General features: G+C 71.3%; 49 protein-coding genes and 2 pseudogenes (2 of these 51 running past the window's edge). 19 read left to right on the top strand and 32 right to left on the bottom strand.

The window, feature by feature from the left end:
- The 6 genes from ACWIGU_RS27020 to ACWIGU_RS26995 all read right to left on the bottom strand — a co-directional run.
- Positions 1-664 carry the 5' portion of a class I SAM-dependent methyltransferase gene (locus ACWIGU_RS27020; RefSeq protein WP_454404267.1) on the bottom strand. It extends 68 nt beyond the left edge of the window, so 664 of the gene's 732 nt are visible here — the first part of the coding sequence; the start codon lies at positions 662-664; its stop codon lies off the left edge, out of view.
- Complete coding sequence (locus ACWIGU_RS27015) at positions 661-1,959, bottom strand: condensation protein (RefSeq protein ID WP_454404266.1); 1,299 nt, start codon at positions 1,957-1,959, stop codon at positions 661-663. Before ACWIGU_RS27015 ends, ACWIGU_RS27020 begins: the two co-directional genes overlap by 4 nt.
- On the bottom strand, positions 1,956-6,062 hold the full coding sequence (locus ACWIGU_RS27010) for an alpha-(1->3)-arabinofuranosyltransferase domain-containing protein (RefSeq protein ID WP_454404265.1): 4,107 nt from the start codon (positions 6,060-6,062) through the stop codon (positions 1,956-1,958). The genes ACWIGU_RS27015 and ACWIGU_RS27010 overlap by 4 nt, the downstream gene beginning before the upstream one ends.
- Complete coding sequence (locus ACWIGU_RS27005; protein ID WP_454404264.1) at positions 6,059-6,808, bottom strand: class I SAM-dependent methyltransferase; 750 nt, start codon at positions 6,806-6,808, stop codon at positions 6,059-6,061. Before ACWIGU_RS27005 ends, ACWIGU_RS27010 begins: the two co-directional genes overlap by 4 nt.
- Positions 6,805-7,956 (bottom strand): glycosyltransferase family 4 protein, encoded by a 1,152-nt coding sequence (locus ACWIGU_RS27000; protein WP_454404263.1) that lies wholly within the window; start codon positions 7,954-7,956, stop codon positions 6,805-6,807. Before ACWIGU_RS27000 ends, ACWIGU_RS27005 begins: the two co-directional genes overlap by 4 nt.
- A 271-nt stretch (positions 7,957-8,227) precedes the next feature.
- Complete coding sequence (locus ACWIGU_RS26995; RefSeq protein ID WP_454404262.1) at positions 8,228-9,238, bottom strand: DUF3068 domain-containing protein; 1,011 nt, start codon at positions 9,236-9,238, stop codon at positions 8,228-8,230.
- A 188-nt stretch (positions 9,239-9,426) separates the two neighbouring features.
- Here ACWIGU_RS26995 and ACWIGU_RS26990 point away from each other — a divergent pair, with 188 nt between their 5' ends.
- The 6 genes and pseudogenes from ACWIGU_RS26990 (at position 9,427) to arfA (ending at position 15,214) form a co-directional block, all read left to right on the top strand.
- On the top strand, positions 9,427-9,579 hold the full coding sequence (locus ACWIGU_RS26990; RefSeq protein WP_165914430.1) for a hypothetical protein: 153 nt from the start codon (positions 9,427-9,429) through the stop codon (positions 9,577-9,579).
- A 3-nt stretch (positions 9,580-9,582) separates the two neighbouring features.
- Positions 9,583-10,875 carry a PucR family transcriptional regulator gene (locus tag ACWIGU_RS26985; RefSeq protein WP_454404261.1) on the top strand — a complete coding sequence of 431 codons (1,293 nt, stop codon included), beginning with the start codon at positions 9,583-9,585 and terminating at the stop codon, positions 10,873-10,875.
- A 187-nt stretch (positions 10,876-11,062) separates the two neighbouring features.
- The gene (locus tag ACWIGU_RS26980) at positions 11,063-11,839 is read left to right on the top strand and encodes an IclR family transcriptional regulator (protein ID WP_454404260.1); all 777 of its coding nucleotides are present in this window, start codon (positions 11,063-11,065) and stop codon (positions 11,837-11,839) included.
- A complete protein-coding gene (locus ACWIGU_RS26975) occupies positions 11,836-12,684 on the top strand; it encodes an SMP-30/gluconolactonase/LRE family protein (protein WP_454404259.1) in 849 nt (282 codons plus the stop codon). The genes ACWIGU_RS26980 and ACWIGU_RS26975 overlap by 4 nt, the downstream gene beginning before the upstream one ends.
- 156 nt (positions 12,685-12,840) lie before the next feature.
- Positions 12,841-13,239 (top strand): annotated as a pseudogene (locus tag ACWIGU_RS26970) (extracellular solute-binding protein); the annotation flags it as partial.
- A gap of 466 nt (positions 13,240-13,705) precedes the next feature.
- On the top strand, positions 13,706-15,214 hold the full coding sequence (arfA, locus tag ACWIGU_RS26965) for an arabinosylfuranosidase ArfA (protein WP_454404258.1): 1,509 nt from the start codon (positions 13,706-13,708) through the stop codon (positions 15,212-15,214).
- Positions 15,215-15,296: 82 nt separating this feature from the next.
- Here arfA and ACWIGU_RS26960 read toward each other — a convergent pair.
- The 8 genes and pseudogenes from ACWIGU_RS26960 to ACWIGU_RS26925 all read right to left on the bottom strand — a co-directional run.
- Positions 15,297-15,683: pseudogene (locus ACWIGU_RS26960) on the bottom strand (beta galactosidase jelly roll domain-containing protein); the annotation flags it as partial.
- A 242-nt stretch (positions 15,684-15,925) separates the two neighbouring features.
- Positions 15,926-17,080, bottom strand: coding sequence for an aldose epimerase family protein (locus tag ACWIGU_RS26955; protein WP_454404257.1), 1,155 nt, complete (start codon positions 17,078-17,080; stop codon positions 15,926-15,928).
- 58 nt (positions 17,081-17,138) lie between these two features.
- Positions 17,139-18,389 carry a multiple monosaccharide ABC transporter permease gene (gene mmsB / locus ACWIGU_RS26950; RefSeq protein ID WP_454404256.1) on the bottom strand — a complete coding sequence of 417 codons (1,251 nt, stop codon included), beginning with the start codon at positions 18,387-18,389 and terminating at the stop codon, positions 17,139-17,141.
- A gap of 5 nt (positions 18,390-18,394) precedes the next feature.
- Positions 18,395-19,921 (bottom strand): multiple monosaccharide ABC transporter ATP-binding protein, encoded by a 1,527-nt coding sequence (gene mmsA, locus ACWIGU_RS26945; protein WP_454404334.1) that lies wholly within the window; start codon positions 19,919-19,921, stop codon positions 18,395-18,397.
- Between the two features lie 58 nt (positions 19,922-19,979).
- Complete coding sequence (gene chvE / locus ACWIGU_RS26940) at positions 19,980-21,089, bottom strand: multiple monosaccharide ABC transporter substrate-binding protein (protein ID WP_454404255.1); 1,110 nt, start codon at positions 21,087-21,089, stop codon at positions 19,980-19,982.
- Positions 21,090-21,094: 5 nt separating this feature from the next.
- On the bottom strand, positions 21,095-22,084 hold the full coding sequence (locus ACWIGU_RS26935; protein WP_454404254.1) for a hypothetical protein: 990 nt from the start codon (positions 22,082-22,084) through the stop codon (positions 21,095-21,097).
- Positions 22,085-22,184: 100 nt separating this feature from the next.
- Positions 22,185-23,201: a zinc-dependent alcohol dehydrogenase gene (locus tag ACWIGU_RS26930; protein WP_454404253.1), complete on the bottom strand. Its 1,017-nt coding sequence runs from the start codon at positions 23,199-23,201 to the stop codon at positions 22,185-22,187.
- A complete protein-coding gene (locus tag ACWIGU_RS26925; RefSeq protein ID WP_454404252.1) occupies positions 23,198-24,361 on the bottom strand; it encodes a mandelate racemase/muconate lactonizing enzyme family protein in 1,164 nt (387 codons plus the stop codon). Before ACWIGU_RS26925 ends, ACWIGU_RS26930 begins: the two co-directional genes overlap by 4 nt.
- Before the next feature lie 226 nt (positions 24,362-24,587).
- Here ACWIGU_RS26925 and ACWIGU_RS26920 point away from each other — a divergent pair, with 226 nt between their 5' ends.
- Positions 24,588-25,268 (top strand): SCO2400 family protein, encoded by a 681-nt coding sequence (locus ACWIGU_RS26920; RefSeq protein WP_454404251.1) that lies wholly within the window; start codon positions 24,588-24,590, stop codon positions 25,266-25,268.
- Between the two features lie 119 nt (positions 25,269-25,387).
- Here ACWIGU_RS26920 and ACWIGU_RS26915 read toward each other — a convergent pair whose 3' ends face one another.
- Positions 25,388-25,879: a MarR family winged helix-turn-helix transcriptional regulator gene (locus ACWIGU_RS26915; protein ID WP_454404250.1), complete on the bottom strand. Its 492-nt coding sequence runs from the start codon at positions 25,877-25,879 to the stop codon at positions 25,388-25,390.
- Between the two features lie 88 nt (positions 25,880-25,967).
- Here ACWIGU_RS26915 and ACWIGU_RS26910 point away from each other — a divergent pair, with 88 nt between their 5' ends.
- The 5 genes from ACWIGU_RS26910 to ACWIGU_RS26890 all read left to right on the top strand — a co-directional run bounded on the left by ACWIGU_RS26910 (position 25,968) and on the right by ACWIGU_RS26890 (position 29,567).
- The gene (locus tag ACWIGU_RS26910) at positions 25,968-26,999 is read left to right on the top strand and encodes an NADP-dependent oxidoreductase (RefSeq protein ID WP_454404249.1); all 1,032 of its coding nucleotides are present in this window, start codon (positions 25,968-25,970) and stop codon (positions 26,997-26,999) included.
- A 73-nt stretch (positions 27,000-27,072) separates the two neighbouring features.
- Positions 27,073-27,495, top strand: coding sequence for an organic hydroperoxide resistance protein (locus ACWIGU_RS26905; protein WP_454404248.1), 423 nt, complete (start codon positions 27,073-27,075; stop codon positions 27,493-27,495).
- A gap of 68 nt (positions 27,496-27,563) precedes the next feature.
- Entirely contained in the window at positions 27,564-28,361 is a 798-nt protein-coding gene (locus ACWIGU_RS26900) for an EI24 domain-containing protein (RefSeq protein WP_454404247.1), read from the top strand.
- A 47-nt stretch (positions 28,362-28,408) separates the two neighbouring features.
- Positions 28,409-29,218 carry an NAD(P)-dependent oxidoreductase gene (locus tag ACWIGU_RS26895; RefSeq protein WP_454404246.1) on the top strand — a complete coding sequence of 270 codons (810 nt, stop codon included), beginning with the start codon at positions 28,409-28,411 and terminating at the stop codon, positions 29,216-29,218.
- A gap of 19 nt (positions 29,219-29,237) precedes the next feature.
- Positions 29,238-29,567: a YrdB family protein gene (locus tag ACWIGU_RS26890; RefSeq protein WP_454404245.1), complete on the top strand. Its 330-nt coding sequence runs from the start codon at positions 29,238-29,240 to the stop codon at positions 29,565-29,567.
- Positions 29,568-29,586: 19 nt separating this feature from the next.
- Here the strand turns inward: ACWIGU_RS26890 and ACWIGU_RS26885 are convergent, their stop codons facing one another.
- Positions 29,587-30,195 carry a TetR/AcrR family transcriptional regulator gene (locus ACWIGU_RS26885; RefSeq protein WP_454404244.1) on the bottom strand — a complete coding sequence of 203 codons (609 nt, stop codon included), beginning with the start codon at positions 30,193-30,195 and terminating at the stop codon, positions 29,587-29,589.
- Positions 30,196-30,289: 94 nt separating this feature from the next.
- On the opposite strand from ACWIGU_RS26885, the gene ACWIGU_RS26880 reads away from it, so the two are divergent.
- Positions 30,290-32,725, top strand: a complete 2,436-nt coding sequence (locus ACWIGU_RS26880) for a glycoside hydrolase family 3 protein (protein WP_454404243.1) — start codon at positions 30,290-30,292, stop codon at positions 32,723-32,725.
- A gap of 83 nt (positions 32,726-32,808) precedes the next feature.
- Here the strand turns inward: ACWIGU_RS26880 and ACWIGU_RS26875 are convergent, their stop codons facing one another.
- Together ACWIGU_RS26875 and ACWIGU_RS26870 are read right to left on the bottom strand one after the other, a co-directional pair.
- Positions 32,809-33,801, bottom strand: coding sequence for an aldose epimerase family protein (locus ACWIGU_RS26875; protein ID WP_454404242.1), 993 nt, complete (start codon positions 33,799-33,801; stop codon positions 32,809-32,811).
- 30 nt (positions 33,802-33,831) lie between these two features.
- Positions 33,832-34,752 (bottom strand): SGNH/GDSL hydrolase family protein, encoded by a 921-nt coding sequence (locus ACWIGU_RS26870; protein ID WP_454404241.1) that lies wholly within the window; start codon positions 34,750-34,752, stop codon positions 33,832-33,834.
- Between the two features lie 380 nt (positions 34,753-35,132).
- On the opposite strand from ACWIGU_RS26870, the gene ACWIGU_RS26865 reads away from it, so the two are divergent.
- Positions 35,133-35,627, top strand: coding sequence for a DUF3145 domain-containing protein (locus ACWIGU_RS26865; RefSeq protein WP_356272725.1), 495 nt, complete (start codon positions 35,133-35,135; stop codon positions 35,625-35,627).
- Between the two features lie 88 nt (positions 35,628-35,715).
- Here the strand turns inward: ACWIGU_RS26865 and ACWIGU_RS26860 are convergent, their stop codons facing one another.
- The 5 genes from ACWIGU_RS26860 to ACWIGU_RS26840 form a co-directional block, all read right to left on the bottom strand.
- Entirely contained in the window at positions 35,716-36,987 is a 1,272-nt protein-coding gene (locus tag ACWIGU_RS26860; protein ID WP_454404240.1) for a beta-ketoacyl-[acyl-carrier-protein] synthase family protein, read from the bottom strand.
- Between the two features lie 83 nt (positions 36,988-37,070).
- Positions 37,071-37,319 (bottom strand): acyl carrier protein, encoded by a 249-nt coding sequence (locus tag ACWIGU_RS26855; RefSeq protein ID WP_100591921.1) that lies wholly within the window; start codon positions 37,317-37,319, stop codon positions 37,071-37,073.
- A gap of 71 nt (positions 37,320-37,390) precedes the next feature.
- Positions 37,391-38,422, bottom strand: coding sequence for a beta-ketoacyl-ACP synthase 3 (locus ACWIGU_RS26850; protein WP_454404239.1), 1,032 nt, complete (start codon positions 38,420-38,422; stop codon positions 37,391-37,393).
- A 17-nt stretch (positions 38,423-38,439) separates the two neighbouring features.
- Complete coding sequence (locus ACWIGU_RS26845; protein WP_454404238.1) at positions 38,440-39,378, bottom strand: ACP S-malonyltransferase; 939 nt, start codon at positions 39,376-39,378, stop codon at positions 38,440-38,442.
- Between the two features lie 89 nt (positions 39,379-39,467).
- A complete protein-coding gene (locus ACWIGU_RS26840; RefSeq protein WP_100591924.1) occupies positions 39,468-40,682 on the bottom strand; it encodes a PucR family transcriptional regulator in 1,215 nt (404 codons plus the stop codon).
- Between the two features lie 95 nt (positions 40,683-40,777).
- Here ACWIGU_RS26840 and ACWIGU_RS26835 point away from each other — a divergent pair, with 95 nt between their 5' ends.
- Complete coding sequence (locus tag ACWIGU_RS26835) at positions 40,778-41,434, top strand: pirin family protein (RefSeq protein ID WP_454404333.1); 657 nt, start codon at positions 40,778-40,780, stop codon at positions 41,432-41,434.
- Positions 41,435-41,491: 57 nt separating this feature from the next.
- Here the strand turns inward: ACWIGU_RS26835 and ACWIGU_RS26830 are convergent, their stop codons facing one another.
- Positions 41,492-42,307 carry a serine hydrolase domain-containing protein gene (locus ACWIGU_RS26830; RefSeq protein WP_454404237.1) on the bottom strand — a complete coding sequence of 272 codons (816 nt, stop codon included), beginning with the start codon at positions 42,305-42,307 and terminating at the stop codon, positions 41,492-41,494.
- A gap of 148 nt (positions 42,308-42,455) precedes the next feature.
- Here ACWIGU_RS26830 and ACWIGU_RS26825 point away from each other — a divergent pair, with 148 nt between their 5' ends.
- Positions 42,456-42,917, top strand: a complete 462-nt coding sequence (locus ACWIGU_RS26825) for a MerR family transcriptional regulator (RefSeq protein ID WP_454404236.1) — start codon at positions 42,456-42,458, stop codon at positions 42,915-42,917.
- 5 nt (positions 42,918-42,922) lie between these two features.
- Positions 42,923-43,951, top strand: a complete 1,029-nt coding sequence (locus ACWIGU_RS26820) for an aldo/keto reductase (protein ID WP_454404235.1) — start codon at positions 42,923-42,925, stop codon at positions 43,949-43,951.
- 69 nt (positions 43,952-44,020) lie between these two features.
- On the opposite strand, the gene ACWIGU_RS26815 is transcribed toward ACWIGU_RS26820, so the two are convergent.
- The 7 genes from ACWIGU_RS26815 to ACWIGU_RS26785 all read right to left on the bottom strand — a co-directional run bounded on the left by ACWIGU_RS26815 (position 44,021) and on the right by ACWIGU_RS26785 (position 51,754).
- Positions 44,021-45,238: an acyltransferase family protein gene (locus tag ACWIGU_RS26815; RefSeq protein WP_454404234.1), complete on the bottom strand. Its 1,218-nt coding sequence runs from the start codon at positions 45,236-45,238 to the stop codon at positions 44,021-44,023.
- Positions 45,235-46,365, bottom strand: a complete 1,131-nt coding sequence (locus tag ACWIGU_RS26810; RefSeq protein WP_454404233.1) for an alpha/beta hydrolase — start codon at positions 46,363-46,365, stop codon at positions 45,235-45,237. Before ACWIGU_RS26810 ends, ACWIGU_RS26815 begins: the two co-directional genes overlap by 4 nt.
- 185 nt (positions 46,366-46,550) lie before the next feature.
- Positions 46,551-47,228, bottom strand: a complete 678-nt coding sequence (locus ACWIGU_RS26805; protein WP_454404232.1) for a response regulator — start codon at positions 47,226-47,228, stop codon at positions 46,551-46,553.
- A gap of 16 nt (positions 47,229-47,244) precedes the next feature.
- Positions 47,245-48,609: a sensor histidine kinase gene (locus tag ACWIGU_RS26800; protein ID WP_454404231.1), complete on the bottom strand. Its 1,365-nt coding sequence runs from the start codon at positions 48,607-48,609 to the stop codon at positions 47,245-47,247.
- A gap of 200 nt (positions 48,610-48,809) precedes the next feature.
- Complete coding sequence (locus ACWIGU_RS26795) at positions 48,810-49,664, bottom strand: DUF4429 domain-containing protein (protein WP_454404230.1); 855 nt, start codon at positions 49,662-49,664, stop codon at positions 48,810-48,812.
- A 76-nt stretch (positions 49,665-49,740) separates the two neighbouring features.
- A complete protein-coding gene (locus tag ACWIGU_RS26790; RefSeq protein WP_454404229.1) occupies positions 49,741-50,949 on the bottom strand; it encodes an alpha/beta hydrolase family protein in 1,209 nt (402 codons plus the stop codon).
- 160 nt (positions 50,950-51,109) lie between these two features.
- The gene (locus ACWIGU_RS26785; RefSeq protein ID WP_454404228.1) at positions 51,110-51,754 is read right to left on the bottom strand and encodes a TetR family transcriptional regulator; all 645 of its coding nucleotides are present in this window, start codon (positions 51,752-51,754) and stop codon (positions 51,110-51,112) included.
- Positions 51,755-51,869: 115 nt separating this feature from the next.
- On the opposite strand from ACWIGU_RS26785, the gene ACWIGU_RS26780 reads away from it, so the two are divergent.
- Positions 51,870-53,480 (top strand): MFS transporter, encoded by a 1,611-nt coding sequence (locus tag ACWIGU_RS26780; RefSeq protein WP_356272749.1) that lies wholly within the window; start codon positions 51,870-51,872, stop codon positions 53,478-53,480.
- Positions 53,481-53,712: 232 nt separating this feature from the next.
- Positions 53,713-54,084 carry a peptidase inhibitor family I36 protein gene (locus ACWIGU_RS26775; protein WP_100592554.1) on the top strand — a complete coding sequence of 124 codons (372 nt, stop codon included), beginning with the start codon at positions 53,713-53,715 and terminating at the stop codon, positions 54,082-54,084.
- Positions 54,085-54,163: 79 nt separating this feature from the next.
- On the opposite strand, the gene aceE is transcribed toward ACWIGU_RS26775, so the two are convergent.
- A protein-coding gene (gene aceE / locus ACWIGU_RS26770; RefSeq protein WP_454404227.1) for a pyruvate dehydrogenase (acetyl-transferring), homodimeric type crosses the window boundary here: on the bottom strand, positions 54,164-55,851 show its 3' portion. It continues 1,060 nt past the right edge of the window; the window shows 1,688 of its 2,748 coding nt (coding positions 1,061-2,748); the start codon falls outside the window, past its right edge — the gene reads right to left on this strand; the stop codon is at positions 54,164-54,166.

Here is a 55,851-nt window from a genome sequence, read left to right as displayed (position 1 = left end):
GGGGACGCAGCGGGCGCGGCACCCCGTGGAAGGGCGCGCCCGTGACCCGTACGACGTCGAAGCCCGCCGCCGCCACGAACGAGCGCAGCGCGCGGGCCGTGTACAGCCGCAGATGGCCCACGACCTCGGTGCCCGGGCGGCCGTGCACCGCGCGCAGGCTGACCTCGGAGAAGACGGGCTGCACACCGGCGAGGAGCAGGGCGCGGTTGTACCAGGCGGCGAGGTTCGGCGTGGACAGCATGAGATGGCCGCCGGGGCGCAGGATCCGGCGGATCTCGTCGAGCGCGGCATCGGGGTCGACGAGGTGCTCGATCACCTCGCTGAACAGGACGGCGTCGGCGGAGCCCGCCGCGAACGGCAGCCCGCTCGCGGTGAGTTCACCCCGCACCACGTCCGGGATCCGGGCTCTGGCCCGCTTGAGGGCGTCCTGCGACCAGTCGACACCGACGATGCGGTGGCCCGCGAGGAGCGGCGCCGCGGTGGCCGCGGCCTGCCCGTCGCCGCAGCCGATGTCGATGACCGTGGCGGGGAAGGGCGCGGGCCTGCCGAGGGCGGTGGCGAGCGCGCGGGCCTGGCGGTGGGAGCGCTGTTCGCCGGAGGCGACCGGGGTCGCCGGGTCCTCGTAGAAGTCCCGCAGCCCCGGCGGGGCGGACGTGGTGGTCATGGCGTCGCCTCCTGCGTCGCGTGCAGGTAGTGCTCGAACAGGTCAAGGAGACGGTCGCCGTCGCCCGGTCCGAGCAGGGCGCGCGACCAGCGCAGCGCGAGGTGCAGCCGGCCCGCCGTGGACGCGGTCGTCACGGTCAGGCCGCGCGGCATGCGCGCGGGGGCCGAGAACCAGACGGCGTGGGCGCGGCCCGCGTCGCCGAAGTCGAGCGGGTAGGGGACGCGGCCGATGTTGCTGAGCAGCGTGGTCGACGTCCAGGGCGCGGCGGCCCTGCGCAGCCCGCGGGTGACCGCGGCGCGCCAGGCGACCGGGGCGAGCGGAGCGGTGAGGAGGGCGGCGCCGTGACCGAGCTGGGGCCGGCCGAGGGCCTTGAGCGCGCGGGTGCGCACCGAGGTGCGGTGCAGCAGGAGCGGGATGCCCGCAGGTGCCAACTCCTGTGGTTCGAAGGTGACTTCGACGAGCCGTGTGCCGTTGCCGATCGGCATGTCCGCGCCCCGGGGCCGGTCGTCCACCGGCATCGTGATGCGCAGGGGGCGCGGGCGCGCGCCGTGCTCCCTGTTCCAGTGCGTGATCATCAGGGCGGTGGCGGCCATGAGCTGGTCGTTGACGGTGTACGGGGCGCCGGCCGGCCGGTGCGGCACGGGCAGGTCCGCGACGAGGAGGCCGTTGCCGGGCGAGAGGGCCGGCGAGGGATCAGGGGTGCCGGGGGCGACGCGGGCGGGCGGGGTCCACGGCGAGGGCCCGCGCAGGGCGGGCCCCGGCGCCCCGGGCGGCGCCCTGTGCGGCCCGGGCGCACCGGGGGCGTCGTCGTGACCCCCGTAGATCTCGGCCGCCGTCGCGAGAACGCGCAGACAGGCCGGGCCGTCCAGCGCGGTGTGGTTGATGGTGAGGAAGAGGACCGCGGCGCCGTCCTCCCGCTCCCGCACGACCTCCAGACGGATCGGCGGCGACGCGGTCAGCGGAGGGGCGTGCGTCAGCGCCCGTGTCCTCGCGTCCTTGAGCGCGTCCGGCCCCGGCGGCGGGAAGGCGACCACGTCCACATCGGGGCCACGGGTCAGCTCCCACTCGTAGCGCCGCCGGTACCAGGGGCCCGCCGCCTCCCGCATCAGGATGCGCGGATGGCGGCGCAGCGCCCCGGCGAACGCGGCCTTCAGGCGTGCGGGGTCCGGAGCGCCCGGCAGGTGGACCTCGATGTGGACGGTCTCCGGCTCCTCGTCCTGGAGACAGTGCCGGGCGACCTCGTCGACCACGGGGAACGGGACGCGCCGCGGCGCGGGCGGGGCCGGAACGCTCATGCTTCGCCTTCCTGCGACGGGCCGGCCGCGGTGTCCGGCGGCCTGCGGGTGGTCGCCAGCGCCGCGAACAGGGCGACCAGCGCGAGGAGTTGGGCCACCGGGCCGAACGCGCCCGCGGACGACCGGGACGGCTCCCCGGCCCCCACCGCGGCGGCGACCCCCGCGCCCGCCATCGCCAGGAACGCGAGCGGGACGAGGAGGGCGTGCCGCCGCCACGCCACGAGGGCGAGCGCCGGGACGAGCAGCGCGAGCGGGCCCGCGATCACCGCGCCGACGAGGGTGAGCGCCACCGTGCCGAGCAGCAGCCCGGGCGGCGGGGCGGGCGGCGTCACGTCTGTGGACGCGGCGCGCCGCCGGAACAGGGCGATCCCGGCCAGCGCGAGCACGCCCGCGGCCCCGCCGAACAGCCCGGCCTCGTACGTCCGCGCCGGCTCGTAACTCAGCTTCACGGTGCCGCCCGCGCCCTGGGGGACGAGGAAGCCCTGCTGCCAGCCGTCCAGGCGCAACGGCGTCAGCTCCTTGCCGTCGAGGGTCGCCTTCCAGCCGTCGTTCACGTTCTCGTACGTCGTCAGATAGGCGGCGGGGCCCGAGCCGACGGTCACCTCCTTGCGGTCGCCGAGCCAGTCGCGGATACGCAGACCGCGGCCGGCGGGCGGGGTGGTGGAGGGCGCGTCGGTGCGGGTGAGGGTGGCGTCGGTGAGACGGAGGGGGCCCTTGTCCTGCGGAGTCTCCAGGGTGTGGGTGCCGGCCGGGAGTCCGAGCGAGGCGGGGACCTTCCCGCACAGGGTGACGGTGATCGGGCGGCGCTCCACCAGGTCCCTGACCGATCCCCGCGCGCGCGTCGCGTACCGCGTCCCGTCGACGGTGACCTCGGGTCCCTTGCCGCAGGGCAGGCTGAACGTGCGGGTCGGGGACGGCTGTGGGGTGCGGTACCGGTCGAGCGCCGGGAGGTACGCCTCCGTCAGCCCGACCGGCAGTTGCAGATCGGCGTCCGCCACCGGGTTGTGGACGGTGAGGGGCGCCGTCGCGGTGACGGTGATGTCCAGGCGGTCCGTGGTGATCGGGTCGAAGCGGGCCACGCCGTTCTCGTCGACGCCCGCCACCGCCGCCCCGTCCGGCGAACCGATCTCGATCTTCTCGGGCCGGGTGGACAGGCCGCCCGCGGCGGCGAGTACGACCTCGCCCACCGGCTGCTTGTCCGGCCAGCGCAGATGGAGGGTGGGCCGGTCGCCCGCGATCCACGCCGTGGTCAGGTCGCCGTCCGTGAGATTGCGCGCCGACAGATCGCCGCCGAGCGCGGACGTGGAGTCCGCGGTGGCCGTGACGCGACGGCGCTGATCGGGCGCCACGTCGTAGAGGAGCTTGTCGAACGCGTCGCCCGGAGCGGGCCGCGCGCTCGCCTCGAGCGTGTACGTGCCGCCTTCGGCGGTCGTGAACCGGCGCCCGAGGTTCGGCTCCCCGGTGGTCGCGTGGAAGCTGAACTGCTGCGCGTCCGTGGAGTCCTGGGGCAGCCGCAGCAGCCTGGTCACCCGGACGCCGGGGATGCCGACGCCGGAGAAGCCCGCGCCCACGAGCCCCGTGTGCCCGGCCTGCGCGTCCAGGATCGTGATCCGCAGCCAGCTGCTGTTTCCCTCAGGCGCCTTGACGGTCTGGGGCTTGCCGTTCGCCTGAAGGGCCGAGGTGGCCGAGCCGGTTTCCGTCTGTACGCGGATCCGGGTCGGCGCGGCCCGGACTCCCTCCTGAGGCAGGGGGGTCACCTGGAGCGTGTCGGGCACGGGTGTCTTCGAGGAGAACGCGATCCGCAGCCACTGCCCGTCGGGCGTGCCCGGTGTGCCCTCCGCCCACGCCGTGTCCGGGTCCCCGTCGAACGCGTTCACCGGGTCGTACTGCGGCAGGTGGAACAGCCAGTTCCCGCTCGACGACGCCGTGACCTGCGCGGCGCCGCGCAGCACGGCGGTCGTCTGATGGCGGATCCCCTCGCCCGGCAGGATCTGCCGCGGCTTCGCCCCCGGGTCCTGCGTGCTGCCCGGGGAGTTCCGCTCGGCCGGCGTGTACGTGTACGAGGTGTTGGAGCCGACCAGGCCGAAGCGGGTGTCGGCGCGGCGAAGGCCGTCACCGGCCGTGCGCAGCGCGGGCGTACCGATGCCCGGGTGGTTGTCGCCCGCCAGGACGGTGGGCCGGCCGCGCATCGCCGGGTCGGCGGACAGCGGCAGGAGCGCCTCGGGGCCGCCGCTGACCTCCGCCGTGCCGGAGACCGGCAGCAGGGCTGCCTGCCCGGGGCGCCGCGCGGAGCCGGGCGCGTAGATCTCCACCGCGCGCTGGCGCGGATAGAGCCCCTCGACCTGGAGCGGGGTGCCCTCGGCGATGCGCCCGCCGGTCGTGACGGGCCCGAACCCGGTGACGCGCCGGTACCCGGACTCCTCCAGGGTGCGCCTGACGGTCGCGGTCGGTACGTAGCCCAGCTGGTCGGGGTCGAGGTCGTTGCGGACGACGACGTAGTGCAGGCCCGCCCTGCCCAAGTAGTCCTGGAGGCCCGGGACTTCACCTCCTGTGGTCAGGGCCTGCTCGACGGCGTCGAGGGCGCGGCGGTTACCGGGTGTGCCGAACGGGACGTAGTCGCGCTGCGCCCAGCGCGAGTCGGCGAGGACGTCGAGGGGCTGGTCGATGGGGGAGCCCCAGGTGTAGATGCCGTGCGCGGTGGCGGGCACGACGAGGGCGCGCGAGTCGGGCGCGTTCTTCTTCAGCCAGTGCGCGGTCGTGTCCCAGTACGCGGGCAGGGAACGGAACGAACCCGGTTGCAGGATCGAGCCGTTGAGGTAGGGCCAGGCGAGTCCCGGCAGGATGAGCACCGCCGCCACTAGGGGCGCGTACCGGCGGTGGCGCAGGGGGCGGGCGCCGCGCGGCTCGGCCGCGACCGCCGTCACATGCATCAGCCCGAAGGCGAGGGCGAGCCCGAGGCCGGTCTGGAACTTGTAGATGTTGCGGAACGGGACCAGGCCGCCGTTCAGCCAGGACTGCACCGTGGAGTGGAAGGGTGCGCCGAGCGCTCCGCCGTAGCCCGCGAGCGTGATCAGCGCGACCGTGAGGACCGTCAGGACGAGCCAGCGGCGTTCCGGCAGATCACGGCGGGCGAGCCCCGCGAGCCCGAAGGCCGCCGCGAGCGCCGACCCGACGACGGTCACGGCCGCCGTCGCGACCGTCCAGCCCGCGGGCAGCCACGCCTCGCCGAAGTGCAGATACGCCACCCAGTTCCCGGCACCGCGCAGGGACTCGGCGGCCGACATGGTGCCCGTCGTGGTCTGGGAAGTCTCCACGTACGGAAGGAAGTTCTCGCCGTACACGCCCAGGAGGAGGAGCGGCAGGATCCACCAGGCCGTCGCGAGGATCACCGACGGGGTCCACCACGCGATCAGCTTGCGGCGGCGCGGTCCCGGTGGCCGGGAGAGGAGATAGAGGCCCACGGGCACGAGGGAGGCGACGGTGGCCGCCGCGTTCACGCCGCCCATGAACGGGATGAGGAGCGCCGAGCGCGTCGCGGCGACGCGCGCGCTCGTGCGGTGGTTCGTGAGCGGCAGCAGCACCCACGGCAGGAACGCGCCCGGCAGGGCGGCCGCCGACGTCGAGCCGACGACGATCGTGAACGCCGGCCACAGCGCGTACGCCACCGCGCCGAGCAGCCGGGTGCGCGGGCTGCCGATCCTCAGGCGCTCCGCGAGGCGCAGGGCACCCCAGAACGCCACCGTCACGATGATCGACAGCCACAGCCGCTCGGCCAGCCACACCGGCAGATGCGTCAGGCGCGCGAGCCCGTAGTAGGGCAGCATCGGGAACGAGTAGCCGACGTACTGGTCGAAGATCCCGCCGAAGCCGGCCCGGTCGTGCCACAGATCGCCCAGGTCCGTGAGGAACTTCCACGGGTCGAGCGCGACGCCCAGCTTCGTGTCGAACGTCATGCGCCCGGGCGACACCGCCACGAACAGCACGAACACCGTGGCCCAGAAGGCCAGCAGCCAGCGCCGCGAGCGGGGCCCCCGCCCGTGGCCGGGCCGCGAGGGGGCGGGGTGGGCCGCTGCCGGGGGCGGCGCCTGGACCGTGCTCGTCATGGAGAACACCGCCGGAGGATGAGGAGGAGGTTCCAGGTGGCGAACTCGCGCACCCCCGGCACCTTCGCGACGGTCGCCGCGAGGAACGGCCAGTAGCGGGAGCGCGCGGAGACGACGGTGATGTCGTCACGGGCCCTGACCTGGCGCAGCGTCGGGCCGATGTGATGCGCGAAGAGGTTCTCGCCGAGCGTGTGCTTGGGCGGCCTGCCCGTGCGCCGCTGATAGCGGGCGCCGGCCCGGGCGGCGCCCAGGTAGTGCCAGGGCGCCCACTCGTGACCGCCCCACGGGGACAGCCAGTTGGTGAACGAGAGATAGACGATCCCGCCGGGCCGCGTCACGCGGACCAGCTCACTGAGAAACGTCTGCGGGTCATTCACGTGTTCCAGGACGTTCGAGGAGAACGTGACGTCGGCCGCGCCCTCCGCGAGCGGCAGCAGATAGCCGTCCGCGACGACGGCGGGAGCGGACGGCCGCTCGCCCAGCTCCCTCACGTCGGGCTCGAAGAGGAAGCCGTGGGCGCCGCGCCGCCGGAACTCCCGCGTGAAGTAGCCGGACCCGCCGCCCACATCGACGACGACTTTTCCGCGTACGCCGCCGCAGACCGCCTCGACCTGGTCGGCGGCGTCGCGGGCCAGCAGGGAGTAGCAGGCCTCGGGGTCCTGCTGTTCGCGCAGGAACGCGCGGAACAGGGCGAGTGAGCGGCGCAGCGACGGGTCGGGCGGGGAGGTCCGTGTCGAGTGCGTCATGGCGCGGGGCTCCTCACCGCCTCGGCGGCCACGGCTCTGAACTGCCGCACCGTGTGCGCCCAGCGGAAGGTCGCGGCGCGTTCCTCGGCGGCCTTGCCCATCAGCCTCCGCCGCTGTCCCGACAGGGCCAGTGCGCACCAGGCCGCTGCGAACGACGACTCGCCGCGCGCGAGGAGACCCGTGACGCCGTCCTCCACGGAGTCGCGCAGGCCCGGCACGTCGAAGCCGATCGCCGGGGTCCCGCGCGCGGCGGCCTCCGTGACGACCAGCCCCCAGCCCTCCACGGCGGAGGGGTGCAGCAGCAGCCACGCCTCGCACAGCAGCCGGTTCTTCTCGGCCTCGGAGACATGGCCCCTGAACTCGACGCCGGGGCCCGCGAGGTGTTCGAGCTGTTCCCGCTCGGGCCCGTCGCCGACGATCAGGAGCCGGCCGCCGGTGACCGGCCGCACCCGCTCCCACAGCCGCAGCAGCAGATCGATCCGCTTGTACTCGACGAGCCGGCCCATCGCGAGGAAGAGCGGCTCACGGGAGCGGTCCGCGCGCGGGCCCGGCTCCTCGACGCCGTTGTGGACGACGCGGATGCGCTCCCGTTCGACGCCGAGCGCCCGCAGCGCGGCCGCCGTCGACGGCGAGACGGCCACCAGCAGACCGCGTCGCTCGGCGCCGGACAGCGCCCAGTGCTCCAGTCTCCGCCCGAGCCGCGCGGCCGGCGCGAGAGGCCCGCCGAAGCGCATGCGCCACAGATCGGTGTGGACGTGGTTGACCAGGCGCAGCGTCGGGCCGCGGTGCCACAGCGGTGCCAGGTACGGCATGCCGTTGCACACCTCCACGAGCAGGTCGCAGTCGCCGACCTGGCGGGCGAAGGCGGAGCGCGCCCGCAGATAGTGGCCGAGGTCGCCGCCCGCCGACACGACGCGGTAGTCGCGGAACGCGGCGGGTCCGCCGCACAGGAGCGTCACCTCGTGTCCCAGGCGGGTGAGCCCGTCGGCCAGCCGGTCGACGAGGAGTTCGGAGCCGCCCGCGGCCGGATTGCCGAGGTCGCGGTGGGCGAGGAAGACGATCCGGCGCGGCGGTGGGGGAAGCGCCGGGTGGGGACGCGCGTCGCCCGGGTGGGGCGTGCGCAGGGGGGTGGGCACGTGCTGGGGCATGGGTGCTCCAACTCGTCTCGGGGTGCGGAACCGTGTGGGGGGACTTGCGTGGGGCGTTCAGCGACGACGCCTTTGCGGACGCCGTCACGGGGACTGGCTCAGGCAGCGGAACGGGGTGCCGGGGCGGCGGTTACGGAGGGGCTGTGCCGGGGCTGTGCGGGGGCCGTGCCTGAACTGTGCGGGGGGTGGGGTGGGACAGTTTTCGCCGAGCTGTTCGATGCGGCTACTCACCGAGGTGACAAATTCTCAGCTTTCCGGAGCTGACGTCTCATCACATCGTGGAGGGTTCCAGCACTGTTGGGGACGAATCGGGATTCGACGGCCTCCTCCCGCCCGTACCGCCCCGTCCGCCCCTGCCCCGTACGACGAACACGGCACCCAGTGCCGCGAGCCCCAGGCCGGCCGCGCCCGCCGTGAGCGGGAGCGTCGTGCCGAGGAGGCGGAGCCGGCCGCTGTCGTCGTCGGCGAGAGCGACCTGCCGGCGCTGCGTGGCCGGGGTGAACGCGATGCGCTCGCTGTCCAGGAGCACCACCGCGTCCTTCGCCGAACCGGGGGCGCGCAGCGTCTTGCGCGGGCCGATCGCCGCATGGACGATCCGGCCCGTCTTCTGGTCCACGACCAGCTCGATGCCGTGGTTCGCGTACCACTCCTCGGCAAGCACCTGATTCCGCTTCGGCTGCCCCACGATCGTCCCGGGCACCAGACGCGACCCGGTCCTCGTGGCGGGGACGGTGCCGGTGAAGCGGTAGCCCTCGTAGCCCTGGACCTTCTTCGTGCCCCGGTAGGAGAGCGTGACCGTCGCGCCGAGCGTGTTGTCCCACCAGCGGTAGGCGCGCTTCTGTACGTCGAAGGGGAACTTGAGGTAGGCCTCGCCCTCGAAGGACGGCTGCTCGCCGCAGCAGTGCACGGGTGCGTTGGTCCTGCGGTCGGTGACCCAGCGCTCCAGGGTCCACTGAAGCGCGTCGTGCGGGTCCGCCGCGGGCAGCGACGCGTCGGTGTCGACGGACGTGGACACGTCCCACACCGCCCGGCCGCTCTTCTCGGACGCGGCCACATCGCCGCGCACCTGGCGCGTGACGGTGATCCTCCTGCCGTGCACGGTCTTCACCGCGCCGGTGTCGAAGTAGCTTCCGGTTCCGGTGAACACGGTCGTCGTGTCGACGTCGACGGGGGTGCGTTCGGCGCGCGGTTCGACGTACCACGCGAGCAGCGGGGCCAGGGCGAGCAGGAACGCGCCGAGACCCAGGGTGAGCAGGGAGAAAGGTGAAGCTGTACGACGCATCCGGCACTCCTGGGGTGGGGGAGGGAGGTCTGGAGCGGGCGCAACGCGGCTTTGGGCCGGGAACCGTAGGCGCACCCTTGACGGAGTGTCAATGCATTGCGGACACTGGGCACTTGCCGGAACGGGGCCCGGCAGGGGACTGCGCGAAGGGTGGGGATTCGACCTCCGAACGAGAGGCTGACCCTGCGATGAACCGACTGCTCGCCGCCGCCCTGACCGTCGCGGCAGGCGCCGTGCTCGCCCTCGGCGCCTCCCTGGGCGTCGTCGCCCTCCTGAACGCCACCCCGGACCAGCCGAACGTGCCGCTCGTGACGTACGAGACAGCCGGCCGGGAGCGTTGAGGGGTGCCCCCCGTTCCGTCCGTCGGCCCCGCGGCCCACAGCGCCGTGCGGCCCGAGCGCTCGGCCTGGCGCGATGTGCCCCGGCTCCAGGTGAAACGGTTCGCCGGGCTCGCCATGGCCGAGGCGCCCGCCCTCGCGGAGGACATCCTGCGGGAGATCCGCCGCGAATACCCCCACTTACCCCTCGTGCTCGACGAGTCCGGCGAGCCCATGGCGCTCGTCGGCATCCGCCGAGCCATCGAGGGCTTCGTGCAGCTCCAGCTCGCCGACGCGGAGGACCGGCCGCGCTCCCACCCGGCCGTCTTCCAGGAGTTCGGCCGCGGCCAGAGCCTGCACGGCCGCAGCCTCGACTCCCTCCAGGCCATGTACCGGCTCGGCGTCCGCCTGGCCTGGCGCCGCCTCGCCGAACTCGGCCAGCGGGCCCTCATCCCGCCGCCCGCCATGTACGAACTCGCCGAGTCGGGCTTCGAGTACCTCGACGGACTCGTCGACCAGTCCGTACGCGGCTACGCCGAGGCCGCCGCCCGGCAGGCCGGCGAACGCCTGCGCCTCCAGCGCAGACTCATCGACCTGCTCCTCACCGAGCAGACCGAACACCCCGACCATGGCGAACGCGTCGCCGCCGCCCCGCCCGACCCCGCGCGGGCCCTCGCCGAACGGGCCTCCCGGATCGGCTGGCCCCTGCCCGGCCGGGTCTCCGTCGGAGTGCTCCTGCGCCCCGCGCGCGAGGCGGTCGCGCCCGCCGTCGGGCAGGGCGTGCTCCTCGACATGGAGACCGAGCAGCCCCGCATGGTCGTGCCCGACCCCGACGCGGCGGGCCGCCCCGAACTCCTGCGCCGCGCCATGGCCGGCTGGTCGGGCGCGATCGGCCCGCCGGTGCCGCTGCCGGACGCGGCGAAGTCCCTGCGCTGGGCCGAGGCGGCTGTCCGGCTCGTGGAGCGCGGGCTGCTCCCGGCGGGCGAGGTGCTCCACTGCACCGAACACACCCAGGCCCTCGTGCTCCTCCAGCCCGAGGAGCTCATCGACGACCTGTCGCGCCGCGCGCTCGCACCCCTCGCCCACTGCGGCCCCACCCATGCCCGCCGCATGGCCGACACCCTCCTCGCCTGGCTGGAGACACGCGGCGGCGCACCCGAGGTGGCCGCCCGTCTCGGCGTCCACCCGCAGACCGTCCGCTACCGGCTGCGCCAGATCCGCGAGCTGTGGGGCGACGAGATCGACGACCCGGACCACCGCTTCGAGCTGGAACTGGTGCTGCGGGCACGGCGGCTGAGGGATCTGCCCGGCGGACCGTGACCGGTCCGTCCGTCAGGCCCTCCCGGCTGTGACACGCGTACGGGGCATGTGAGGACCGCCATGGGGGCCGCGAACCGGTCCGCGGGGGCATCCCCGGGCCCATTGCCCACTCAGCGCGGCTGTGAGTAGCCTATGTTCGTGATACCGACCGACTGTTGAAATTTCGAACATAGAGAGGGGGCCGGCCGTGGGGCGTCTCGTACCCGCCGTGACCCGGGCTCTCGACATACTCGAGCTGTTCCTGGACGGGGACGGCACCCTGTCCGCCCCGGACATCGTCCGCAAGCTCCAGCTGCCCCGCACCACCGTGCACGAGCTGGTCACGACGCTGGCCGCCCGCTCCTACATAGTGACGGTGCCGGGCGATCCCGGCCGCTACCGCCTCGGTGTGCGCCCGTACCAGCTCGGCAGCCGGTACGCGGAGCAGCTCGACCTCGCCGCCGAGGGCCAGCAGGTCGCCCGCGAGGTCGCCGAGACCTGCGACGAGACCGTGCACGTGGCGATCCTCGAGGGCGCCGACGTCATCTACATCGCGAAGGTCGACAGCACCCACGCCGTGCGGATGGTCTCCGCCGCGGGGCGCCGCCTGCCCGCGCACTGCACCTCCGTCGGCAAGATGCTCCTCGCCTCGCTGCCGCAGCCCGAGCTGGCGGCCCGCGTCCCTGACGACGCCGAGCTGATGGCGATGACGGAGAACAGCATCACCGACCCGGCCGCCCTGCGCGAGGCCCTCGCCGGCATCCGCGAGCGCGGCGTCGCCGTCGAGAGCCGCGAGTCCAACCCGGACGTCAGCTGTGTCGCCGCCCCCGTGCGCGACCGCTCCGGACGGGTCGTGGCCGCGCTCTCCGTGTCGGTGCCGATGATCCGGTGGAGCGCGCCGCGCGAGGACGAGCTGGCGCAGCTCGCCGTGAAGGGCGCCGCCGACCTGTCGGAGCGGCTCGGGTACCGGGGGGCCGACCGATGAGGCCGGAGGTGGCCGTCCGCGCGCAGGCCACGCTCGGGGAGGGCCCCACCTGGGACGCGGAGGCCGGCCGGCTGATCTGGGTCGACATCCTCGGCAGCCGGGTCCACACGTACGAACCCGCGACCGGCCGCCGTACGGTCATGGCCACCGAGCAGCACGTGGGCGCCGCCAAGCCGCGGGCCGGCGGCGCGGGACTCGTCGTGAACCTCCGTGACGGCATCGGCCTGTACGGGCCCGGCGGCAAGGACTTCCGCTGGCTGCACCGGGACCCCGTGCCGGGCCGGCGCGGCAACGACGCCGCCGTCGCCCCCGACGGCTCGCTCTGGGCGGGCAGCATGGCGTACGACGAGACGCCGGGCGGCGGCAATCTCCTGCGGATCGCGCCCGACGGGACCACCACCGAGATCCTCGGCGACGTCACGGTCAGCAACGGCACCGGCTGGAGCCCCGACGGCGCGCTCATGTACTACGTCGACACCCCGACGCGGCGCATCGATGTCTTTGACGTGGACGGTCAACAGGTCGTGCGGCGGCGGGAGTTCGCGGTCGTCGAGGAGGGTGCCGGGTACCCCGACGGGCTGACCGTCGACGCCGACGGCTGTGTGTGGGTCGCCCTCTGGGACGGCTCGGCGCTGCGCCGCTACACCCCGTCCGGGGCGCTCGACCGCGTCGTGGAGCTGCCGGTGAAGCGCCCCACGGCCTGTGCCTTCGGCGGCGCGGACCTCACCGACCTGTACGTCACGTCGGCGCGCGTCGGCCTCGACGCCCCGTCCCCGTACGCCGGTTCGCTGCTCGTCCTGCGCGACATGGGCCGTGGCCTGGCCCAACCGGCGTTCGAGGGCTGAGCCCGGAGCGAGCGTTTCGAAGGTGCGGGACCCCCGCGCGGGCGGGGGTCCCGCACCTTTGTGTTGCGCAACCCATTGACGCCGCCGCGTCCCGAACCTACGGTCCCGTTCGAAGTTACGAGCGCCATTCGGTATATCGAACAGTAAGGGCAGGGAATGGGACGACCTGGCCTGAACCGCAGGCAACTCCTGGCCGGACTCGGCGGGTTGACGGTGGCGGGCAGCTTCGGCTTTGCGGCACTGGGCACGGGCGCCGACGCGCTCGCCTCCAGCGCGAGCACACGCGTGCGCTACTGGAACCTCTTCAGCGGCGGCGACGGCTACAACATGATCGCGATGCTGGACTCCTTCCGTAAGGAACAACCCGGCATCGACGTGAAGGACTCGACCCTCCAGTGGGGCAGCCCCTTCTGCACCACGCTCGCCATGGCGGCGGCGGGCAACCGCGCACCGGACCCCGGCGTGATGCACCTGGGCCGCGTCACCGGGTTCTCGCCCGGCCGCCTCCTCGGCCCCTGGGACGTCGGCCTGCTCGCCACGTACGGCGTGAAGGAAGCCCTTGCGGTAGAAGCAGAGCTGGACGTGGATGTCGAGCGGGAGGGTGTAGAGCTTGCCGTCCATGACGGCGCGCTTCCACAGCGCCGGGTTGAAGTCGTCGTCCACCACGGCCGCCACTACTACCTCTTCGCCTCGTACGACGCGTGCTGCTCCGGCGTGAACCCCACGAGATCCGGGTCGGCCGCTCGACGTCGGTCACGGCCCCGTACGTGGGCGAGGACGGCACCCCGCTCCTGGAGGGCGGCGGCACGCTGCTCCTCGCCGGGCACGGCCGGTTCGTCGGCCCGGGGGGCGAGTCCGTCTTCCGCGACAAGGGGCGCGACGTACTCGCGTACCACTACTACGACGCCGGCGACTCCGGCACCCCCAAGCTCGGCCTCAACGAGCTGAGCTTGGGCAAGGACGGCCGGCCGGCCGTCCGCCGACTCGGTCAACGTACGTAACCCCGAACCCTGAGGGAGACATGACCCGCACCGCACGCTTCGCCCTCGACCCCGCCTTCACCGTCGGCACGGTCGACCCCCGGCTCTTCGGCTCCTTCGTGGAGCACCTGGGCCGCTGTGTCTACACCGGCATCTTCGAGCCGGACCACCCCACCGCCGATGAGGCGGGCCTGCGCCAGGACGTCCTGGAACTGGTCCGCGAGCTCGGCGTCACCGCCATCCGCTATCCCGGCGGCAACTTCGTCTCCGGCTACAAGTGGGAGGACTCGGTCGGCCCCGCCGAGGAGCGCCCGCGCCGCCTCGACCTGGCCTGGCGCACGACGGAGTCGAACCGCTTCGGCCTGTCCGAGTACATCGCGTTCCTGAAGAAGGTCGGCCCGCAGGCCGAACCGATGATGGCGGTGAACCTCGGCACGCGCGGCGTCGCGGAGGCCGTCGAACTCCAGGAGTACGCCAATCACCCGGCGGGCACGGAGCTGTCGGACCGCCGCATCGCCCACGGCGACAAGGACCCCTTCGGCATCAGGCTCTGGTGCCTGGGCAACGAGATGGACGGGCCGTGGCAGACCGGCCACAAGACGGCCGAGGAGTACGGGCGGCTCGCCGCCGAGACGGCGCGTGCGATGCGCCAGATCGACAAGGACGTCGAGCTGGTCGCCTGCGGCAGCTCGGGCCAGGGCATGGACACGTTCGCCGAGTGGGAGGCGAAGGTCCTCCAGGAGACCTACGACCTGGTCGACTACATCTCGCTCCACGCGTACTACGAGGAGCACGACGGCGACCGGGACTCCTTCCTCGCGTCGGCGGTGGACATGGAGTCGTTCATCGAGAACGTCGTCGCGACGTGCGACCACGTGGGCGCGCGCCTCAAGTCGAAGAAGAAGATCAACCTCTCCTTCGACGAGTGGAACGTCTGGTACATGTCGCGCACGGATGCCGAGGTCTCCGCCCTCGACTGGCCTCAGGCACCCCGCCTCCTGGAGGACGTCTACTCGGTCACCGACGCGGTCGTCCTCGGTTCGCTCCTGATCGCCCTGCTCCGCCACGCGGACCGCGTCACGGTGGCCTGCCTGGCCCAGCTCGTCAACGTCATCGCCCCGATCATGACCGAGCCCGGAGGCGCGGCCTGGCGCCAGACGACGTTCTTCCCGTTCGCCCAGGCCGCCAGGTACGGGAGGGGCGAGGTCCTCGACGTCCGCGTATCAGGACCGACGTACGACACGAAGCGCCACGGCACCGCGGACCTGCTGCACGCGACGGCGGTCCGCGCGGACGACGGCACGGTCACCGTCTTCGCGGTCAACCGCAGTCAGACGGAGTCCCTGCCACTCGAAGTGGCCCTCCATGGCATGGATGTGGGTGAGGTCGTCGAACACTCGGTGCTCGCCGACGCCGACCCGGAGGCCCGCAACACCCTCGCCGAGCCGGAGCGCGTCGCGCCGCACGCGGGTACGGGCACGACTCTTGAGGACGGCACGCTCAAGGCGACTCTCGAGCCGCTGTCGTGGAATGTGATCCGGCTCGGCTGATCCACGGCGTCGGCCACCGAGTGGCCGCAGGGGATGTCGCCCTCCGGCCGCTCAGTGCCGCCCGGTGCCACTCACGGGGTGGTTACACGCCCGGCGACGGAACCGCCCGCACTTCCACCCCGCCGGCCGCGCTCCCGAGGAGCTTGAGCTGGACGTCTCCCGGGCCCGCCGGGGTCGTGCCGTCGGCGAGGACGGCCAGGGCGAGGGTGTTGGCGCCGCGGGTGCGCAGGATGCCGTTCGGAACGGCGAACGTGTGCTGGGGGCCCACGTCGTTGATGTACTGGCCCATGTTCCAGCCGTTGACATAGAGCTGGACGCGGTAGGCGTGGGCCGCGTCGTCCGTGAACGTGAGGCCGATCGAGGCGTCCACGTCGTGGTCGACGGCGAGCCGGAACGTGGTGCGGTACCAGGAGACCCCCTGGCGTGCCGGGCCGTCGGCCGGGAACGTGGCCCGCTCCCAGCCGCCGTCCGCGTCGAGATCGAGCCAACGCCCGGGAGTGCCCGCTCGGCGGCGAAGCTGCCGGACGCAGTGGTGCGCACAGGGACCGGCCCGCCGCGGTCGTGGCGGTGAGCGCCGTGAACGTACGTCTGCTGAGGGGCAACTGACGTCTCCATAGGGCTCGGTCAAGTGAGGGCGAAGGGGTGGAGGAAAGACACCGGCCTCGCCCGTGGTCGTCACGGGCGGGGCCGGGGGATGTGGGTGGGGCTGGGTCAGGCGCTGAACGAGTGCACCGTCGTCGTCCGGTACGTCTCGCCCGGGCGCAGCACCGTCGACGGGAACGCCGGACGGTTCGGCGAGTCCGGGAAGTGCTGCGTCTCCAGGCACAGGCCGTCGCCCTGCCGGTAGGTGCGCCCGGAGGGTCCGGTGAGCGTGCCGTCGAGGAAGTTGCCCGAGTAGAACTGGACGCCCGGCTGATCCGTGGCGATCTCCAGAGTGCGGCCGGAGGACGGGTCGCGCAGCGTCGCGAAGTGCACGGGCCGCGCCGTGATCCCCTTGTCGAGGACCCAGTTGTGGTCGAAGCCCTTGGCCGTGACCAGCTGCGGGTGCGCGGTGCGGATGTCGCGGCCGATCGGCTTCGCGGAGCGGAAGTCGAACGGGGTGCCCGCTACCTTCGCCCGCTCACCGGTCGGGATGAGTCCGGAGTCGGTGGGCGTGTAACGGGAGGCGGCGAGGGTGAGTTCGTGGTCGTAGATGCCGCCGCTGCCCTCGCCCGCGAGGTTGTAGTACGTGTGGTTCGTCAGGTTCACGACGGTCGCCTTGTTCGTCGTCGCCTCGTAGTCGATGCGCCAGTCGCCGCTCGCCCCGAGGGTGTAGGTGACCGTCACCTTGAGCGTGCCCGGGTAGCCCATCTCGCCGTCGACCGACGTGTAGTGCAGCTTCAGGCCGACGTCGGAGCCGGAGGTGAAGTCCTCCACGTCCCACACCCGCGTGTTGAAGCCCTTCGCCCCGCCGTGCAGGGAGTTGGCCCCGTCGTTCACGGAGAGCTGGTACGTCGTGCCGTCGAGGGTGAACCGGCCGTTCGCGATGCGGTTGCCGTAGCGGCCGATCGTGGCACCGAAGAACGTGGTCCCGGCGACGTAGGCCTCGATGGTGTCGTAGCCGAGGGAGACGTTCGCGTACCGGCCGTGGCGGTCCGGTATCTCCAGGGACTGGATGATGCCGCCGTAGGAGAGGACCTTCAGGCGGGTGCCGCCGTTCTCCAGGGACCAGCGGTAGATCCTCGTGCCGTCGGCGAGCTTGCCGAAGAGTTCCTTCACGGGCCTCCTGCTTCCCGGGGCGGAGGCGTGGGCTGTTCCGCCCGGAGCGGTGGCTGCGGCACCGGCAGCGGCGGCCGATGCGAGGAGAGTGCGTCTGCTCAGTTCCATGTGCGGCTCCCTCAAAAGGTGGGCCCCGCCGGGCTCGGGCCGGCGGGGCCGAGCTGACTTACGAACCGACCTTGCGCTTGTTCCACACGTCGAAGCCGACCGCCGCGAGCAGGACCAGGCCCTTGATGACCTGCTGCCAGTCGGTGCCGACGCCGACGAGGTTCATGCCGTTGTTCAGGACGCCGAGGACGGTGCCGCCGATGATCGCGCCGAGCACCGTGCCGACGCCGCCGCTCATCGACGCGCCGCCGATGAACGAGGCGGCGATCGCCTCGAGTTCGAAGTTGACGCCCGCCTTCGGGGACGCGGCGTTGAAGCGGGCCGCGAAGACCAGGCCCGCGAGCGCCGCCATCATCCCCATGTTGAGGAAGACCGCGAAGGTGACCTTCCTGTCCTTGACGCCGGAGAGCTTCGCCGCGGGCAGGTTGCCGCCGATCGCGTACACATGGCGGCCCATCACCGCGTTGCGCATCACATAGCCGAAGGCGACGAGCAGCGCGGCCAGGATGAGCAGTACGACCGGCGCGCCCTTGTAGCTGGCGAGCAGCAGGGTGAAGACGAGGACGGCGGCGACCAGCGCGGTGAGCTTCAGCGCGAACAGCTTCGCGGGCAGCACGTCGAGCGCGTACTCCTGCTGGCGCTTGCGGTCGCGCACCTCCTGCCACACGACGAGGGCGATGAGCGCGAGGCCGAGCAGCAGCGTGAGGTTGTGGTAGTTGGTGTCGGGGCCGACCTCGGGCAGGAAGCCGTTGGCGACCTTCTGCAGCCCTTCGGGGAACGGGCCGAGCGTCTGGCCCTTGAGGAAGATCTCCGTCAGACCGCGGAAGAGCAGCATGCCCGCCAGGGTCACGATGAACGACGGTATGCCGAGGTAGGCGATGAAGAAGCCCTGCATGGCCCCCGCGAGCGCGCCGACGGCGAGGACCGCGATGGCTGCCACCGGCCACGACCAGTGGTGCGTCACCATGAGCACCGCGGCGAGCGCCCCCGTGAACGCGGTGATGGACCCGACCGACAGGTCGATGTGGCCCGCGATGATGACGATCATCATGCCGATCGCCAGGATCAGGATGTAGCTGTTCTGCAGCACCAGGTTCGAGACGTTGCGCGGCAGCAGCAGGTCGCCGCCCGTCCAGACCTCGAAAAGGATCACGATCAGGCCGAGGGCGAAGAGCATCCCGTACTGCCGCATGTTGCGGCGCATGCCGTCGATGATCAGCCGGCCGAGACCGGCCGCGTGCCCGGTGTCTCCGGATTCCTTCGGGGCCGAGGCGCCGGCCGGCGACCCGGCCTTCAGGTTCGTGCTCATCGGTCCTACCTCTTGTCCTTGGTCATGTGCCGCATCAGCACTTCCTGGGTGGCCTCCGCTCGCGGGACCTCACCGGTGAGCCGTCCGGCCGACATCGTGTAGATCCGGTCGCACATGCCGAGCAGCTCGGGCAGTTCGGAGGAGATGAAGACAACGGCCTTGCCCTCGGCGGCCAGTTGGTCGATCACCGTGTAGATCTCGTACTTCGCGCCCACGTCGATGCCGCGGGTCGGCTCGTCGAGGATCAGCACATCGGGCCCCGCGAAGATCCACTTGCTGAGGACGACCTTCTGCTGGTTGCCGCCGGAGAGCCGGCCCACGGGTTCGGAGACGTTGGGGGCCTTGATGTTCATGGACTTCCTGAAGCCCTCGGAGACCTTGCGCTCCTCGTGCTCGTCGACGACCCCGCGCCGGGCGACCTTGCGCAGCGCGCTCAGCGAGATGTTGCGGTTGATGGAGTCGATGAGGTTGAGGCCGTAGTGCTTGCGGTCCTCGGTGACGTACGCGATGCCGTGCCCGACCGCCTCGGGGACGGTGCGGGTGCGGATCTCGGTGCCGTCCTTGAGGACGCTGCCGCCCGCGTACTTCCCGTACGCCCGGCCGAACACGCTCATCGCGAGTTCCGTGCGGCCCGCGCCCATCAGCCCCGCGATGCCGACGATCTCCCCGCGGCGCACGTTCAGGGACACCGAGTCGACGACCTTGCGCTGCTGGTCGATGGGGTGGAAGACGGTCCAGTCGCGGATCTCGAGGGCCGGCGCCGCGGTGAGGTCCTGCGGGTGCGGGGTGCGCTCCGGGAAGCGGTGGTCGAGGTCGCGGCCGACCATGGCGCGGATGATCCGCTCCTCGGTCGTCTCCGCGGCCTTCACGTCGAGCGTCTCGATGGAGTGCCCGTCGCGGATGACCGTCACCGAGTCCGCGACCCGGGCGATCTCGTTGAGCTTGTGCGAGATGATGATCGAGGTGATGCCCTGGCCCTTCAGCTCCAGGATCAGATCGAGGAGTTTGCCGCTGTCCTCGTCGTTGAGCGCGGCCGTCGGCTCGTCGAGGATGAGCAGCTTCACCTCCTTCGACAGGGCCTTGGCGATCTCGACCAGCTGCTGCTTGCCGACGCCGATGTCCGCGACGCGGGTCTGTGGGTGCTCGTTCAGACCGACCCGCCGCAGCAGGTCCGTGGCGTGCTTGAGGGTCTCGCCCCAGCTGATCACGCCCCGCGTGGCGTGCTCGTTGCCGAGGAAGATGTTCTCGGCGAGCGAGAGGTACGGCACCAGGGCGAGCTCCTGGTGGATGATCACGATGCCGCGCTTCTCGCTCGCCCCGATGTCCTTGAACCGGCACGGCTCGCCCTCGAAGAGGATCTCCCCCTCATAACTGCCGTGCGGGTGAACGCCGCTGAGGACCTTCATCAGCGTCGACTTCCCGGCGCCGTTCTCCCCGCAGACGGCGTGGACCTCGCCCGCGCGGACGCTCAGGGAGACGTCCGCGAGCGCCTTGACGCCGGGAAAGGTCTTGACGATCGAGCGCATTTCCAGGACGGGTCCCGCCATGGTCGTGCCTTTCTGCTCCGTGTGAACCGGTGGTGTGGGCGGGCTACTTGAGGTCGCTCGCCTTGATGTAGCCGGTGTCGATGAGCTCCTTCTGGTAGTTGCTCTTGTCGACGCTCACCGGCTGGAGCAGATAGGACGGCACGACCTTCTTGCCGTTGTTGTACGAAGTGGTGTCGTTGACCTGCGGCTTCTTCCCCTTCAGCACCGCGTCGACCATGCTGGAGGCGACCTTGGCCAGCTCCCGGGTGTCCTTGTAGACGGTCTGGGTCTGCTGGCCCGCGACGATCGACTTCACCGAGGCGACCTCGGCGTCCTGCCCGGTGACGACGGGCAGCGGCTTGCTCGCGGAGCCGTAGTCGTCGGACTTGAGCGCGGACAGGATGCCGATCGAGATGCCGTCGTACGGGGAGAGGACGGCGTCCACCTTGGCCGAGGAGTACGACGACGTGAGCAGGTCGTCCATGCGCTTCTGCGCGGTGCCGCCGTCCCAGCGCAGGGTCGTGACCTTGTTGAGCGCCGTCTGGCCGGACCTGACCACGAGCTGCTTCTTGTCGATGTAGGGCTGGAGCACCTTCATCGCGCCGTTGAAGAAGTACTTGGTGTTGTTGTCGTCGTTCGAGCCCGCGAACAGCTCGATGTTGAAGGGCCCCTTCTTGGAGCCGTCCTTCAGGCCCAGCTTCTCGGTGATGTACGTGCCCTGGAGCCGGCCGACCTTCTCGTTGTCGAAGGAGGCGTAGTAGTCGACGTAGGGGGAGTTGAGCAGGAGGCGGTCGTAGGAGATGACGGGGATGTGCGCGTCATGCGCCTCCTTGAGGACGTTGGAGAGCGCGTCGCCGTTGATCGCGGCGATGACCAGCGCGTCCACGCCTTGCGTGATCATGCCTTCGAGCTGCTGGACCTGCTGGTCGACGTCGTCCTCGCCGTACTGGAGGGTCGTCTTGTAGCCGGCGTTGTGCAGCGTGGTGACCATGTTCTTGCCGTCGGCTATCCAGCGCTCGGACGACTTGGTCGGCATGGCGATGCCGACGGTCATCTCCTTCTTGTCCTTCGACTCCTTGCTGCCGCCTTCACTGCTCTGCCCGCAGGCGGTCAGGGCGAGGGCGAGAGCGGCGGCTCCCGCCACGGCGGAAACGGCACTTCTGCGGTTGCGCATGGTCATCAGTCCTTGTCGGTCGCGTCGTGGAGCGGAAACGTCAGCGGGAAGCGGTCGAGAGCGCCGGGCAGCCGCGAGCCGAGCGGCGACATGCCGCCGTCCGCGCCGTGCCGGGCGAGGAGGTCGAGCGCGAGCCGGCCGCGGCGCACGCGCTCACGGGCGGTGTCGAGAGTGACGTCGCGCAGGTGGGCGCCGTACGGGTAGATGGCGGGGGCTTTCGCGAGCCCGAACTTCAGGTACAGCGGCGCCCCGCGGCGGATCAGCTCCGCGATCTCGTACATCCGTACATAGCCGCCGAGGTCGTCCGGCGCCTCGACGTACAGGTCCATGGGTGCGGCGGAGACCCGGCGGATCTCGGTGAGGTGAGCCAGGGTGAGGTCGCTCGGCACATTGAGCGAGTCGGCGCCGAGCCGCTCGAAGACGGCGTAGGACGCCGGGTTGACCGGCCCGATGAGCGCGGAGACCTTGAGCGTGGTGTCACGGGGAATCACCCCCTGCTCGCGGGCCCGGTGCAGGGTCCACAGCACGCCCTCGTCGGCGACGAGCAGGCACTTCACGCCCAGCTCCGTCGCCCGGACGGCGTCTTCCACGCATCCGGCGACGGCGTCGTGGCCGCGGGCGCGCAGTCCGGCGCCGTGCGAGTCGGTGCGCACGGAGGCGCCGGTGTCCCAGGTGCCGCGCGGCCCGGTGAACAGGCACAGCTCGATGTCCCGCTCGGCGGCCGACTCGACCATCTCGGTGATCTCGGCGTCGGTGAGCATCCACACGCCGCTGCCCTGGCTGATCCGGTGGACCGGCACGTCGAGGCGCGAGGCCTCCTTGAGTACGACGGCCAGCGCCTCGGGCCCCTCGACGGAGGGGATCTCGGTGCGCCAGGTGCCGCCGTCGGGGAAGGCGTGCGGGGAGGTGTCGGCGTCGGCGGTGGAGGGGGCGGACAGGCCCAGGGCCGCGAGGGCGGGTTCGCCGGGGCGGCGGGGAGAGGTGGAGTCGGTCACGGGCAGTCCTTCACGTTCGGTGTTGTTCGGTATTTCGAACCAAGTTCGGATCAATGGGTGTGAGCACGCCCGGAACGTGCCGGGAGGCAGGAGCCAGGGCTTACGAGGGGCCCTGGGGGAGCAGCAGCACCTTGCCCGCCTTGGGGTCGCCGGATCCCACCAGGTCGATTCCGTACGGGAACTGATCCAGCGGCAGCTCGTGCGTCACCAGCGGCAACAGATCGAGCAGCCCCGCGCCGAAGACCCGCACGGCATGCGCCCAGGCGGCCGGCGGCGCCCCGAACACGGTCCGCACCTCCAGCTGCCGCACGACGAGGCCGGTCGGATCGAGCCCCGCCGCACCGGGCGCCGGCAGCCCGGTGAGGACGAGCCGCCCCCCGCGCCGCAGCAGCGACGCCGCGGCACGGGCCGAGTCCGCGGACCCGGCGGTCTCGATCACCACGTCGAAGTCGCCGGGCAGCTCCTGGTCGGGCGTACGGAAGTCCGTCGCGCCGAACTGTTCCGCAAGGGAGGCCCGTTCGGGCCGCGTGTCGACGGTGAGGAGTTCGGCGGGCGAGCCCGCCGCCAGGAACTGCACGGCGAGCATGCCGAGGGTCCCCGCGCCGACGACCGCGACGCGTTCGCCCGGCCGTGCGTCCACCTTGAGCGCGGCGGCGGCGACGCAGGCGGCGGGTTCGAGCAGGGCGGCCGCCGTCAGGTCGGCGTCGACCGGCAGGACGTGCAGGAGCCGGGCGGGCAGGGTGAGGGTGGCGGCCATGGCGCCGGGCTGCGTGAACCCGGTCTCCTCGTACCCGGCCGTGCACAGCGTGGTCTCGCCCGCGTGGCACCGGTCGCAGACCTGGCAGTTGCGAAAGCCCTCGCCGACGACCTTCCTGCCGACGAGCGACTGCGGTGCGCCCGGTCCGACGGCCTCGACGGTGCCGGACCACTCGTGCCCCGGAGTGAGCGGGTACCGCACGTACCCCTCGGGCCGGTTGCCCTGGTACACCTCGCGGTCGCTGCCGCAGATGCCCACGGCGTGGACGCGGACCAGCGCCTCACCGGCGCCCGGCGGCATCGGCTCGTGAGGGACGATCCGGTACGCGCCCGGCGCCTCGACGACGACCGCGACGCTCATGACGTTCCCTCCGGGCGGCGCTGCTCCCAGCCCTCCGCCCACAGGTCGAACCGCGCCTGCTGCTGCGGGAATTCGGCCGCCGCGTCCACGTCGAGCTCGACTCCGAGCCCCGGCGCGTGCGACAGCTCGAAGCACCCGGTCTCCGGATCGACCTGCGGCGCGCCCTTCACGACCTTCTTGATGTCCGCGTCCGCGAAGTCGTTGAAGTGCTCAAGGACCTTGAAGTTCGGCGTGGTGAAGCCGACCTGGAGCGAGGCCGCGGTCAGCACGGGACCGCCCACGTTGTGCGGCGCGACCAGCACATAGTGGGACTCCGCCGTCGCCGCCAGCTTCCGCGTCTCCCAGATGCCGCCGATGTGGCCGACGTCCGGCTGGATGATGTCCGCCGCCTGGCTCTCGAACAGTTCACGGAACTCGATCCGGTCATGGATCCGCTCACCCGTGGCGACCGGGATGTCCACCTTCGCGGCCACCTTCTCCAGCGCCTTGAGGTTCTCCGGCGGCACCGGCTCCTCCAGCCACGCGGGCTTGAAGGGAGCGAGATCGCGCGCCAGCCGGATGGCGGTGGCGGGCGAGAACCGGCCGTGCATCTCCAGCATCAGCTCGGCGTCGGGCCCGATCGCGTCGCGCACCGCCTCGATCAACGACACGGCGTACAGACTCTGTTCGTGGTCCAGCTCGTAGTGCCCCGTCCCGAACGGGTCGATCTTCAGCGCCTTGTACCCGCGCTCGATCACGGCCTGCGCCGCCTTGTGGTAGGCCTCCGGGGTGCGCTCGGTGGTGTACCAGCCGTTCGCGTACGCCTTGACCCGGTCCGTCACCTTGCCGCCGAGCAACTGCCACACCGGCACACCGAGCGCCTTGCCCTTGATGTCCCAGCAGGCCATCTCGACGACCGCGATCCCGGACATCACGATCTCTCCGGCCCGCCCGTAGTCCCCGTACTTCATGCGCCGTACGAGGTCCTCGGTCGCGAAGGGGTCCGAGCCGACGATGTGGTTGGCCTGAGCCTCCTTCAGATAGCCGACGAGCGCGTCGGTGTGGCCCAGCATCCGGGTCTCGCCGACCCCGGTGATCCCCTCGTCGGTGTGCACCTGGACGTAGGTCAGGTTGCGCCAAGGCGTTCCGACCACGTGTGTGCTGATTCCCGTGATGCGCACGGCAGTTGCCCCCTGCGACGTTCGATATTTCGTCATGCGTTCGAAATCTTGGCGTGACAGTAAGGAGGCGCGCGCGGGGTGTCAATGGTTTGCGCACCCGGTCGCCAGGTACGCCGTGTACAGAAGCCGTATGGAGGGTCAATTCTTCGGAACACGCGGTTCCACACAGAACATTCACAGCCCCGGCTTTTTCCGTTACCGGCGCGGCGCCTAGCCTCCATGCGTCATGGATTACTGCCACCCGTGCCGAAGGCACCTCAACGGCGCCCTCGCCTGCCCTGGGTGCGGCACGCCCGCCGAAGCCTGCCGCGAGCACGCGGAGGCGCTCGCGGCGCAGGAGTCGGCCGAGAACGCCGGCGCCCCTTATGCCGACGAACCCACGCAGACCCGCCGCTCCCGCAGGGAACGCCGTGAGCGCGGCGCCCGCAGGGCCCATCGGCGCCGGCGCAACAAGATCGTGATCGCCGCCGCGGGGCTCGCGCTCGCCGCGGGCGGCCTCAGCTTCGCGGAACTCGGCACCGAGTCGTCGGCGGACGGCGACGCACAGGGCTCGTCCACGTCGGCCGAGGAGAGCGCCGACCAGGAGGCCCAGGCCGCCGCGTCCTCGGCGGCCGGCACCCCGACCCGCACCGCCACGGTCGAGGCGGACCCGCAGGCGTCGAGCGCCTCGGCGTCCCCTTCCCCGTCCGCGTCGGAGTCCGAGGAAGCGAAGAAGGGCAAGGAGACGGAGGGGGCGAAGGAGGGAACCGAGGGCCGCGCCACCTCCGCGCCGGCCGCCACCTCGACGCCGCACACCCCGGCAGACCCCGGCAACACGCCCGCCCCCGGGCCCGCCACGACACCGCCGCCCCCGCCGCGGCCCACCCCGACGCAAACGTGCGACCGCTTCCTGTGGTGGTGCACCTAGTTCCTGCGGGAGGGTGCGGCCGACGTCAGGCCGGCACGTCGTTCATCCGAAGGCCGTCCCTCGTGGCCGATGCCGGACCGTCACATCGTTCACCTGAAGACCGTCCCTCGTGACGGGCGTCAGGCCGTGGCGTCGCCGTCCAGCATCATCTTGGCGAGGAGCCTGCGCAGCGCCACCCGCTCGTCGGCGGTCAGCGAGGCGATGGCCCCGCGCGCGAAGCCCAGGTTCCCCTGCACGCCGTGCGCCATCCGCACGCCCTCTGCCGTCGGCGCGGCCAGCTTCACGCGCCGGTCGGCCGGGTCGGGGCGGCGCTCGACGAGGCCGCGCCCTTCCAGCCGGTCGATGAGCCCGGTGATGTTCGACGGCTCGCAGTTCACCTGCTGGGCTATGCGCCGCATGGGCATCGGCTCGCGCGAGAGCAGATCGAGAACCCGCGCCTGCGCCGCGGTGAGGCCCTGGCCCGAGGCGGCCTGCTCGTACTCCTTGTAGTGACGCGAGACCAGCGTGCCGATCAGCTCGACCAGGTCGGCTGTCACCGGGTCGGCGGTCACGGGATCGGCTGTCGCGAGGTCGTCTGTCACGGGTTCCGGGGCGGAGCTGCTAGCGGCCATGTACTCCAGAGTACCCATTTACTTGACACTATGAAATATCGAGGAGCATGGTTGTTTCAGTAAGTGAAGCAATCAGGAGGCCCCCGCCATGTCTGTCGACACCCCTCAGATCCCCGCCACGAGCCGTGAGTGGCAGCTGACCAGCCGCCCGGTCGGCTGGCCCAAGCCCGAGGACTTCCAGCTCAGCGAGGTGGAGATCGCCCAGCCCGGCCCCGGTCAGGTGCTCGTCAAGAACCTGTACGTGTCCGTGGACCCGTACATGCGCGGCCGCATGAGCGCGGCCAAGTCGTACGTAGCCCCGTACGAGCTCGGCGAGACGATGCAGGGCGGCGCGGTCGGCGTGGTCGTCGCCTCGAACGACGAGGGTGTGGCCGTCGGTGACCACGTGCTGCACTTCAACGGCTGGCGTGAGTACGCCACCTTCGACGCCAAGCAGGCCGTGAAGGTCGACCCGGAGGCCGCGCCCCTGTCGGCGTACCTCGGTGTCCTCGGCATGACGGGCCTGACGGCGTACGCGGGTCTCCTGCGCACCCTGTCCTTCAAGGAGGGCGACACGGTCTTCGTCTCCGGCGCGGCCGGTGCCGTCGGCAGCCAGGTCGGCCAGATCGCCAAGCTCCTCGGCGCGGGCCGCGTCGTCGGCTCGGCGGGCTCGGCCGAGAAGGTCAAGCTCCTCGTCGAGGAGTACGGCTTCGACGCCGCCTTCAACTACAAGGACGGCTCCGTCTTCGAGCAGCTCAAGGAGGCGGCCCCCGACGGCATCGACGTCTACTTCGACAACGTCGGCGGCGACCACCTCGAGGCGGCGATCGGCCTGCTCAACCGCGACGGCCGCATCGCGATCTGCGGCGCGATCTCGGTCTACAACAACACCGAGGCCGCCCCCGGTCCGCGCAACCTGTCCCGCCTGATCCAGACCCGCGGACGGATCCAGGGCTTCCTCGTCGGCGACCACTACGACCTCCAGCCGCAGTTCGTGCAGCAGGTGGGCGCCTGGATCCGCTCCGGCGAGCTCAAGTACCGCGAGACCGTCGTCGAGGGCATCGAGAACAACCTGGAGGCGTTCCTCGGGGTTCTGCGCGGCGACAACATCGGAAAGATGGTCGTCAAGCTGGGGGAGTGACCCCGGTCACGCTCGTTCCTTCCGGGATTCGGTAATCTCTTTCCGCCTACCGGATCGAATGAGGGAGTACGGGATGCCCATCCAGCAGTCGGACGTCGTCTACACCGCCGTGGCCACCGCGGAGAACGGCCGTGACGGCCGCGTCTCCACGGACGACGGCAAGCTCGACGTCGTCGTGAACCCGCCCAAGGAGCAGGGCGGCAGCGGCGCCGGCACCAACCCGGAGCAGCTGTTCGCCGCCGGCTACAGCGCCTGCTTCCAGGGCGCGCTCGCCGTGGTCGCCCGCCAGGAGAACGCCGACATCTCCGGCTCGACCGTCACCGCGCACGTGGGCATCGGCAAGAACGACGACGGCTTCGGCCTCATCGTCGAGATCTCCGCCAAGATCCCGAACGTGGACGAGGCCACCGCCAAGTCCCTGGTCGAGAAGGCCCACCAGGTGTGCCCGTACTCCAAGGCCACCCGCGGCAACATCACGGTCACGCTCTCCGTCTGAGCGGCGCGACCCGGCTCCGGCCCGTACCCCGCGCAAGGGGTGCGGGCCGGTCCCCTAGGGTGGTGCCCATGCGTGATCTCGGGGCGGGCTTCGGCTACTTGATGAAGGGCCAGCGCTGGGTCTCCCAGCACGGCAAGCAGTTCGGCATGGGGCTCCTGCCCGGCCTGATCACCCTGGTCCTGTACGCGGCCGCGCTGGTCTGCCTGGCCCTGTGGGGCGACGACCTCGTCACCTGGGCGACCCCCTTCGCCGACGACTGGACGTCCCCGTGGGCCGGCCTGTTCCGCGGTTTCCTGACGGCCGTGCTCTTCGCCCTCGTCCTGCTGCTCGCGGTCGTCGCCTTCACCGCCGTCACCCTCCTGATCGGCCAGCCCTTCTACGAGTCCCTGTCGGAGAAGGTGGACCTCGCCGAGGGTGGCCACGCCCCCGAGTCGGGCCTCCCGCTCTGGCGCGAACTGTGGGTCTCCGCCCGCGACAGCCTGCGGGTCCTGGTGCGCGCCGCGCTCTGGGGCGTCCTGCTCTTCGCCCTCGGGTTCATCCCGTTCGCCGGCCAGACCGTCGTCCCGGTGATCGGCTTCTTCGTCACCGGCTTCTTCCTCACGGAGGAGCTCGCCGCGGTCGCGCTCCAGCGCCGCAGCGTCGAGCTGCGCGAACGACTCGCCCTGCTGCGCTCCCGCAAGGGCCTCGCCTGGGGCTTCGGCACCCCGCTCGCCGTCGCGTTCCTGGTGCCGTTCGTGGCGGTGTTCCTGATGCCGGGAGCGGTGGCCGGCGCGACCCTGATGGCCCGGGACCTGCTCGGCGAGACGACCCCGGAACCGGCGCCCGAGCCCGCCCCGCACCCCATCGGCGACCCGGCCACGCACTGACCCCGAGAGCCCGGTCCGATCCGGGCGGGACGCGCTAGCGTCGGGACATGGAAAAGATCGCCTTCCTCGGACTCGGTCACATGGGCGCGCCCATGGCCCGCCATCTCCTCGACGCCGGACACCCGCTGACCGTCTGGAACCGCACCCCGGCGAAAGCCGCCCCGCTCGTCGAACGGGGCGCCGTCCTCGCCGACACCCCCGCCGGCGCCGTGCGCGACGCCGACGTGGTCATCACGATGCTCGCCACCCCGGACGCCGTGTCCGAGGTCGCCGACGCCATCGCGCCCGAACTGCGGCCCGGCACGTACTGGGCGGAGATGTCGACCATCGGCCCCGACGCCGTACGGCAGCTGGCGGCGCGACTCGGTGACGGGGTGACCCTCGTCGACGCCCCGGTCATGGGCAGCACCGACAAAGCCGAGGCGGGCGAGCTCGGCATCCTCGCGGGCGGCGACGCGGACCGGATCGAAGGCGTACTCGCCCGCCTCGGCACGGTCACCCGCACCGGCGCGCCCGGCTCCGGCGCCGCTCTCAAACTCGTCGTCAACACCGCGGTCATCGGCGGCGTCGGCCTGGTCGCCGAGGCCATGGCGCTCGCGGACGCGCTCGGCCTGCCCGAGGACGTCGCGAAGGGCGCCCTCGCCGCCGGCCCCCTCGGCGGAGCCGTCGCCCGCGCCTTCGCGCAGGGCGTGCACTTCGGCTCGGACCTCGCCGTCAAGGACATCGCCCTGGCCACCGAGACCACCGAACTCCCGGCCATGGAAGCCGTGTTGGGCCACTTCAAGCAGGCCGCGGCGGACCCGTCCCTCGTCCACGAGGACATCGCGCGGGCCGTGACCCGTATCCGTGAGCGGTAGTCCGGGCCATACTGCGCTCATGAAGGCGGCGAACCTGGGTGTGCTCTTCCTGATCGAACTGGCAGCCCTCGCGGCCGTCGGTTACTGGGGCTTCACCCGCGACGTCCCGGCCCCGCTCGCCTGGCTGCTCGGCCTCGGGGTCATCGCCGTGATGATCACTTTGTGGGCGCTGTTCGGGTCCCAGAAGGCGTCGTACAAGACGCGGGGCGCGGGCCGGGTCGCCTTCGAGTTGGTGTGGTTCGGGGCGGGCGCGGCCGCGCTCCTGCTGGCCGGGGCCGTCGGCTGGGCCGTCGCCTACGTCCTGGTGTGCGCGGTGAGCAAGACGCTCGCGGTCGTCTGGCGCCAGTAGCCGCCGCGCACACGGGAGTTCACCGGGCGCCCGTGCCCCCCGCGTCGCCTTCGCCGCCCTCGATGAGCGCCAGGAAGTCGCGGAACGCGCCCGGCATGTCCACCGACTCGGGGTCCAGCAGCCACTGGTACTGCAGTCCGTCCATCACGGCCACGAGCAGCGGCGCCGCCCGCTCGGGCGTGAGTCCGCCCGGCAGCCGCTCCCCGTACTCGGTCCGCAGCACCGCGGCCATGCTCTCCCGCACGCCCCCGTAGCGCTCGGTGAAGTAGGGCCGCGCCGGGTGGTCCTCCGTGACGCTCTCGCCGAGCAGTGCGGAGAACGTCTGCACGATGCCGGGCCGCATCGCGTTGTACTCGACCAGCGAGCCCAGCAGATCGAGCCGCCACCGGCCGTCCGGCACCGCGTCCCACTGGTCGCGCTCCTCCAGAACCGCGACGAGCAGGGCCTCCTTGGTGCGGAAGTAGTGCAGCAGCCCCTGCTGCGTCAGCCCGACACGCTCGGCCACCGCCCCGAGCGTGGCGCCGCGGTACCCGCGCTCGGCGATCACCTCCAGGGCGGCACGGAGGATCTCCGCGCGCCGTTCCTCGCTTCTGGCGGTTCTCGCACCCATGCCGTCACCGTACGACATCGTTTATAACGGCGACATAACGGAACCTACCGATCTACAGGTAACGGGTGCAGGATGGCGGCCAAGGGCCGGACTTCAACGAGGAGGCGCCGCCGTGGCGGAGACCCAGCAGGACCAGGCACGTGAGGCTGTCATCGAGGCAGCGCTCGGCAAGCTCGACCTCGACACCAAGGCGGATCTCCTCGCCGGGCAGGACATGTGGTCCCTGCCCGCCGTCCCCGGCATCGGCCTCGGGTCGCTGGTGATGTCGGACGGCCCGATCGGTGTCCGCGGCATCCGCTGGACCGCCGACGACCCCTCGATGGCCCTTCCGTCACCGACGGCGCTCGCTGCCACCTGGGACCCCGAACTCGCCTGCAAGGCCGGTCGGTTGCTCGCCCAGGAGGCCCGTCGCAAGGGCGTCCACGTGCTGCTCGCCCCGACCGTCAACCTGCACCGCTCGCCGCTGGGCGGCCGGCACTTCGAGGCGTACAGCGAGGACCCGTACCTGACGGGCGCGATCGGCACCGGCTACGTGCGCGGCGTGCAGTCCGGCGGCGTCGGCACCACCGTCAAGCACTTCGTCGGCAACGACGCCGAGACCGACCGCTTCACCGTCGACAACACCGTCTCCGCCCGCGCCCTGCGCGAGCTCTACCTCGCCCCCTTCGAGGCCATCGTCGAGAACGCCCACCCCTGGGGCATCATGACCGCCTACAACAAGGTCAACGGCACGACGATGACCGAACACCGCTACCTCGTGAACGAGGTGCTGCGCGGCGAATGGGGCTTCGACGGCTTCAACGTCTCCGACTGGATGGCCGCCCGCTCCACCACCGGCGACATCGAGGGCGGCCTCGACGTCGCGATGCCCGGCCCGCGCACGGTCTACGGCCCGGCGCTCGCCGCCGCCGTCCGCGCCGGTGAGGTCGAGGAGTCCACCGTCGACGAGGCCGCGCGCAACGTGCTGCGCCTCGCCGCCCGCGTCGGCATCCTCGAAGGCGCCGAGCCTGTGGTCACCGAGGTCCCGGAAGAGATCGACGGCGAGGCACTCGCCCGCGAGATCGCCCGCCGCGCCTTCGTCCTCGTACGCAATTCCGGTGCGCTTCCCCTCCGTTCGGGGACCGTCGCCCTCATCGGCGCCGCCGCACGGGACGCCCGCGTCCTCGGCGGAGGCTCCGCCACCGTCTTCCCCACCCATGTCGTCTCCCCGCTCGACGGGCTGACCGCCGTGCTCCCCGAGGGCACGCTCACGTACGCCGTCGGCGCCGACCCGAACGAGGAACTCGCCGCCGCGGGCGCCGGGTTCGAGCTGCGCGCCCGCTGCCTGGACGCCGCCGGCGACGTCATCGGCACCGCGTCCGTGCCCGGCGGCCGCATTCAGTGGATCGGCGCCGACCTGCCCGACGGCGTCACCCACGACACCCTGCACACCGTCGAGATCACCGGCACCTTCACCCCGCGCGCGTCCGGGCCGCACACCTTCGGCACCCAGGGCATCGGCGGCTTCACCCTCACCGTCGCCGGACGGACCGTCTTCGACGGGGAGCAGCCGCTCGCCTCCGCCGCCGACCCGTTCGCGGCGTTCTTCGGCAGCCCCGTCGGCCGCGGAGACGTCGACCTCGTCGCCGGCGACCCCGTCGACATATCCCTGCGTTACGTCGTCTTCAAGCCCGAGGGCGCCCCGCTCCAGGCCATCGCGTTCTCGCTGGTGCACCGCGAGCCGCAGCGCGACCCCGACGAGCTGATCGCCGAGGCCGTCGAGGCCGCGCGCGCGGCCGACACCGCGGTCGTCGTGGTGGCCACCACCGAACGCGTCGAGTCCGAGGGCTTCGACCGCAAGGACCTGCGCCTGCCGGGCCGTCAGGACGACCTCGTCCGCGCCGTCGCCGCCGCCAACCCGAACACCGTCGTGGTCGTGAACTCCGGCTCCCCGGTGGAACTCCCGTGGCGCGAGGACGTCGCGGCCGTGCTCCTGAGCTGGTTCCCCGGCCAGGAGGGCGGTGACGCCCTCGCCGACGTCCTCACCGGAGCCGAGGAGCCCGGCGGCCGGCTGCCCACCACCTGGGGCGCGTTCGAGGACGCGCCCGTCACCGAGGTCACCCCCACCGACGGCCGGCTGGCCTACACCGAGGGCGTGTTCATCGGCTACCGCGCCTGGGAGAGGTCGGGGGCCACCCCGTCGTACGCCTTCGGCCACGGCCTCGGCTACACCGACTGGATGTACGAGTCGATCGAGGTGCGGGACGCGGGCGCGACGGCCGTGGTCCGGGTGCGCAACTCCGGGGAGCGGACCGGCCGCGAGGTGGTCCAGGTCTATCTGGCCCCCGAACAGGACGACCCCGCCCGTCCGGCCCGCTGGCTGGCCGGCTTCGCGGGCGTCGAGGCGGCACCGGGCGAGAGCGTCGAGGTCACCGTCCCGCTGCCGCGCCGCGCCTACGAGATCTGGGACGAGAACGCCAACGCGTGGGCGCATCAGGCGGGCGCGTACGAGGTGGAAGCGGGCCGCTCGGTCATGGACCGGCGCGTGAGCACGCGGATCGGGGTCTGAGCGGATTCGCAGGGTCCGGTCCGCGTCTGGGGGCGGGCCCGGGGGCGTGTTGGTGGTACGGGTTCCGGTTCCGGTCCGGGGGTTCAGGCGCGGGTGCCGAACCCGTACACGGTCTCGGAACGGAACACCTGACCCGGCCTCAGTTCCGTCGACGGGAACTGGGGCCGGTTGGGGGAGTCCGGGAAGTGCTGGGTCTCCAGGGCGATCCCGGCGCCGGGCGCGAACGGCAGCGTCGCGTCGAAGTGGTCGCCCGTGTACAGCTGGAGCCCCGGCTCGGTCGTCGCGACGGTCAGCGTCCGCCCCGACGCCGGGTCGTGCAGCGCGGCGACCTCCGCCGGTGCCTCGGTGACCCCCTTGTCGAGCACGTAGTTGCGGTCGTGGCCGAGCCCAGGCTTCCGCGGCTCCCGGAAGTCGAAGGTCGTCCCCGCCACCTCGGTGAACTCACCGGTCGGGACCAGATCCCCGTCCGCCGCGGTGAACCGCGAGGCCGCGATGCGCACCTCGTGCCCGCCCGCCGCGTCACCGGAGTCCGCGCCGCCCAGATTCCAGTACGAGTGGTTCGTCAGGTTCACGACGGTCGGCGCGTCGGTCACCGCCTCGTACGCGATCCGTAGCGCCCCGCCCTCGTCGAGCGTGTACGTCGCCGAGACCTCCATGCGCCCCGGGAAGCCCTCCTCGCCGTGCGGGCTCACCCGGTGCAGCCGCACACCGTGTTCCAGCGGGTCCGCGTCCCACACGCGCTTGTCGAAGCCGCGCTCGCCGCCGTGCAGCGCGTTCGTCCCGTTGTTCTGCGCCAGGTGGTAGGTCCGGCCGTCGAGCGGGAAGCGGCCGCCCGCGATCCGGTTCGCGTACCGGCCGACCAGCGCGCCCAGGAACGGCCCCGGATGGGCGAGATACCCGTCCAGAGTGGGAAACCCGAGCGCCACGTCCGCCGTGGTACCGGCCCGGTCGGGAACCTCCGCCGACTGCACGATCCCGCCGTACGTCAGGACGCGCACCCGCACCCCGCCGCGTTCGAGAGTCCAGCGGTGGACGGGCGTGCCGTCGGGGAGCGTGCCGAAGAGTTCGCTGCGCATGATCGAGACCTTACGCCGGGAGCCCCCGGCTCAGGTGATCGGCTCCTTGGCCGTCACCCGTCGGTACGCCATCGCCGCGAGCCGCGACTGGCCGTCCTTGCTGGGGTGGAACCAGTCCCAGTGACTCAGCTGCTTCCCGTCGAACCGGTAATCGAAGACCGCCCCGCCGTCGTACCGGCACCGCCGGTCCTTCGCGCACACGTCCGCGAGCACCTCGTTGTACGCCACCACCCGGTCCTGCACCGAGGCCCGACGCTGCGTCGCCGCCGCCGCGAGGTCGTCCGGGTCGGCCAGCATCGACGAGCAGATGCCGAGCTTCCACACCTGCTTGCCCAGCGGATTCGTCCGGCCCGCCGACCACAGGCGCATGAGGTCCGGCACGCTCGACACATACACCTGCGCCTTGGGCACCTCCCGCCGCAGCGTGCGCATCGCTTCCTCGAAGTCGGCGCGGAACATGTCGACCGGCGTCATCGAGGCGGGCGTCGGCCGGCAGGCGTCGTTGGCCCCCGCCATCACCGTCACCAGGCCCGGCGACACCGCGGCCGCCTGCTCCATCTGCGCGGGAAGGTCAGCCATACGTGCACCGGTGCGCGCGTAATTCCAACTGTGCGTGGCCGCCCGGTCCTTCCCCAGGAGCCGGACCGCGAGGCTGCGCACCCCGCTGTCCGAACCGGTCGCCCACGACACCTCCGGGCAGTCCGTGAGGACCGAGCAGGCGTCGAAGCCCCGCGTGATGGAGTCGCCCACGGCGGCAACCGAGCGCGGGCTCGTGTCCCACCTGGGGGTGGGCTTCGGGGACGGCTTCGTACCGGCCGTACTGCCCTTCGGTCCTGGGGAGTTGTCGCCGATCGCGTCGCATGCGGCGAGGCCCGCGGCACCGAGCAGAACCGCCGTCACACCGGCGACAACGGCCCGGACGGCAGCTGACCGGTGGCTTCGGATCCGCATCCCGTTGTCCTCTCTCACCGCTTCTGGCCGCCGCCGGCGCATCTGTCGTCGAACGTGACGCCGCGCACCCCGCCGCGGTTGAGTCCCCGCGGGTGAAACGTGGGCGTGTGAGGGCGCCGGGACCGACGGTACGTCACACTCCTTGCGCCGCCACACGGTAGCCTCGCCCCGTGGCGGCCCGGCCACTGCTGTCACGGCAGCGACAGGGCGGTCGGCCGACCCGGTGAAGCCCCGCAGCACAGCTTCCGCTAAATTACATCACGTCACATCTGTCCCTTTTTTCCTGGTTCCCCTGGTTCAACTGGTCTTTGGGGAAAACTGCTCGGCACGGGCGCGAGGCCGCCGGGGAAGGCGAACCTCGTCCCACACTGGAGGTCCCGGTGACGACACGTGGAGTCCTGTACGTGCACTCCGCACCGCGCGCGCTGTGCCCGCACGTCGAATGGGCAGTCGCGGGCGTGCTCGGCGCGCGTATCAACCTCGACTGGATCCGGCAGCCGGCGGCGCCGGGCACCTGGAGATCCGAGTTCTCCTGGCGCGGTGAGGCGGGCACCGCCTCGAAGCTGGCGTCCGCCCTGCGCGGCTGGCAGCTCCTGCGTTTCGAGGTGACCGCGGAACCCTGCGCGACGGCCGAGGGCGAGCGCTACAGCGCCACACCCGAACTGGGCATCTTCCACGCCGTCACCGGAATCCACGGCGACATCCTCATCCCCGAGGACCGGCTGCGCGCCGCGCTCACCCGTTCCAAGGGCGGCGAGACGGACCTGGAAGCCGAACTCGCCAAGCTCCTCGGCAAGCCCTGGGACGACGAACTGGAACCCTTCCGCTACGCGGGCGAGGGCGCCCCGGTGCGGTGGCTGCACCAGGTGGTGTGAGGCGTTCGGATGTAGTGGTTCGCAGGTGCCGAAGGGGCCCCCACCGTGATGGTGGGGGCCCCTTCGGCTACGTACGTGTACGCGGGGGTCAGACCGAGCGGAACGCCAGCACGACGTTGTGTCCGCCGAAGCCGAACGAGTCGTTCAGCGCGGCGATGCGGCCCTCGACGGGCAGCTTGCGGGCCTCACCGCGGACGATGTCGGCGGCGGCTTCCGCCTCCGGGTCGAGGTTCTCGACGTTGATCGTCGGCGGAGCCACCCGGTGGTACAGGGCGAGCACCGACGCGACCGACTCGATACCGCCGGCGCCGCCGAGGAGGTGGCCCGTCATCGACTTGGTGGCGGAGACCGCCATGTGGTCGGTGTCGTCGCCGAAGACCTTGCGCAGCGCCTTGAGCTCGGCCACGTCACCGGCCGGCGTCGAGGTCGCGTGCGCGTTCACGTGCACGATCTCGGCCGGGTCCAGGTCGGTGTTGTCGAGCAGGTTCTGCAGGGCCTGCGAGATGCCGCGGCCGCCCGGCTCCGGCTGGACGATGTCGTGGCTGTCGGCGGAGATGCCCTGGCCGACCGCCTCCGCGTAGACGCGGGCACCGCGCTTGGCGGCGTGCTCGGCGGACTCGAGGATCAGGACACCGGCGCCCTCACCGAGGACGAAGCCGTCCCGGCCGACGTCGTAGGGACGCGAGGCGCCCTGCGGGTCGTCGTTGTTCTTGGACATCGCCATCATGTTGCCGAAGGCGGCGATGGGCAGCGGGTGGATGGCCGCCTCGGTGCCACCGGCGACCACGACGTCCGCACGGCCCGTGCGGATCATCTCGATCGCGTAGCCGATGGCCTCTGCGCCGGACGCGCAGGCGGAGACCGGGGTGTGCACACCCGCGCGGGCGTTCACGGCCAGGCCCACGTTGGCCGAGGGGCCGTTCGGCATGAGCATCGGGACGGTGTGCGGGGAGACGCGGCGTACGCCCTTCTCCTTCAGCACGTCGTACTGGTCGAGGAGAGTCGTCACGCCGCCGATGCCGGAGGCGATGACCGCGCCGAGCCGGTCGGGGGCGACGGAGGGGTCCTCACCGGCCTTGTCGGTGTAACCGGCGTCGGCCCAGGCCTCCTTGGCCGCGATCAGCGCGAACTGCGCCGAGCGGTCCAGGCGGCGGGCCTGCGGGCGCGGGATGACCTCGCTCGGTTCCACGGCGATCTGCGCCGCGATGCGGACCGCCTGGTCGGCGGCCCACTCCTGTTCGAGGGGACGGACACCGGAACGACCGGCGACCAGACCCTCCCAGGTGGACGTCGCGTCGCCACCCAGCGGTGTGGTTGCGCCGATACCGGTGACGACCACGGTGCGATTGGTCGGGCTCACAGGAATTCTTTCTCCAACGGATGCGAGGGATTCAGCGGCGCCACCGCCGGGTGGCGGAGCGGCAGCACTAGGCGAGCGGTTGATCAGGCCTGGTGCTTGACGATGTAGTCGGTGGCGTCACCGACGGTCTTGAGGTTCTTGACGTCGTCGTCCGGGATCTTGACGTCGAAGCGCTCTTCGGCGGCGACGACGACCTCGACCATGGACAGCGAGTCGACGTCCAGGTCGTCGGTGAAGGACTTGTCCAGCTGGACGTCCTCGACCGGGATGCCGGCGATCTCGTTCACGATCTCCGCGAGACCGGCGACGATCTCTTCCTGAGTGGCGGCCATGTTGGCGCTCCTTCTTACGTATCCAGAGGGTGTGGCGGCGTTTGTGCCCGGAGTGATCCGGGACGGTCTGCCTAGGGGAGGGTAACGACCGTGGCGGCGTAGACGAGACCCGCCCCGAAGCCGATGACGAGGGCGGTGTCGCCGCTCTTCGCCTTCCCGGTCGCCAGAAGCCGCTCCATCGCGAGCGGAATCGAGGCGGCCGAGGTGTTGCCGGTGGTCTCGATGTCACGGGCGACCGTGACATGCTCCGGCAGTTTCAGAGTCTTCACCATCGAGTCGATGATCCGCATGTTTGCCTGGTGCGGAATGAAGACGTCCAGGTCGTCCGCGCTGATCCCGGCCGCGTCCAGCGCCTGCTGGGCAACCTTCGCCATCTCGAACACGGCCCAGCGGAACACCGCCTGGCCCTCCTGCGTGATCGCAGGGAACTTGATGTCGCCCTTGCTGTCGAGCGGCAGCTTCGACACATCGCCGACGCGGAACTCGTCCCACGGCACGGTCTGCTTGATCGTCTCGGACTTGTCGCCCTCGGAACCCCAGACGGTGGGACCGATGTGCGGCTCCTGCGAGGGGCCGACGACGACGGCGCCGGCGCCGTCACCGAACAGGAAGGCCGTCGCGCGGTCCTCCAGGTCGGTCAGGTCGCTCAGCCGCTCCACGCCGATCACCAGCACGTACTCGGCGCTGCCCTCGACGATCATGCCCTTGGCGAGGGTCAGGCCGTAGCCGAAGCCCGCGCACCCGGCGGAGATGTCGAACGCGGCAGCCTTGGCGGTGCCGAGCTTGTCCGCGATCTCGGTCGCGATGGCCGGGGTCTGCTTGAAGTGCGACACGGTCGACACGACCACGGCGCCGATCTGCTCCGCGCTGATCCCGGCGTCCGCGATGGCCTTGCCGGAAGCCTCGATCGACATCGCGGCCACGGTCTCCGCGTCGGAGGCCCAGTGGCGCGTCGCGATGCCCGAACGGGAGCGGATCCACTCGTCGGACGAGTCGATCTTCTCGAGGATCACCTCGTTCGGCACGACCCGCGTCGGCCGGTAACCGCCGACGCCCATGATGCGCGCGAACGGGGCGCCCTGACTGGGCTTGATCTTCGACATGCTCTCGGGGCTCCTTGTCAGGCCGTCTGCGTGTCCGCCGCGGCGGAGGTGTGATCGGCGATCAGGGCGCGGGCTGCGTCGAGGTCGTCGGGGGTCTTGAGGGCGAGGGTCTGCACGCCCGGCAGGGCGCGCTTGGCGAGACCGGTGAGGGTGCCGCCCGGGCACACCTCGACGAGCGCGGTCACGCCGAGCTTCTTGAAGGTCTCCATGCACAGGTCCCAGCGCACCGGGTTGGCCACCTGGCCGACCAGGCGAGAGACGACCTCGGCACCGGTGTCGACCGTCTGCCCGTCCTTGTTCGACACGTACACGACCGTGGGGTCGGCCGGGGTGAGGGACTGGGCGGCCTCTTCCAGAGTCGCCACCGCGGGAGCCATGTGGCGGGTGTGGAACGCGCCGGCAACCGTCAGCGGCACGACCCGGCGTACGCCCTCGGGCTTGTCGGCCTCGAGCGCGGCGAGCTCCTCGAGGGTGCCGGCGGCCACGATCTGGCCCGCGCCGTTCACATTCGCCGGGGTCAGGCCCAGCTTCGCCAGGTGCGCGGTGGTGACCTCCGGGTCGCCGCCGAGCAGGGCGGACATACCGGTCTTGGTCACGGCGGCCGCCTCGGCCATGGCCAGGCCGCGCTTGCGCACGAGCTGGAGGGCGGCGGTGTCGTCGAGCACCCCGGCGAAGGCCGCCGCGGTGATCTCGCCGACGCTGTGGCCCGCGACGGCGTCAGGAGCGATGTCGCCAAGTGCCGCGGCCGACAGGAGTCCGGCCGCGACGAGCAGAGGCTGAGCGACGGCCGTGTCACGGATCGCGTCCGCGTCGGCCTGCGTGCCGTAGTGGGCAAGGTCGAGCCCGATGGCGTCCGACCACGCGGCGACGCGGTCTGCGGCACCGGGGAGGTCTAGCCAGGGAGACAGGAAGCCGGGCGTCTGAGCGCCTTGGCCGGGAGCGACGAGTACGAGCACTCTCACACTCTCTCTTGTGGACGGCCACGGCCGCCCGTGGGGACAGGGACGAAGAACCGAAGGGGGAATTGTAGGCCCCCGACAAAAGGCTACGACTGAGGATCTGCGTCGGCCAGGCGCCCCAGGATCAGCGCGATCCGCAGCGTGAACGCCGACCTGACATCGGAGGGGGACCAGCCGGTGACGTCTGTCACACGTCGGAGCCGGTAGCGGACGGTGTTCGGGTGGACGAAGAGCATCCGGGCCGCCCCTTCGAGACTGCTCGCCTGTTCCAGATAGACGCTGAGCGTCTCCAGGAGAGCCGAACCGGCCTCCTCGAGTGGTCTGTAGATCTCCTCCACCAACTGCTCGCGCGCGGCAGGGTCGCTCGCGATCGCCCGCTCAGGAAGGAGATCATCCGCCAGAACGGGGCGCGGAGCGTCCTGCCACGCCCCGCACGCCTTGAGTCCGGCGGCCGCGGCCTGCGCCGACCTGGTCGCGGCGAGCAGGTCGGGAACCACGGGGCCGGCCACCACAGGACCCGCCGCATACGGGCCGATCAGCGACTTCGCGACCTGGAGCGGATTGTTGTTGCCGCCGGCGATGACGACGAGGCGGTCGCCGAGCACCCCGGTCAGGACCTGGAGCTTGGCGTGCCGGGCGGCCCGGCGGATCGCCTCGACGGTCAGCTCGCTGTCCCCGTCGGGGGCGGTGCCGAGCACCACGCACACGTGCTCCGGCGAGTTCCACCCGAGCGCCGCGGCCCTGCTGACGGCACCCTCGTCGGCCTCGCCCGAGAGAACCGCGTTGACCACCAGGGACTCGAGCCGGGCGTCCCAGGCGCCGCGCGCCTCGGCCGCCTGCGCGTAGACCTGGGCGGTCGCGAAGGCGATCTCCCGTGCGTAGACGAGCAGTGCCTCACGCAGGATCGACTCGTCGCCGGGCGCCGCGACCTCGTCGATCGCGGACTCCATGACCTCGATGGTCGTGCGGACCATCTCCACGGTCTGGCGCAGGGTGATGGCCCGGGTCAGCTCGCGGGGTGCGGTGCCGAAGACGTCGGTCGAGATCGCCTGCGGGGCGTCCGGGTGCCGGAACCACTCGGTGAAGGCCGCGATACCTGCCTGCGCGACCAGCCCGATCCAGGAGCGGTTCTCCGGTGGCATCGCCCGGTACCACGGCAGCGTCTCGTCCATGCGCGTAATGGCCTGCGCGGCGAGGCTCCCGGACGACTTCTCCAGGCGCTTCAGGGTCGCGGAGTGCGGGTGGGGGTTCGCACGGCGGTCGCGATGGTCCGGGGCTTCGTTCGCTGAGGGTTCGGGCACGGGGACAAGACTGCCTTATCGGGACGGCTCCGCGGAGTGGAGGGTGCAAGGTGGCCGCGTGGACGTCCCCGTCCGGGTCTACCGTGTACGGCGTGATGGAAGTACGTCGCTCCGGCGACCGGTACCCCGGCGGCGAGCCGGACGCCGGAATCGAGTCGTTCCACGCCTTCTCCTTCGGGCCCCACTACGACCCCGACAACCTGCGCTTCGGATCGATCCTGGCCTGCAACGAGGAACGCCTCGCGCCGGGCGCGGGCTTCGACGAGCATCCGCACAGCCACACCGAGATCGTCACCTGGGTCGTCTCGGGCCGGCTCACCCACCGCGATTCGACGGGGCACGAGTCCGTGGTCGCCCCGGGCGACGTGCAGCGCCTGAGCGCGGGCGGCGGAGTGCGTCATGTCGAGCGCAATGACGGCCCCGACCCGCTCGTCTTCGTCCAGATGTGGCTCGCTCCTGTGGAACCGGGCGGCGACCCCGTCTACGAGGTCGTGCACGGCATCGCCGACTCCACGCCCTACGACGTCCCCGAGGCCGGCTCCCTCCTGCATGTGCGCCGCCTCGGAGCGGGAGAGCGCGCCGCCGTCCCGGACGCGGCCCAGGTGTACGTGCATGTCGTCCGCGGTGAAGTGGTGCTCGGCGGTGAGGAGTTGGGTGCGGGTGACTCGGTCAGGATCGCCGGGGAATCCGGCCTCGAAGCCGTGGCGTCAGGACCGGCGGAACTGCTGCTGTGGGAGATGGCCGCCCGCTGAGGCCTCCCTTGCGAACGGCCGTGCGCCCCTCACGCGTGACCGCTCAAGACCGACCCCTCACACCTCGGCGAGCACCGCGTCCGTGAAGGGGGGCCACACCTCGGCCGCCCACGGCCCGAAGGCCCGATCGGTCAGCGCCACACACGCGACACCCGCGTCGGGGTCGACCCACAGGAAAGTGCCCGACTGCCCGAAGTGCCCGAACGTCCGCGGCGACGACGAACTGCCCGTCCAGTGCGGCGACTTGGAGTCCCTGATCTCGAAGCCGAGCCCCCAGTCGTTCGGGTTCTGGTGCCCGTACCCCGGCAGCACGCCCTTGAGGCCCGGATACTGAACGGTCATCGCCTCGGCGACCGTCCGCGGATCGAGCAGCCGGGGAGCCTGCACCTCGGCGGCGAACCGCGTCAGATCGTCCACGGTCGACACCCCGTCCTTGGCGGGCGAACCCTCCAGCGAGGTCGAGGTCATCCCGAGCGGCTCGCATACCGCCTGGTGCAGATACTCCGCGAACGGGATCTCCGTCGCCTTCGCGATGTGGTCACCGAGTACCTCGAACCCCGCATTCGAGTACAGCCGCCGTGTACCGGGCGCCGACGTCGCCCGGTGCTCGTCGAAGGCGAGCCCGGAGGTGTGCGCGAGGAGGTGGCGCACCGTGGAACCCTCGGGGCCGGCCAGCTCGTCGAACTCGATCGCGCCCTCTTCGTAGGCGACGAGGGCGGCGTAGGCGGCGAGCGGCTTGGTGACCGAGGCCAGCGGGAAACGGTGGGCCGTCGGACCGTGCACCCCGAGGACCGTGCCGTCCGCGCGGACGACGGCTGCGGCGGCGGTCGGTACCGGCCAGTTCTCGATCATCGCAAGGCTCTGCATGGCCACGAGCCTAACGGGCCCCGCGAGGACACCCTCCTGTGCCCACGAGCTGGGCCGGGCCGTCGCGCGGGCCGAGTCGCATCGACGGACGCCGTCCGGAATTCCTCCCCAATGCGCTTGCTTGGAGTGCACTTCAACGTTCTAGCGTGGGGGCATGACGGTGATGGAGACCACCCCCGCACCCAGCAAGGCCGACGCCTGCGCATCGGCCCCCACCGCTCACCCGCGCCCGGAGGGCCAGGACCACTACACGATCAGCGAGGTCGTGGCCTTCACCGGACTGACCGCCCACACGCTGCGCTGGTACGAGCGGATCGGGCTCATGCCCCACATCGACCGCTCGCACACGGGCCAGCGCCGCTACACCAACCGGGACCTCGACTGGCTCGCCTTCGTGGGCAAGCTGCGGCTGACCGGGATGCCGGTGGCACACATGGTGCGCTATGCCGAACTCGTGCGGGTCGGTGAGGACACCTTCGAGGAGCGTCGCGCTCTGCTCGAATCGACGCGCAGGGACGTGATGTCCCGGATCGCCGAACTCCAGGACACCTTGTCCGTACTCGACCTCAAGATTGACTTCTATGCGGGCGCCCGGCGGGCGTCGGAGAGGGCCTGAACCGAATGAGCAGCACGGAGCAGCCGCAGCGGATTTCCACTGTGGAGTTGGGAAACAACGGGCCCTTGGTGGGCGTGCAGGGCCTCGGCTGCATGGGCATGAGCTGGGCCTACGGTCCGACGGACGCCGACGAGGCGCGGGCCACCCTGGAGCGGGGCCTGGAACTCGGCGTCACCTTGTACGACACCGCCGACGCCTATGCCGCCGGCGAGAACGAGAAGTTCCTTGCTCCCTTCCTCAAGGCGCACCGTGACGAGGTGGTGCTGGCCACCAAGTTCGCCCTGGGCGTGGACCCGAGCGACCCCACGAAGCGCGTCATCAACAACGATCCCGAGTACATCCGAGCCTGCATCGACGCCAGCCTCCAGCGTCTCGGCGTGGACACGATCGACCTCTACTACATGCACCGCCGTGACGTGAACGTGCCGATCGAGGAGACCGTCGGCGTGATGGCCGAACTCGTCGCCGCCGGCAAGGTCAAGCACCTCGGCCTGAGCGAGGTCACCGGCGGCGAACTGCGCGCCGCCCAGGCCGTGCACCCGATCGCCGCCCTCCAGTCCGAGTGGTCGCTGTTCAGCCGCGACATCGAGAAGGAGGTCGTGCCGACCGCCGCCGAACTGGGTGTGGCCCTCGTGCCGTACTCGCCGCTCGGGCGCGGCTTCCTCACCGGCTCCTTCGTCAGCGCCGACAAGGAGCTCGGCGCGGACGACTTCCGTCGCCAGCAGCCCCGCTTCACCGGCGACAACGCCGCCGCCAACGCGGCCCTGCTCGCGCCGGTGCGCCAGGTTGCCGAGGCCCATGGCGCTTCCCTCGGCCAGATCGCCCTGGCCTGGGTGCAGCAGCAGTCGGGGGCCTTCGGACTCCCCGTCGTCCCGATCCCCGGCACCCGCAAGCGCAGCCGCATCGAGGAGAACGCCGCGGCCACCCGCATCACCCTCACCGACGCCGAACTCGCCCTGATCGCCCCCATCGCCTCCCAGGTCGCGGGCGACCGCTACGCCGACATGACCTTCACCTCGGCGGGGCGCGAGTAACACCCCGGTGCCACCTACCCGGTCCGCCGCCGTGGGCATCTACTGCCCCGGTGGCGGCCGGCCGGCACCTCACGCGAGCCCCAGCGCGAACACCGCGAACCCCGCGGCCAGCAGCCCGGCCAACGCCCGCCGCGCATGCGTCGCCCGCTTCCAGGGAGCCTCGAAGCCCCGCGTGTATCTGCCGATCAGCACGAGCAGCCCGGCGAAGACCGGAAGCCACGCGATCCTCGCCGCTATCCAGCCCAGCGAGTCCGGACTCGTCGTCAGGCCGGGTATCGCACCGGCGAAGGAACCCGGTATCGCCGCTGTCAGCAGCGCCGTCTGGTGCCAGCAAAGGATCGTCATCGCTGAGAGGTTGATGACGACGACCGGCGCCCACAGCGCGGGCCGCCGCAGTACCCGGCCGATCCGGTCCCGCAGGAGCATCGCCGCACCGCTCTGCGCGGCCGCAAGCGCGAGCACCAGCAAGGACGGCGGATGGGAGTTCGTCCGAGCCTCGCCCGGCACGCCCACCATCGACTCCGGGTAGTGGAACGCGAGGAGCAGTGTCGCGAACAGCGCGGCGCCGCCGATCAGCAGCGCCCACGCACCACGCCTTCCGATCCTCTTCTCACTCCAGCAGACGCCCAGTTGGTAGGCGAACATCCAGCCGGGGAGCACGTTGAGCAGGCTCAGCCAGGACGGCATGGCATCCGCATACGGCCCGTAGCGCAGGAAGTCGATCACGGCTACGGACCCGAGCAGCGGTGCCGCCGCCCACGCCCCCAGCTTCCCGGCGGCGCGTACGCAGTACGGCGTGAGCGCGGTGATCACCGTGTAGACGCCCACGAACCACAGCGGCTGTATCACCAGGGTCGAGCCCGTGTGCAGGGTCTTCTCCGGCACTCCGAGCGCGTACAACGCGGGGATCAGCGCGGCGCACACCGCCGTCACCCCGAGGACCGGGCGGCCCAGACGTGCCAGCCGGCCGCGCAGCCAGACGCTCGTCGACCCGCCCGCCTCCAGTGTCCGCCGGTACGACAGAACGGATGCGTAGCCCCCCACCAGGAAGAAGATGCCGAGCATCTGCAGCACCCAGCTGATCGGGGCGAGGAATCCGAAGGAGGACAGCGGGCTCGTGTTGTGCAGCGCGCCCTGGCCGTCGAGGGAGAAGCCGCCGAGGAGCCAGTGGCCCATGGGTACGGCGAGCAGCGCGAGTGCGCGCAGTCCGTCTATCGCCCGATCCCGGTGGGCCGGTGTCTTCGCGTCGATGGCGGACGCGGCCCTGCGCAGAATCGCGATACTCATGACGTCGCTCCAGTCGCGATACGGGTGAAAGCGCGCAGCGAGTCCGTGCCGGGCGCGAAGTAGCCGGTGTGGCCCTCGGCGTCGTGGGCCGGGATGCGGCGGGCGCCGAAGGAGGGGTCGGTCGGGTCGGTGCCGTGGCCCAGGCCGAACAACTCGACGTTCGGCACGCGGCCGATCCAGTCGCTGTCGTCCCGCGCGGCCCAGACCCGGGCCTTGGTGCGCAGTTCGGCCACCTTGTCCGCGCGCAGGCCCGGGGAGCCGAGCACCACGAGGTCGGACACGGGCAGTCGGGCGGCGGAGAGTCCGCACACCACCGATCCGTAGCTGTGGCAGAAGACGGAGGGGCGCGGCGCGCCCGACGCCGTCAGGCCCTGGACGAAGCGGGTCAGTCTTGGCGCGCCCGCCTCGGCGAGCCGGCCGGTGGCGGCGTCCGGCCCCAGGCCGACAGGCGTCGTGTATCCCACCCACGCCACGACCGCCGTGCGGCCGCCCGACGCCTCGTACAGCGAGCGGGCCATCCCCGCAGGGGTGCCGTACGGATTCGTGGCCCGGTCGAACGAGCTCAGGTCGATGTCCGAGCCGGGCACGACGACGGACACATGCTCGGCGCCCGCCAAGTCCCCGAATACCTCGGCCACCTGGCCGCGGCCTCGCGGGTCGAAGGCCAGTATCTGCCGTCCGGGCTTCAGGAGTTCGGTGTATCGGGTGACGAGGAAGCGGACCTGCGCGTGGTCCTGGGATGTGAGCGAAGGGTCCACCGCACGCGCCCGGGCCCGGTTACGCTCGGCTTTCAACGCACGCGTGTTGGCCTCGTAGCGAAGATCCGCAGGAACGCCGTCCAGATTGCCGACCACGGTCGGATGCCGAGCGACCAGATCCTGCCGCTCGGCGTCGTCCAACCCGCGGAAGAACGCCGCCACCTGGGCCGGCCTCGCGGTCGCCGGATCGGGCAGCCCGACGCCGAGGGCGTGATCCGCACGCCAGGATGCCGCGCCGGGCGGCGGACCCGTGAGGGGGCTCTGCTCGCTGCCGACGGCCCAGCCCGTCGTGCCCGCCACGACAGTCGTCGTGAGCGCGGCGGCGACCAGTGTCCTACGGCCGCGTTGTTTCCATGAGCGCAGGCGCATCGCCCGTCTCCCCTCCGTCCGGTGGCGTGACGAGGGGAAGGTAGGAAGACGACGCCCGGCTCCACGTCACACCGGGGAGCCAACTCTCGGGTGATACCCGGGTATTCGGAGGTGCTACTCAGGTAGGGGGTACGCCGGGAAGACCCGCGCTGACCTGGGCGCGGCGTGTGATACCGAGCTTGGGCCTACTGGTCGCCGGGCGTGACGAGGCCGGTCTCGTAGGCGAAAATCACGGCCTGCGCCCGGTCGCGCAGCCCCAACTTCGCGAGCACACGGCCGATATGGGTCTTCACGGTTTGCTCCGCGAGGACCAGCTTCTGCGCGATCTCCTGGTTGGACAGGCCCCGGGCGATGAGTTCGAGGACCTCTGTCTCGCGTGGCGTCAGACAGTTCAACTCCGGAGAGCGGTCCCTGCGACCGGACGGGCGCTGCCTCGCGATGTCCTCGATGAGCCGGCGCGTGACCGTCGGGGCGAGCAGCGCCTCTCCGGCGGCCACCACACGCACCGCCGCGATGAGGTCGGCAGGCGGTGCGTCCTTGAGGAGGAAACCCGAAGCGCCCGCGCGCAGTGCCTCGTACACATAGTCATCCACGTCGAACGTGGTCAGCATGAGGACCTTGGGACGGTGGATCACGCCCGGCGGAGGGTCGAGGAGTGCGCGGGTCGCCGCGATCCCGTCCATCTCGGGCATCCGCACGTCCATGAGGACGACATCCGGATGGGTGGTCCGGCTGACGTCGACACCCTGCTTGCCGTCCGGAGCCTCGCCCACGACGTCGATGTCGCTCTGCGCGGCCAGCAGCGCGGCGAACCCCGCTCGCACCATGGCCTGGTCGTCGACGATGATCACGCGGATGGTCATGCGGTGCCGAATTCCTTTACGACGAGGGGGAGTCGGGCTCGGCCAGCGGGAGTCGGGCCGCGACGCGGAAGCCTCCCCCGGGCAGTGGGCCCACGTCGAGTGTGCCGCCGACCAACCGTACGCGCTCGTGCATCCCGATGAGACCGTGTCCTGTGCCGGTCGTCTCCACGGGTGAAGCGTGCTCGCCCGCCGGGCCGTTGACCACGATCACCAGCAGGGCGTCCTCGTCCTTGGAGACGGAGATCTGAGTCCGGGCACCGGGAGCGTGCCGCACGACATTGGCCAGGGCCTCCTGCACGATGCGGTACGCGGAGAGGTCCACCGCGGGCGGCACGTCCGTCAGCTCCCCGACGAGTGTCAGCTCGGGCATCGACAACTCCGCCGGGACACCGCCCCGTACTGTGGCCTCCACCAGTTGCTGAAGTCGGCCGAGACCCGGCTGAGGCGCGCGCTCGCCGCCCGGGGCGTCCTCGCTGCGCAGCACCGCGAGAAGCCGCCGCATCTCACCGAGCGACTCCCTGGCGCCCGCCGCTATCGAACCGAACTCCTCGCACGCCTCGGGGGTCAGGCCCTGGAGCCGGTACGGCGCGGAGTCCGCCTGCACCGTGATGACCGACATGTGATGAGCCACGACGTCGTGCAACTCCCGCGCGATACGCGCCCGTTCCTCGAGGAGGGTGCGCTGGGAACGCTCGGCCTCGTTGATCGTCTCCTGCTCGACGAGTCTGCGCTGTGCTTCCCCGCGCTCGCGCAGCAGCGTCCCGAGCAGCAGCACCCCACCGCTCAGCACGATCATCAGCACGCTCGTGGCCTGGCTGTCCGAGGGGCGGAACATGTCGAGGGCGAGTCCGGACACCACCGTGACCAGCCAGACCCCCAGGACCGTGCGTCTGCCCTCCCGCAGGGACAGGACGAAGCACAGGGCCAGATATCCCACGATGACCATGGGAGTCCAGGGCGCGGCGTGCTGGGAGGCCGATCCCTGGATGACCATCGCCCCGACGATGTCCGCGACGATCACGATGCCCCACGCGAGCAGCGGCCGGCTGACGGCGAGCAGCAGGGGAGCGGCCTGGGCGACGCCCAGGGCGCCGGCGAGCCCGCCGGGGACCCCGTAGTCGTTCGACAGGACCTGCGTGGTGACCGGGATCAGTGTGGCGACGAAGCCCAGCGCAAGCACATAGGGGACCAGCCGCACCCATCGGCTCGACGAGTGGCCGAGCAGGGGCTCGGCCGGTCCGGCGGGAGCGGCGAGCGAGGCCCCGGCCGCCCGCAGCCCGCCGAGGACGGCGGCGAGCACGCGGCGCGGGCCCCTCGGCGGTGCGGCCTTGCCGTCCGGCGGGCGGGGCTCCTGGTCAGGTGCAGTCGATGCGGGGCTCATGGCCTGCTCAGCGTAGGCAACAACCACCCGCGGTGCCGTCATACCGAGGAGCTCACCTGACCCCTTACCCAGGTATGACATGAGAGGCCGACCGACGGACACCGAACCTCGAAGAAGTCACGTGCGCCAGGGCCGCACCCGGAGCCGCACCTCATGCCGGGGTCGCTCGCCCCCATGCCGGGCTCGCACCCCGGGCCGCCCTACAGCTCAGCCAGCAGCTCGGCCTTCTTCGTGGAGAACTCGGCGTCCGTGACGAGGCCCGCCTGGTGCAGCTCGCCCAGGTGACGGATGCGGTCGGCGATGTCCGCGGGGTCACGCCGGGCAGGGGAGGCGCCGGACGCGGGCACGGCCGAGCCGGCTCTCACGGCCGCGAGGATGGACGCGGCGAAGGGCAGTGACTCGTGCACGGGCCCGTACCCGAGACCGAAGATCACAGCGGCCGGGTCCTGGTCGGCCTGAGCGGGCTGCTCGGACGTGTCGCGGCGCAACAGCCGCAGGTGGCCCTCGAAGACCTCGGGCGAACGCCATTCGACGCCGCTCAGATCCGAGACGGGAAAGCTCTTGTCGCCGGCCTTCCACTTCGCGGACGACGCCCCGGTCCAGAACCATCGGAACGCCACGGACTTACCGTCGAAAGAGGCCTTGCCGTCGTAGGCCTTGAAGTGCAGTGGCGCCTCGGGCGCTGCCACCAGGTAGCGGCCCGCCGGTGCGCCGTCGTCCAGGGCCAGCACGTCGCGCAGCTCGTCCGCGTAGTACTCGGCGAGTGTCTCCCGCTCGGCGGGCAGGACGAGCCGGTAGGGGTCGCACCCCTCCTTGAGCTGTCCCGCTGCCGCGTCCATCAGCGGATCGGCGCCCGGTCTCGGCACGGCGCGCAGGATGACGGTCCCGCGCTTGCCAGGAGTGAGTGTCACCGCCGCGATCGCCTCATAGGGGATGCGGCGCTCACCGAGTGCTTGGAGCAGCTTCGGCGTGCGGATTCCCCGTTCGAAGCGGATGAGCACGGAGTCGGACCCGAACTCCCAGGCGGCATGAAATCCGGCCAGTACGTCACCCATGCGGCTCATCGTATGCGGCACGCGCGCCTCCGTCCCCTGTTGCGTCGTGCCCCTGTTTCACCGATTTCTACGCGCGTCAGGCCGATGTTGTGCCGGAAGATCCGTCACGACAGGTGTCATGCCCGCTCGCACATCGCAGGGTGCGGTACGAACCGATGCCGATGTCGGCGAAGTTGCTGAGGCTCTCCGTACCCGGCTCGAAATAGCCGGTGTGCCCGCGCGCGCCCGCTGCCGACAGGACCCGGGCGCCGAATCCACGGGAGACGGGGTCGGCGCCGTGACCGATCCCGCCGACCTCCAGGTACGGCACGTCCTGGATCCAGTCGTCGCTGTCCCGCATCGCCCACACACGCGCGTGGGTGCCCAGTTTCGCGGCCTTCTGGGCGCGCATTCCGGGGCTGCCGGCCACCGCTATGTCGCTCACCCGGGAGGGCAGCTTGTGAGCGGCGACACCGCACACCACGGAGCCATAACTGTGGCAGTACAGGGCCACCGGAGTGCGGCCCGGCAGCGCGCGTACCAGGGCGTTGAGCCGGGTCGCGCCCTCTTCCGCGCGCATCGCGGTGGCCGCGTCGACGCCGAGGCCCGCGGGCGTCGTGTAGTCGGCCCAGGCGATCACGGCGGTGCGTGTGCCGGGGCCGGCGGCGCGCTCCGCGCGGTACAGGGAGCTGGCCATGCCGACCGGCGCCGAGTACTTGCGGACGGTCCGCTGGAACGTGAGGAGGTTGGTGTCGACGCCGGGGACCACGACCGAGACGCGCTGGGCCTTGTCGAGGTCCCCGAAGACCTCGGCGACGCGGCCGGTGCCCAGGGGGTCGAAGGCGAGGATCTTGCGGTCGGGGCGCATCAGCGACGCGTACCGGTTCATGCGCTGGCCGGCGTCGTGCTGTCCCGCGGCGGAGAGCCGGTTGTCGTGCGTGCTCTTGCGCGCCACCTTGCGTGCCTGGTCGAGGGCGATGCGGTTGGCGCGGTAGCGCAGCTCCACCGGCGCGCCGTTCATATTGCCGACGGCGAGCGGGTAGTGCATGGCGAGCCGGGTGCGCTGCTGGCTGGTGAGTGAGGCGAAGAACTGCGCGAGGCGGGCGGGCGAGCCGTCCGGGTTCGGCAGAGCGCGCCCGTTGAGGTGGCCGTGCTCCCACGCCGTGACGGCGGCGTTGAGTGGCGAGGTGACGCCCTTGTGGCGCACGGCGGTCCAGCCGGTGGTCGCCAGCATGACGAACACGACGGCCAGTGCGAGCAATGCGCGCCAGACGCTGAGTTGCGGGGATGAGTCGAAGGAAGTCACTGCGGGACACCCTAGGAGAACCGCGGACCAACCCGCGAAATCGGTGAGGCAGATCACGTTTCCGGCGGGTCAATTAGGGCAAACCGGGCCTAGCTTAGGTGGTGTCGTCACAGTCCGTAGGTGTCGATTGCGCCCCACGCGCGCGGGAGTGCACGGTCGGTCACTCTGCGCGCCACTTCCCCGCCAACACCGGCCCCAGTTGGTCGAGATAGGACTCCGTGACCTCGCGGATCGACTCGACGCTGATGTCCTCGCCGGCGCCCCACAGTCGCCCGGCCATGCGCATCACGCCTGTGAACGCGGCCACCGTCACGCGGGGGCGCAGATCCGCCTCCACGTCGAGGCCCTCGCGCTCGGCGATCACGCGTGCGATCTCCTCCTCCAGCTCAGTGGAGCGACGCAGGTGGACGGCGATCAGGGAAGGGGTGGATTCGATCATCTGGTAGGTGCGCATGTGGAGTTCGACCGGAACGACTTCCTCGATGGGCTCACCGAGGGAGTCCCAGGCGTCGAGCACGGCACCACGCAGGGCCTCGAACGGGCTGTCGCCCGCGGGGCGTTCGCGCAGGAGGGCGATGAAGCGGGACTCCACCATGTCCTGGACCGCGAACGCGGTCTCTTCCTTGCTGGTGAAGTACCGGAAGAAGGTGCGCTGCGAGACGTCGACGGCCTCCGCGATTTCGTCAACCGTCGTGCGGTCGTACCCCTTTGTGGTGAAGAGTTCCAGTGCGGAGCGCAGCAGGGCGTCGCGGGTGCGCTGCTTCTTGCGTTCCCGCAGCCCTGAACGCTCTTCCTGCGTCTTCACTCGCGCCCCTCTTTTCGCCTGTTTGCGCAGCTCAGCTTACCTGTGAGCGACATGACAGTTACCGACTTGTGAATTGGTTTGTCAACTGTCAGTCGCTGTCATTAGCCTCGAACGCATGACTAGTCAGACCACCGTCGACAAGGCGGACAAGGCTCCGGAGCCCGTGTCCGTTCCGGCCCCGGCCAAGGGGCTTCGCGGCCACCCCTGGCTGACGCTGTTCTCCGTCGCGATCGGCGTGATGATGGTCGCCCTCGACGGCACCATCGTGGCCATCGCCAACCCGGCCATCCAGAAGGACCTCGGCGCGAGCTTCGCCGATGTCCAATGGATCACCAACGGCTACTTCCTCGCCCTCGCGGTCACTCTCATCACCGCGGGCAAGCTCGGCGACCGTTTCGGTCACCGGCAGACCTTCCTCATAGGCGTGATCGGGTTCGCCGCGGCCTCGGGGGCCATCGGCCTGTCGGACAGCATCGCTCTGGTGGTTACCTTCCGGGTGTTCCAGGGACTGTTCGGCGCGCTCCTCATGCCGGCCGCGCTCGGCCTCCTGCGGGCCACCTTCCCCGCCGAGAAGCTGAACATGGCGATCGGCATCTGGGGCATGGTGATCGGCGCCTCGACCGCGGGCGGCCCGATCCTCGGTGGGCTGCTCGTCCAGCACGTCAGCTGGCAGTCCGTCTTCTTCATCAACGTCCCTGTCGGCGTCATCGCCCTCGTCCTCGGGCTCCTGATCCTCAAGGACCACCGCGCAGAGAACGCGCCGCGATCCTTCGACATCCTCGGCATCGTGCTGCTCTCCGGCGCGATGTTCTGCCTGGTCTGGGCGCTCATCAAGGCCCCGACGTGGGGCTGGGGCGACGGCCTGACCTGGACGTTCCTGGCGGCCTCCGTGCTGTGCTTCGCGCTCTTCGCGATCTGGGAGACGCGCGTCAAGGAGCCGCTGATCCCGCTGGCCCTGTTCCGTTCGGTGCCGCTGTCTGCCGGCGTGGTCCTGATGGTGCTCATGGCCATCGCCTTCATGGGCGGCCTCTTCTTCGTCACCTTCTACCTGCAGAACGTGCACGGTATGAGCCCCGTCGACTCCGGTCTGCACCTCCTGCCGCTGACCGGAATGATGATCGTGGGCTCGCCGCTGGCGGGCGCGATGATCACGAAGGTGGGTCCGCGCATCCCGCTCGCGGGCGGCATGCTGCTCACCGCCGTCGCCATGTACGGCATGTCCACGCTGGAGTCGGGCACGGGCAGCGGCGCCATGTCGCTGTGGTTCGCCCTCCTCGGCCTGGGCCTCGCGCCCGTCATGGTGGGCGCCACCGAGGTCATCGTGGGCAACGCCCCGATGGAGCTCTCCGGCGTCGCGGGCGGCCTCCAGCAGGCCGCCATGCAGATCGGCGGAAGCCTCGGCACCGCCGTGCTCGGCGCCGTGATGGCCTCGAAGGTGGACAACGACCTCGCGGGCAACTGGACCGACGCCAAGCTTCCGCCGCTCACGCCCGCCCAGCTGGACCAGGCGTCCGAGGCGGTCCAGGTCGGTGTGGGCCCGGTCCCGAAGGGCACCCCGCCCGGGCTTGCCGAGAAGATCACCTCGGTCGCGCACGACACCTTCATCTCCGGCATGAGCCTGGCCTGCCTGGTCGCCGCGGGCGTCGCCGTCGTGGCGATCTTCGTCGCGCTCCTGACCAAGCGGGGAACGAACGCTGAGGCGGGCGCGGGGGCCGCACACATCTAGCGCCTCTCAGGGGAGCGCTCATCGGGCCCCTCGGGGGAAACCCGTAGACCCCCCCGAGGCATCCTCGCACCCACCCCGAAATGCCCTCAGGGAAATCCTGGGGGCATTTCGCTTATCCGAGTGATCTGATCCGTCAGCTCTTCCCGTCTGATCGCCCACCGGGCCAGAGTGCAGACAAGTGACCAGTACGACACGGGGGTTGAACGATATGGGTACGAGGATGCGCGCCGCGATGGGTACGACGCTGCCGATGACGGCAGCGGCCGCTCTGGCGGCCGTCCTGCTGACACCGGTCCATGCCGGAGCCGCCGCTCCGCCGACATCGGGGGACTGCGCGGCGGGGGAGCTGTGCCTGTGGGAGAAGCCGGCGTTCAAGGGGCACCGGCAGACGTACGAGCTGTCCGGGATCGACATCGAGAGCTGCGTCGCGCTGCCGGAGGGGGGCAGCGCGCAGGCTCTCGCCAATCGCACCGGACGGCCGGTCACGGCCTACCAGTCCGCCGAGTGCGCCGAGACGGGGGAGTTCCAGACCTATCCCGGCAGCGGCACATGGGCGCCCCAATCCCCTTACCGGGTACGGGCGTTCAAGGTCTGGGAGCGCTGAGATGAAAGAAGGCGAGGTGCGGTGCGGCCCCCGTGGCCGCACCGCACCTCGAACCTCTACGACAGTTGGGACCAGGCCCCTACGCGTCGCCGCCCGCCGGGCCGGGGTCGGCCGCCGAGACGTCGAGGAGCTGGTAGCGGTCGATCGCCTGCTTCAGGACCGAGCGGTCGATCTTGCCCTCGCGGGCCAGCTCCGTGAGCACGCCCACCACGATCGACTGGGCGTCGATGTGGAAGAAACGACGGGCCGCGCCGCGCGTGTCCGCGAAGCCGAAGCCGTCCGCGCCGAGCGACTGGTACGTGCCCGGCACCCAGCGGGAGATCTGGTCGGGCACGGACCGCATCCAGTCGGAGACCGCGACGAACGGACCCTCCGAGCCGGACAGCTTCCGCGTGACATAGGGGACGCGCTGCTCCTCGTCGGGGTGCAGCAGGTTGTGCCGCTCCACCTCGACGGCCTCGCGGCGCAGTTCGTTCCACGAGGTCGCCGACCAGACGTCCGCCCTGACGTTCCACTCCGCGGCGAGGATCTGCTGAGCCTCCAGAGCCCACGGCACCGCGACACCCGAAGCGAGGATCTGCGCCGGGCTGGTACCCGAAGTGCCCGGGCTGAAGCGGTGGATGCCCTTGAGGATGCCTTCCACGTCGACATCGGCGGGCTCGGCCGGGTGCTGCAGCGGCTCGTTGTAGACAGTGAGGTAGTAGAAGATGTCCTCGCCGTGCGGATGCTCGGCGGTAGCGCCGTACATGCGTCGCAGACCGTCCTGCACGATGTGCGCGATCTCGAAGCCGAAGGCCGGGTCGTAGGCGACGCAGGCTGGGTTGGTCGAGGCGAGCAGCTGCGAGTGACCGTCGGCGTGCTGCAGACCCTCACCGGTCAGGGTCGTCCGGCCGGCGGTCGCCCCCAGCACGAAACCACGAGCCAGCTGGTCGGCCATCTGCCAGAACTGGTCGCCCGTGCGCTGGAAACCGAACATCGAGTAGAAGACGTAGACCGGGATCAGCGGCTCGCCGTGCGTCGCGTACGCCGATCCCGCGGCGATCAGCGAGGCCGTGCAGCCCGCCTCGGAGATGCCGTCGTGCAGCATCTGGCCCGTCGGCGACTCCTTGTACGCGAGCAGCAGATCGCGGTCCACGGACTCGTACTGCTGGCCGAGCGGGTTGTAGATCTTCGCGCTCGGGAAGAACGAGTCCATGCCGAACGTGCGGTACTCGTCCGGCGCGATCAGGACGAAGCGCCGACCGATCTCCTTGTCCCGCATGAGGTCCTTCAGCAGCCGCACGAACGCCATGGTGGTGGCGATCGACTGCTGGCCGGAGCCCTTCTTCACGCTCGCGTACGTCTTGTCGTCGGGGAGCGGAAGCGGCTTGGACCGCACGACGCGGGTCGGCACATAGCCGCCGAGCGCGTGCCGGCGGTCGTGCATGTACTGGATCTCCTCCGAGTCGCGGCCCGGGTGGTAGTACGGCGGGGCGCCGTCCTCGAGCTGCTTGTCGGTGATCGGCAGGTGCAGACGGTCGCGGAAGCCCTTGAGGTCGTCGACCGTCAGCTTCTTCATCTGGTGGGTCGCGTTGCGGCCCTCGAAGTTGGGGCCGAGGGTCCAGCCCTTGACCGTCTGCGCCAGGATGACCGTCGGCTGGCCCTTGTGATCCTTGGCCGCCTGGAAGGCCGCGAAGATCTTCTTGTGGTCGTGCCCGCCGCGCCCCAGGTGCAGGATCTGGTCGTCGGTCATGTTCTCGACCATCGCGCGCAGCCGGTGGTCGCCAC

The sequence above is a fragment of the Streptomyces sp. NPDC055400 genome, assembly GCF_053644375.1.
This window is presented reverse-complemented; position numbering and strand designations above follow the sequence as displayed.

What these genes read in the sequence shown, in the direction of transcription:
- ACWIGU_RS26805 (WP_454404232.1), bottom strand. Translation starts at nt 47,228, where the DNA reads ATGACCATCCGCGTGATCATCGTCGACGACCAGGCCATGGTGCGAGCG.
- ACWIGU_RS26820 (WP_454404235.1), top strand. Translation starts at nt 42,923, where the DNA reads ATGAGCAGCACGGAGCAGCCGCAGCGGATTTCCACTGTGGAGTTGGGA.
- ACWIGU_RS27015 (WP_454404266.1), bottom strand. Translation starts at nt 1,959, where the DNA reads ATGAGCGTTCCGGCCCCGCCCGCGCCGCGGCGCGTCCCGTTCCCCGTG.
- ACWIGU_RS26905 (WP_454404248.1), top strand. Translation starts at nt 27,073, where the DNA reads ATGCCCATCCAGCAGTCGGACGTCGTCTACACCGCCGTGGCCACCGCG.
- ACWIGU_RS26815 (WP_454404234.1), bottom strand. Translation starts at nt 45,238, where the DNA reads ATGAGTATCGCGATTCTGCGCAGGGCCGCGTCCGCCATCGACGCGAAG.
- ACWIGU_RS26850 (WP_454404239.1), bottom strand. Translation starts at nt 38,422, where the DNA reads ATGTCGAAGATCAAGCCCAGTCAGGGCGCCCCGTTCGCGCGCATCATG.
- ACWIGU_RS26780 (WP_356272749.1), top strand. Translation starts at nt 51,870, where the DNA reads ATGACTAGTCAGACCACCGTCGACAAGGCGGACAAGGCTCCGGAGCCC.
- ACWIGU_RS26775 (WP_100592554.1), top strand. Translation starts at nt 53,713, where the DNA reads ATGGGTACGACGCTGCCGATGACGGCAGCGGCCGCTCTGGCGGCCGTC.
- ACWIGU_RS26875 (WP_454404242.1), bottom strand. Translation starts at nt 33,801, where the DNA reads ATGCGCAGCGAACTCTTCGGCACGCTCCCCGACGGCACGCCCGTCCAC.
- ACWIGU_RS26910 (WP_454404249.1), top strand. Translation starts at nt 25,968, where the DNA reads ATGTCTGTCGACACCCCTCAGATCCCCGCCACGAGCCGTGAGTGGCAG.
- ACWIGU_RS26810 (WP_454404233.1), bottom strand. Translation starts at nt 46,365, where the DNA reads ATGCGCCTGCGCTCATGGAAACAACGCGGCCGTAGGACACTGGTCGCC.
- ACWIGU_RS26955 (WP_454404257.1), bottom strand. Translation starts at nt 17,080, where the DNA reads ATGGAACTGAGCAGACGCACTCTCCTCGCATCGGCCGCCGCTGCCGGT.
- ACWIGU_RS26870 (WP_454404241.1), bottom strand. Translation starts at nt 34,752, where the DNA reads ATGCGGATCCGAAGCCACCGGTCAGCTGCCGTCCGGGCCGTTGTCGCC.
- ACWIGU_RS26930 (WP_454404253.1), bottom strand. Translation starts at nt 23,201, where the DNA reads ATGAGCGTCGCGGTCGTCGTCGAGGCGCCGGGCGCGTACCGGATCGTC.
- ACWIGU_RS26900 (WP_454404247.1), top strand. Translation starts at nt 27,564, where the DNA reads ATGCGTGATCTCGGGGCGGGCTTCGGCTACTTGATGAAGGGCCAGCGC.
- ACWIGU_RS26885 (WP_454404244.1), bottom strand. Translation starts at nt 30,195, where the DNA reads ATGTCGTACGGTGACGGCATGGGTGCGAGAACCGCCAGAAGCGAGGAA.
- ACWIGU_RS26855 (WP_100591921.1), bottom strand. Translation starts at nt 37,319, where the DNA reads ATGGCCGCCACTCAGGAAGAGATCGTCGCCGGTCTCGCGGAGATCGTG.
- ACWIGU_RS26975 (WP_454404259.1), top strand. Translation starts at nt 11,836, where the DNA reads ATGAGGCCGGAGGTGGCCGTCCGCGCGCAGGCCACGCTCGGGGAGGGC.
- ACWIGU_RS26835 (WP_454404333.1), top strand. Translation starts at nt 40,778, where the DNA reads ATGGAAGTACGTCGCTCCGGCGACCGGTACCCCGGCGGCGAGCCGGAC.
- ACWIGU_RS27010 (WP_454404265.1), bottom strand. Translation starts at nt 6,062, where the DNA reads ATGACGAGCACGGTCCAGGCGCCGCCCCCGGCAGCGGCCCACCCCGCC.
- ACWIGU_RS27005 (WP_454404264.1), bottom strand. Translation starts at nt 6,808, where the DNA reads ATGACGCACTCGACACGGACCTCCCCGCCCGACCCGTCGCTGCGCCGC.
- mmsB (WP_454404256.1), bottom strand. Translation starts at nt 18,389, where the DNA reads ATGAGCACGAACCTGAAGGCCGGGTCGCCGGCCGGCGCCTCGGCCCCG.
- ACWIGU_RS26995 (WP_454404262.1), bottom strand. Translation starts at nt 9,238, where the DNA reads ATGCGTCGTACAGCTTCACCTTTCTCCCTGCTCACCCTGGGTCTCGGC.
- ACWIGU_RS27000 (WP_454404263.1), bottom strand. Translation starts at nt 7,956, where the DNA reads ATGCCCCAGCACGTGCCCACCCCCCTGCGCACGCCCCACCCGGGCGAC.
- ACWIGU_RS26800 (WP_454404231.1), bottom strand. Translation starts at nt 48,609, where the DNA reads ATGAGCCCCGCATCGACTGCACCTGACCAGGAGCCCCGCCCGCCGGAC.
- ACWIGU_RS26895 (WP_454404246.1), top strand. Translation starts at nt 28,409, where the DNA reads ATGGAAAAGATCGCCTTCCTCGGACTCGGTCACATGGGCGCGCCCATG.
- ACWIGU_RS26920 (WP_454404251.1), top strand. Translation starts at nt 24,588, where the DNA reads ATGGATTACTGCCACCCGTGCCGAAGGCACCTCAACGGCGCCCTCGCC.
- ACWIGU_RS26915 (WP_454404250.1), bottom strand. Translation starts at nt 25,879, where the DNA reads ATGGCCGCTAGCAGCTCCGCCCCGGAACCCGTGACAGACGACCTCGCG.
- ACWIGU_RS26825 (WP_454404236.1), top strand. Translation starts at nt 42,456, where the DNA reads ATGACGGTGATGGAGACCACCCCCGCACCCAGCAAGGCCGACGCCTGC.
- ACWIGU_RS26990 (WP_165914430.1), top strand. Translation starts at nt 9,427, where the DNA reads ATGAACCGACTGCTCGCCGCCGCCCTGACCGTCGCGGCAGGCGCCGTG.
- ACWIGU_RS26890 (WP_454404245.1), top strand. Translation starts at nt 29,238, where the DNA reads ATGAAGGCGGCGAACCTGGGTGTGCTCTTCCTGATCGAACTGGCAGCC.
- chvE (WP_454404255.1), bottom strand. Translation starts at nt 21,089, where the DNA reads ATGCGCAACCGCAGAAGTGCCGTTTCCGCCGTGGCGGGAGCCGCCGCT.
- arfA (WP_454404258.1), top strand. Translation starts at nt 13,706, where the DNA reads ATGACCCGCACCGCACGCTTCGCCCTCGACCCCGCCTTCACCGTCGGC.
- ACWIGU_RS26795 (WP_454404230.1), bottom strand. Translation starts at nt 49,664, where the DNA reads ATGGGTGACGTACTGGCCGGATTTCATGCCGCCTGGGAGTTCGGGTCC.